This is a genomic window from Actinoplanes siamensis (assembly GCF_016862395.1).
Classification (GTDB): Bacteria; Actinomycetota; Actinomycetes; order Mycobacteriales; family Micromonosporaceae; genus Actinoplanes; species Actinoplanes siamensis.
Genome location: NZ_BOMW01000006.1, coordinates 114,376 through 171,176, shown reverse-complemented (window position 1 = coordinate 171,176; position 56,801 = coordinate 114,376). Strand labels below are relative to the sequence as shown.

Annotated in this window: 50 protein-coding genes (2 of these 50 only partly in view); 32 read left to right on the top strand and 18 right to left on the bottom strand. The window is 73.2% G+C overall.

The genetic code is table 11. From position 1 onward, the window contains the following. The 4 genes from Asi03nite_RS02540 to Asi03nite_RS02525 form a co-directional block, all read left to right on the top strand. A protein-coding gene (locus tag Asi03nite_RS02540) for a lysophospholipid acyltransferase family protein (protein ID WP_203676724.1) crosses the window boundary here: on the top strand, window positions 1-477 show its 3' portion. 246 nt of this gene lie to the left of the window's left edge; the window shows 477 of its 723 coding nt (coding positions 247-723); the start codon falls outside the window, past its left edge; it ends in the stop codon at window positions 475-477. Next, window positions 477-1,469, top strand: coding sequence for an NAD(P)H-dependent glycerol-3-phosphate dehydrogenase (locus tag Asi03nite_RS02535; protein ID WP_203676723.1), 993 nt, complete (start codon window positions 477-479; stop codon window positions 1,467-1,469). The genes Asi03nite_RS02540 and Asi03nite_RS02535 overlap by 1 nt, the downstream gene beginning before the upstream one ends. 78 nt (window positions 1,470-1,547) lie before the next feature. Beyond that, window positions 1,548-2,651, top strand: coding sequence for a cystathionine gamma-lyase (locus Asi03nite_RS02530; protein WP_203676722.1), 1,104 nt, complete (start codon window positions 1,548-1,550; stop codon window positions 2,649-2,651). After that, the gene (locus Asi03nite_RS02525; RefSeq protein ID WP_203676721.1) at window positions 2,648-3,004 is read left to right on the top strand and encodes a hypothetical protein; all 357 of its coding nucleotides are present in this window, start codon (window positions 2,648-2,650) and stop codon (window positions 3,002-3,004) included. Before Asi03nite_RS02530 ends, Asi03nite_RS02525 begins: the two co-directional genes overlap by 4 nt. A 31-nt stretch (window positions 3,005-3,035) precedes the next feature. Here Asi03nite_RS02525 and Asi03nite_RS02520 read toward each other — a convergent pair whose 3' ends face one another. Further along, complete coding sequence (locus tag Asi03nite_RS02520; protein ID WP_203676720.1) at window positions 3,036-3,482, bottom strand: hypothetical protein; 447 nt, start codon at window positions 3,480-3,482, stop codon at window positions 3,036-3,038. 109 nt (window positions 3,483-3,591) lie between these two features. Between Asi03nite_RS02520 and Asi03nite_RS02515 the strand changes: the two genes are divergently transcribed. Next, entirely contained in the window at window positions 3,592-4,686 is a 1,095-nt protein-coding gene (locus Asi03nite_RS02515) for a D-alanine--D-alanine ligase family protein (RefSeq protein ID WP_203676719.1), read from the top strand. A gap of 3 nt (window positions 4,687-4,689) precedes the next feature. On the opposite strand, the gene Asi03nite_RS02510 is transcribed toward Asi03nite_RS02515, so the two are convergent. Together Asi03nite_RS02510 and Asi03nite_RS02505 are read right to left on the bottom strand one after the other, a co-directional pair. Next, complete coding sequence (locus tag Asi03nite_RS02510) at window positions 4,690-5,352, bottom strand: DUF3515 family protein (RefSeq protein ID WP_203676718.1); 663 nt, start codon at window positions 5,350-5,352, stop codon at window positions 4,690-4,692. A gap of 2 nt (window positions 5,353-5,354) precedes the next feature. Continuing rightward, window positions 5,355-5,588, bottom strand: a complete 234-nt coding sequence (locus Asi03nite_RS02505; RefSeq protein WP_014447186.1) for an Lrp/AsnC ligand binding domain-containing protein — start codon at window positions 5,586-5,588, stop codon at window positions 5,355-5,357. Window positions 5,589-5,687: 99 nt separating this feature from the next. Here Asi03nite_RS02505 and Asi03nite_RS02500 point away from each other — a divergent pair, with 99 nt between their 5' ends. Continuing rightward, window positions 5,688-6,626, top strand: coding sequence for a thiamine-phosphate kinase (locus tag Asi03nite_RS02500; protein WP_203676717.1), 939 nt, complete (start codon window positions 5,688-5,690; stop codon window positions 6,624-6,626). Window positions 6,627-6,693: 67 nt separating this feature from the next. Next, complete coding sequence (locus tag Asi03nite_RS02495) at window positions 6,694-7,110, top strand: GNAT family N-acetyltransferase (RefSeq protein ID WP_373872082.1); 417 nt, start codon at window positions 6,694-6,696, stop codon at window positions 7,108-7,110. Window positions 7,111-7,177: 67 nt separating this feature from the next. Here Asi03nite_RS02495 and rpmB read toward each other — a convergent pair whose 3' ends face one another. After that, window positions 7,178-7,369, bottom strand: coding sequence for a 50S ribosomal protein L28 (rpmB, locus tag Asi03nite_RS02490; protein ID WP_014694271.1), 192 nt, complete (start codon window positions 7,367-7,369; stop codon window positions 7,178-7,180). A gap of 159 nt (window positions 7,370-7,528) precedes the next feature. On the opposite strand from rpmB, the gene fakA reads away from it, so the two are divergent. From fakA to Asi03nite_RS02475, 3 genes are read left to right on the top strand one after another with little or no spacing between them, the layout of a single operon-like run. Then, window positions 7,529-9,139 (top strand): DAK2 domain-containing protein, encoded by a 1,611-nt coding sequence (gene fakA, locus Asi03nite_RS02485; protein ID WP_203676715.1) that lies wholly within the window; start codon window positions 7,529-7,531, stop codon window positions 9,137-9,139. Continuing rightward, the gene (gene recG, locus Asi03nite_RS02480) at window positions 9,136-11,319 is read left to right on the top strand and encodes an ATP-dependent DNA helicase RecG (RefSeq protein ID WP_203676714.1); all 2,184 of its coding nucleotides are present in this window, start codon (window positions 9,136-9,138) and stop codon (window positions 11,317-11,319) included. Before fakA ends, recG begins: the two co-directional genes overlap by 4 nt. Beyond that, window positions 11,316-11,648, top strand: coding sequence for a DUF952 domain-containing protein (locus tag Asi03nite_RS02475; RefSeq protein WP_203676713.1), 333 nt, complete (start codon window positions 11,316-11,318; stop codon window positions 11,646-11,648). The genes recG and Asi03nite_RS02475 overlap by 4 nt, the downstream gene beginning before the upstream one ends. A gap of 158 nt (window positions 11,649-11,806) precedes the next feature. Here the strand turns inward: Asi03nite_RS02475 and Asi03nite_RS02470 are convergent, their stop codons facing one another. After that, on the bottom strand, window positions 11,807-13,132 hold the full coding sequence (locus Asi03nite_RS02470) for an LAETG motif-containing sortase-dependent surface protein (RefSeq protein WP_203676712.1): 1,326 nt from the start codon (window positions 13,130-13,132) through the stop codon (window positions 11,807-11,809). Window positions 13,133-13,217: 85 nt separating this feature from the next. Continuing rightward, window positions 13,218-14,258 carry an LAETG motif-containing sortase-dependent surface protein gene (locus Asi03nite_RS02465; RefSeq protein ID WP_203676711.1) on the bottom strand — a complete coding sequence of 347 codons (1,041 nt, stop codon included), beginning with the start codon at window positions 14,256-14,258 and terminating at the stop codon, window positions 13,218-13,220. A gap of 319 nt (window positions 14,259-14,577) precedes the next feature. On the opposite strand from Asi03nite_RS02465, the gene rsmD reads away from it, so the two are divergent. The 9 genes from rsmD to mutM all read left to right on the top strand — a co-directional run bounded on the left by rsmD (window position 14,578) and on the right by mutM (window position 20,724). Next, window positions 14,578-15,141 (top strand): 16S rRNA (guanine(966)-N(2))-methyltransferase RsmD, encoded by a 564-nt coding sequence (rsmD, locus tag Asi03nite_RS02460; protein ID WP_203676710.1) that lies wholly within the window; start codon window positions 14,578-14,580, stop codon window positions 15,139-15,141. Continuing rightward, a complete protein-coding gene (gene coaD / locus Asi03nite_RS02455; protein WP_203676709.1) occupies window positions 15,138-15,617 on the top strand; it encodes a pantetheine-phosphate adenylyltransferase in 480 nt (159 codons plus the stop codon). The genes rsmD and coaD overlap by 4 nt, the downstream gene beginning before the upstream one ends. 94 nt (window positions 15,618-15,711) lie before the next feature. Then, window positions 15,712-16,209: a hypothetical protein gene (locus Asi03nite_RS02450; RefSeq protein ID WP_203676708.1), complete on the top strand. Its 498-nt coding sequence runs from the start codon at window positions 15,712-15,714 to the stop codon at window positions 16,207-16,209. Between the two features lie 77 nt (window positions 16,210-16,286). Further along, window positions 16,287-16,850, top strand: a complete 564-nt coding sequence (locus Asi03nite_RS02445; RefSeq protein WP_203676707.1) for a YceD family protein — start codon at window positions 16,287-16,289, stop codon at window positions 16,848-16,850. A 5-nt stretch (window positions 16,851-16,855) separates the two neighbouring features. Next, window positions 16,856-17,029: a 50S ribosomal protein L32 gene (gene rpmF / locus Asi03nite_RS02440; RefSeq protein WP_067685631.1), complete on the top strand. Its 174-nt coding sequence runs from the start codon at window positions 16,856-16,858 to the stop codon at window positions 17,027-17,029. Window positions 17,030-17,053: 24 nt separating this feature from the next. Then, window positions 17,054-17,974, top strand: a complete 921-nt coding sequence (locus tag Asi03nite_RS02435) for a phosphate acyltransferase PlsX (RefSeq protein ID WP_373872081.1) — start codon at window positions 17,054-17,056, stop codon at window positions 17,972-17,974. After that, window positions 17,967-18,704 carry a ribonuclease III gene (gene rnc, locus Asi03nite_RS02430; protein ID WP_203676705.1) on the top strand — a complete coding sequence of 246 codons (738 nt, stop codon included), beginning with the start codon at window positions 17,967-17,969 and terminating at the stop codon, window positions 18,702-18,704. Before Asi03nite_RS02435 ends, rnc begins: the two co-directional genes overlap by 8 nt. Continuing rightward, on the top strand, window positions 18,682-19,872 hold the full coding sequence (locus Asi03nite_RS02425) for a mannosyltransferase family protein (protein WP_203676704.1): 1,191 nt from the start codon (window positions 18,682-18,684) through the stop codon (window positions 19,870-19,872). Before rnc ends, Asi03nite_RS02425 begins: the two co-directional genes overlap by 23 nt. Before the next feature lie 9 nt (window positions 19,873-19,881). Then, entirely contained in the window at window positions 19,882-20,724 is an 843-nt protein-coding gene (mutM, locus tag Asi03nite_RS02420) for a bifunctional DNA-formamidopyrimidine glycosylase/DNA-(apurinic or apyrimidinic site) lyase (RefSeq protein ID WP_203676703.1), read from the top strand. Window positions 20,725-21,002: 278 nt separating this feature from the next. On the opposite strand, the gene Asi03nite_RS02415 is transcribed toward mutM, so the two are convergent. The 3 genes from Asi03nite_RS02415 to Asi03nite_RS02405 are packed head-to-tail and all read right to left on the bottom strand — an operon-like array spanning window position 21,003 to window position 25,985. Further along, the gene (locus Asi03nite_RS02415; protein WP_203676702.1) at window positions 21,003-21,572 is read right to left on the bottom strand and encodes a spherulation-specific family 4 protein; all 570 of its coding nucleotides are present in this window, start codon (window positions 21,570-21,572) and stop codon (window positions 21,003-21,005) included. Then, window positions 21,569-24,481, bottom strand: coding sequence for a hypothetical protein (locus Asi03nite_RS37615; protein ID WP_239102308.1), 2,913 nt, complete (start codon window positions 24,479-24,481; stop codon window positions 21,569-21,571). The genes Asi03nite_RS02415 and Asi03nite_RS37615 overlap by 4 nt, the downstream gene beginning before the upstream one ends. Window position 24,482: 1 nt before the next feature. After that, the gene (locus Asi03nite_RS02405) at window positions 24,483-25,985 is read right to left on the bottom strand and encodes a DUF3492 domain-containing protein (RefSeq protein WP_203676701.1); all 1,503 of its coding nucleotides are present in this window, start codon (window positions 25,983-25,985) and stop codon (window positions 24,483-24,485) included. Window positions 25,986-26,988: 1,003 nt separating this feature from the next. Here Asi03nite_RS02405 and Asi03nite_RS02400 point away from each other — a divergent pair. From Asi03nite_RS02400 to Asi03nite_RS02385, 4 genes are all read left to right on the top strand, one after another. After that, complete coding sequence (locus Asi03nite_RS02400) at window positions 26,989-27,183, top strand: hypothetical protein (RefSeq protein WP_196413816.1); 195 nt, start codon at window positions 26,989-26,991, stop codon at window positions 27,181-27,183. A gap of 495 nt (window positions 27,184-27,678) precedes the next feature. Then, window positions 27,679-31,257 carry a chromosome segregation protein SMC gene (gene smc, locus Asi03nite_RS02395; protein ID WP_203676700.1) on the top strand — a complete coding sequence of 1,193 codons (3,579 nt, stop codon included), beginning with the start codon at window positions 27,679-27,681 and terminating at the stop codon, window positions 31,255-31,257. Window positions 31,258-31,294: 37 nt separating this feature from the next. Next, on the top strand, window positions 31,295-31,909 hold the full coding sequence (locus tag Asi03nite_RS02390; RefSeq protein ID WP_203676699.1) for an HAD family hydrolase: 615 nt from the start codon (window positions 31,295-31,297) through the stop codon (window positions 31,907-31,909). A gap of 89 nt (window positions 31,910-31,998) precedes the next feature. Further along, complete coding sequence (locus Asi03nite_RS02385; protein WP_203676698.1) at window positions 31,999-32,664, top strand: hypothetical protein; 666 nt, start codon at window positions 31,999-32,001, stop codon at window positions 32,662-32,664. Between the two features lie 11 nt (window positions 32,665-32,675). Here Asi03nite_RS02385 and Asi03nite_RS02380 read toward each other — a convergent pair whose 3' ends face one another. Beyond that, window positions 32,676-33,194 carry a DinB family protein gene (locus Asi03nite_RS02380; protein ID WP_203676889.1) on the bottom strand — a complete coding sequence of 173 codons (519 nt, stop codon included), beginning with the start codon at window positions 33,192-33,194 and terminating at the stop codon, window positions 32,676-32,678. Window positions 33,195-33,239: 45 nt separating this feature from the next. Continuing rightward, complete coding sequence (locus Asi03nite_RS02375) at window positions 33,240-34,919, bottom strand: alkaline phosphatase D family protein (protein ID WP_203676697.1); 1,680 nt, start codon at window positions 34,917-34,919, stop codon at window positions 33,240-33,242. A gap of 123 nt (window positions 34,920-35,042) precedes the next feature. Between Asi03nite_RS02375 and ftsY the strand changes: the two genes are divergently transcribed. The 7 genes from ftsY to Asi03nite_RS02340 all read left to right on the top strand — a co-directional run bounded on the left by ftsY (window position 35,043) and on the right by Asi03nite_RS02340 (window position 44,573). Continuing rightward, entirely contained in the window at window positions 35,043-36,203 is a 1,161-nt protein-coding gene (gene ftsY / locus Asi03nite_RS02370; protein ID WP_203676696.1) for a signal recognition particle-docking protein FtsY, read from the top strand. A gap of 41 nt (window positions 36,204-36,244) precedes the next feature. Further along, on the top strand, window positions 36,245-37,042 hold the full coding sequence (locus tag Asi03nite_RS02365; protein WP_203676695.1) for an aminoglycoside phosphotransferase family protein: 798 nt from the start codon (window positions 36,245-36,247) through the stop codon (window positions 37,040-37,042). Window positions 37,043-37,220: 178 nt separating this feature from the next. Continuing rightward, window positions 37,221-38,588, top strand: a complete 1,368-nt coding sequence (locus Asi03nite_RS02360; protein WP_275409305.1) for an ammonium transporter — start codon at window positions 37,221-37,223, stop codon at window positions 38,586-38,588. Window positions 38,589-38,623: 35 nt separating this feature from the next. After that, the gene (locus Asi03nite_RS02355) at window positions 38,624-38,962 is read left to right on the top strand and encodes a P-II family nitrogen regulator (protein ID WP_203676887.1); all 339 of its coding nucleotides are present in this window, start codon (window positions 38,624-38,626) and stop codon (window positions 38,960-38,962) included. A 4-nt stretch (window positions 38,963-38,966) separates the two neighbouring features. Continuing rightward, window positions 38,967-41,237, top strand: a complete 2,271-nt coding sequence (locus Asi03nite_RS02350) for a [protein-PII] uridylyltransferase (protein ID WP_203676694.1) — start codon at window positions 38,967-38,969, stop codon at window positions 41,235-41,237. Between the two features lie 31 nt (window positions 41,238-41,268). Continuing rightward, window positions 41,269-43,437 carry a glycosyltransferase family 2 protein gene (locus tag Asi03nite_RS02345; protein ID WP_203676693.1) on the top strand — a complete coding sequence of 723 codons (2,169 nt, stop codon included), beginning with the start codon at window positions 41,269-41,271 and terminating at the stop codon, window positions 43,435-43,437. A 56-nt stretch (window positions 43,438-43,493) separates the two neighbouring features. Next, complete coding sequence (locus tag Asi03nite_RS02340; RefSeq protein ID WP_203676692.1) at window positions 43,494-44,573, top strand: class I SAM-dependent methyltransferase; 1,080 nt, start codon at window positions 43,494-43,496, stop codon at window positions 44,571-44,573. On the opposite strand, the gene Asi03nite_RS02335 is transcribed toward Asi03nite_RS02340, so the two are convergent. From Asi03nite_RS02335 to Asi03nite_RS02320, 4 genes are all read right to left on the bottom strand, one after another. Next, window positions 44,567-45,052 (bottom strand): CAP domain-containing protein, encoded by a 486-nt coding sequence (locus tag Asi03nite_RS02335; RefSeq protein WP_203676691.1) that lies wholly within the window; start codon window positions 45,050-45,052, stop codon window positions 44,567-44,569. The genes Asi03nite_RS02340 and Asi03nite_RS02335 overlap by 7 nt on opposite strands. Window positions 45,053-45,345: 293 nt before the next feature. Further along, entirely contained in the window at window positions 45,346-45,768 is a 423-nt protein-coding gene (locus tag Asi03nite_RS02330; protein ID WP_203676690.1) for a GtrA family protein, read from the bottom strand. Beyond that, on the bottom strand, window positions 45,752-46,714 hold the full coding sequence (locus Asi03nite_RS02325) for a glycosyltransferase family 2 protein (RefSeq protein WP_239102307.1): 963 nt from the start codon (window positions 46,712-46,714) through the stop codon (window positions 45,752-45,754). Before Asi03nite_RS02325 ends, Asi03nite_RS02330 begins: the two co-directional genes overlap by 17 nt. Further along, window positions 46,711-48,288: a hypothetical protein gene (locus Asi03nite_RS02320; RefSeq protein WP_203676689.1), complete on the bottom strand. Its 1,578-nt coding sequence runs from the start codon at window positions 48,286-48,288 to the stop codon at window positions 46,711-46,713. Before Asi03nite_RS02320 ends, Asi03nite_RS02325 begins: the two co-directional genes overlap by 4 nt. 124 nt (window positions 48,289-48,412) lie before the next feature. Here Asi03nite_RS02320 and Asi03nite_RS02315 point away from each other — a divergent pair, with 124 nt between their 5' ends. Continuing rightward, on the top strand, window positions 48,413-50,374 hold the full coding sequence (locus Asi03nite_RS02315) for an acyltransferase family protein (RefSeq protein ID WP_203676688.1): 1,962 nt from the start codon (window positions 48,413-48,415) through the stop codon (window positions 50,372-50,374). Window positions 50,375-50,513: 139 nt separating this feature from the next. On the opposite strand, the gene Asi03nite_RS02310 is transcribed toward Asi03nite_RS02315, so the two are convergent. Both Asi03nite_RS02310 and Asi03nite_RS38385 read right to left on the bottom strand, forming a co-directional pair. Next, complete coding sequence (locus Asi03nite_RS02310) at window positions 50,514-51,173, bottom strand: hypothetical protein (RefSeq protein ID WP_203676687.1); 660 nt, start codon at window positions 51,171-51,173, stop codon at window positions 50,514-50,516. A 4-nt stretch (window positions 51,174-51,177) separates the two neighbouring features. Beyond that, on the bottom strand, window positions 51,178-53,355 hold the full coding sequence (locus Asi03nite_RS38385; RefSeq protein WP_203676686.1) for a glycosyltransferase: 2,178 nt from the start codon (window positions 53,353-53,355) through the stop codon (window positions 51,178-51,180). A 91-nt stretch (window positions 53,356-53,446) separates the two neighbouring features. Here Asi03nite_RS38385 and Asi03nite_RS02300 point away from each other — a divergent pair, with 91 nt between their 5' ends. Further along, window positions 53,447-55,741 (top strand): glycosyltransferase, encoded by a 2,295-nt coding sequence (locus Asi03nite_RS02300; RefSeq protein WP_203676685.1) that lies wholly within the window; start codon window positions 53,447-53,449, stop codon window positions 55,739-55,741. 112 nt (window positions 55,742-55,853) lie between these two features. On the opposite strand, the gene Asi03nite_RS02295 is transcribed toward Asi03nite_RS02300, so the two are convergent. Next, window positions 55,854-56,801, bottom strand: the 3' portion of a protein-coding gene (locus Asi03nite_RS02295) for a nucleotide sugar dehydrogenase (protein WP_203676684.1). 315 nt of this gene lie beyond the right edge of the window; 948 of the gene's 1,263 nt are visible here — the last part of the coding sequence; its start codon lies beyond the right edge, outside the window; it ends in the stop codon at window positions 55,854-55,856.

The window sequence follows — 56,801 nt, the reverse complement described above, 5'->3', positions numbered from 1 at the left end:
CCACTGCTGGTCAAGACCCTGCAGGTGCCTGTCGAGCGGGGCAGCGTGGAGGCGGTGAAGTCGCTGGAGGCGCTGGTCAAGGCGCTGGACGAGGGCGGCGCCGTGGTGATCTACCCGGAGGGCACCACCACCCGGCACCCCGACCTGTGGCCGATGCGCGGCAAGACCGGGGCCGCCCGGCTGGCGCTGCTCACCGGCGCCCCGGTGGTGCCGATCGCGAACTGGGGCGCGCAGCAGGTGTTCGATCCGCGTACCAACAAGTTGAAGTTGCGCAGAGTGTCGGTGACGGTCACCACCGGCGATCCGGTCGATCTGAGCCGCTGGGCCGGCGCCGAGCCGACCCGTGCGGTGCTCGAGGAGATGACCGAGAAGATCATGCTGTCCATCCGGGACCTGCTCGGCACGATCCGCGACGGCGAACCGCCGGCGCTCTACGACCGGCCCGCGCGGCGGGCCACGAAATCGGAGGATGCGTGATGAGGGCCGCCGTCATCGGATCCGGAGCCTGGGGCACGGCGTTCGCCAAGGTGATCGGCGACGCCGGCTCGGAGGTGACCATGCGGGCGCGCCGTGAGGCGGTCGCCGCCGAGATCCGGGACCGGCACGGCAACGAAGGCTCGCTGCCCGGGGTGAAGCTGTCCGAGCGAGTGACCGCGACCACCGACCTCGCCGAGGCGGTGGCCGGCGCCGAGTTGATCGCGATCGCGGTGCCCTCCCAGACGCTGCGCGGCAATCTCGCCGACTGGGCGGGCTCGTTCCCCCGCGACGCCACTGTCGTCTCCCTGATGAAGGGCATCGAGCTGGGCACGCTCAAGCGGATGAGCGAGGTGATCGTGGAGACCGCCGGCGTCGCGCCGGAGCGGGTCGTGGTCGTCTCCGGGCCGAACCTGGCGCCCGAGATCGCCGCCGAGCAGCCCACCGCGACAGTGGTGGCGTGCACCGACGAGGACCGGGCCCGGCAGGTGCAGCACGCCCTGGCCACGCCCTACTTCCGGCCGTACACCAGCGACGACGTGCTCGGCTGCGAGCTGGGCGGCGCGATCAAGAACGTGATCGCCCTGGCCTACGGGATGGCCTCGGCGATCGGCCTGGGCGACAACACCAAGGCGTCGCTGATCACCCGCGGCCTGGCCGAGACGTCCCGCCTGGGCGTCGCGCTCGGCGCCGACCCGCTCACCTTCGCCGGCCTGGCCGGTCTCGGCGACCTGGTCGCCTCCTGCTCCTCCCGGCTGTCGCGGAACCGGACCTTCGGCGAGCACCTGGGCCGCGGCGAGAGCCTGGAGCAGGCGCAGGCGGCCACCCGGCAGACCGCCGAGGGTGTGAAGAGCTGCCTGTCCATCCGCGACCTGGCCCGCGCGCACGGCGTCGAGATGCCGATCGTCGAGCAGGTCGAGAAGGTCTGCCACGAGGGCGCCGACCCGCGGGTCGCGGTGAAACTGCTGATGACACGAGAGATGAAACCCGAGTGACGAGGGAGCGGAGCGGACGGATCATGAGGCTCCGTTCTACGGAGCTCATGACGATTCACAGCGAAGCGGAGAGTTGGCGTGAGCTTTTCTGACGGCACCCGTTCCGTCCACGCGGGTCTGCCCGCGCCCGAGGTGGGCCGGCCGTTCCTGCCCGGGCCGGTGTTCGCCGCGCCGTACCACCTGGACCCGGTGACCGGGCCGGGCGAGCACGGCTACGCCCGGACCGAGCAGCCCACCCGCGAGGCCCTGGAGGTCGCGATCGGCGAGCTGGAGGGCGGGCCGGCGCTGGCCTTCGCCAGCGGCCAGGCGGCCATCACGGCCTTCCTGCTGTCCGTGGTCAAGGCGGGCGACAAGGTCGCGCTTCCGGCCGACGGTTATTTCCCGGTACGGGCGTTCGCCCGCGGCGCCCTGGCGGACCTGGGCGTCGAGAGCGTGTTGGTGCCGACCGCCGGGCCGTACCCGGACCTCTCCGGGCTGCGGCTGGTGCTGCTGGAGACCCCGGCCAACCCGGGCCTGGACGTCGCCGACATCCGGGCCCTGGCCGACGCCGCGCACGCCGCCGGGGCGCTGCTGGCCGTCGACAACACCGCGGCCACCCCGCTCGGGCAGAATCCGCTGGCCCTCGGTGCGGACGTGGTCGTGGCGTCCGGGACCAAGGCGCTGACCGGGCACTCCGACCTGCTCCTGGGCTACGTGGCGGCACGTGACCCGGAGCTGCTGGCCAAGGTCGAGAACTGGCGGAAGCTGACCGGCGGCGTGCCCGGGGCGTTCGACTGCTGGCTGGCGCACCGGTCGATCGCCACCATGGACCTGCGGCTGGCGCGGCAGAGCCAGAACGCGGCGGCGATCGCCGAGCTGCTGGTCGGACGCTCCGACGTGACCGGGGTGCGCTGGCCAGGGCTGGCCGACGACCCGTCGTACGAGATCGCCCGCGAGCAGATGCGCCGGATCCCCGGCATCGTCGCGTTCGACCTGGGCAGCGCCGAGCGGGTGGCCCGGTTCCTGGAGGCGGCCGAGCTGGTGTTCGCGGCCACCTCGTTCGGCGGCGTGCACACCACCGCCGACCGGCGGGCGCAGTTCGGCGACGACACGCCGCCCGGCTTCGTCCGGTTCTCCTGCGGCATCGAGGACACCGCCGACCTGGTCGCCGACGTGACGCGGGCACTGGACGCCTCGAAGTGAGCTGGGGCGGCTTCAGCGCGGACGAGGTCGCCGCACTGACCCAGGGGGAGAGCTTCTTCGCCGCGCCGGGCGAGCGGGACTGCCCGGGGTGCGGGGAGCGGCGGCTGCGGGCGTACTTCACGGCTCCGGAGAACGCCCGCCGGCCCACGCTGGTCAGCTACGTCTGGTGCACGGGGTGCGGCAAGTTCGTGGGGACCCGGGCCCGGCACCCCGACGGGCTGATCTTCTCCGACCCGCTGGCGGCGATGCCCGTACCGGCCAGGAGAGAGCTGGAGCGAAGCCTGAGCGGGTTCCTCGCCCACCTGGACCACCTCTGGGACGAGGGTGTCCTCCCGCAGAGTTTCGTGGCCTAGGGCGTGACTCGCGTGATCCGCGGGTCACGCCCTAGCGGGACACGAAGTCGTGCAGCCAGTCCTGGGGGACCGGGCGGCCGGGGGTGGCGCCGATCCGGCGCAGCGCCTCGCCCGGCCGGATGCCCAGCAACGCCAGCGTCATCGTGGCGAGCAGGGTCGTGCGGCCCAGCTCGGCACTCGACTGGGTGACCACGAAACGGCCGGAACGGACCTCCCGGGCCAGCCGGGTGGCCAGCGCGACCATCTCGGCGGCCTCCTTGCGCGGAGCCGACTCGTCGGGATCGGGGTAGTCGATCAGCTCGATCCCGGCGCTGTCGGCGGCGCCCGGTCGGTGCCGCGCGCCGCAGACCAGGATGTGCACCCCGGCCCGCGCCAGCGCGGCCATCTCCTGCGCGGACCAGGGCTGGTCGCCGGGGCGCGCCATGGTGGCCAACTGTCCTGGCCCCGGCCCTGCGATCACGTGGAGTGCTGATCCCATGAACTGTTCGTCTCCCCCTGCCGTGGCAGCGGCTGCCGCATCCGCGATTCTGGCTTACGCAGAGTAGGGTCACCCCCGGCATGCCCGCTAGCGAGAGGCGCAGAGAAGAGTGACAACCCCCCGGAAGACCCGTGTCGCGATCGTGTTCGGCGGCCGCAGCACTGAGCACGCCATTTCCTGCGTGAGCGCGGGGGCCATCCTGGGTGCGCTGGACCCCGATCAGTACGAGGCGGTCCCGGTCGGAATCACCCGGGAGGGTCGCTGGGTCCTCGCCGCGAACGACCCGGCGCAGCTGGCCATCGACGGTGAGAGGCTGCCGGAGATCACCGCGGCCGCGGGCGACGCGGTGGTGCTGGCGGCCGACCCGACGGCCACCGAGCTGATCGTGCGCGACCCCGCCGACGGCGTCTCCGAGCTGGCCGGTGTGGACGTGGTCTTCCCGGTGCTGCACGGGGCGTACGGGGAGGACGGCACCATCCAGGGGATGCTGGAGATGGCGGGCATTCCGTATGTCGGCGCCAACGTGTTCGCCTCGGCCGCGGCCATGGACAAGGAGTTCACCAAGAAGCTGGCGGCCGCCGAGGGCATCCCGGTCGGGCCGTACGCGGTGCTCCGCTCCGGCGTCTCGCTCTCCGAGCAGGACAAGGAGCGGCTCGGTCTGCCGGTCTTCGTGAAGCCGTCGCGGGCCGGTTCGTCCACCGGCATCACCAAGGTCACCGACTGGGCCGACCTGGACGCGGCGATCGTGACGGCCCGGCGGATCGACCCGAAGGTGCTGGTCGAGGCGGCGATCGTGGGCCGGGAGATCGAGTGTGGGGTGCTCGAGGGCGAGGCCGGCGGGGCGCCGGAGGCGTCGCTGCTCGCCGAGATCCACGTGGACGACGCGGACTGGTACGACTTCGAGACGAAGTATCTGGTCGGCAGCCGCTACACGATCCCGGCCGGTCTGCCCGAGACGCTTTCGCGGAGGGTGCGTGAACTGGCGCTGCAGACCTTCACGGCGCTGGACTGCGCCGGCCTGGCCCGGGTCGACTTCTTCGTGACCGCCGGCGGGGAGATCTTCCTCAACGAGATCAACACGATGCCGGGGATGACGCCGACGTCGATGTTCCCGCAGATGTGGGCGGCCACCGGCCTGGAGTACCCGAAGGTCGTGGACCGGTTGATCCGCACCGCCCTGCGGCGCGGGACCGGCCTGCACTGACCGTCACTTGCCCGGGTTGCACCCGCTCGGCACGCCCTCGGTGATCGACTTGTCGGTCTCCACGACGATGTCGGAGAACTCGTTCGCCCACTGCGCCCGCTTGTCGTACGCCGCCGGCACGACCACCTGCACCGGGACCTCGCGGTCCAGGGTGGTGAACGTGGTCCTGCCGCCGGCGTCGGCGTAGTACCAGCAGACCCGGTTCATCAGCAGCAGCTCGGCGGCCAGCGGCACGCACGTGCCGGACGTGTCGTCGACCGTCTCGCACATCTTCGGCCGCGCGACGCCGCAGGACACGGTGATCGGCGGCTCTCCGTACGCCGCGTTCTGCTCCGGGCCGGCGCTGACCTTGCGGGCCGGCAGGTTGCGGATCTGGTTCGGCAGCTGCGAGGTGACCGCCAGGCAGACCTGGGCGGCGCGCTCGTCGAGCTCGGGCGCGGCCAGCTCGACCGCCGTGCTGGGCACGGCGACCGGGCCGCTCGCGGTCGACGCCGGGCCGGCCTCCGGCCGCGACCTGTCGTTGATCTGGAGGAAGGCGACGAGCCCCACGATCACGACGACCGGCACGGCCACCGCCGTCGCCCAGATCGCGGCGATCCGCGTGGTGTTGTCCGGCTGTGGCGCCCCCTGGTGCGGGGCGTCCTGTGGGGTGTCGACGTCTACCATGCTCAGAGGTTTACCACGGAGCAGGTCAGGGTCCGGGTGATGCCCGGCACGTACTGGACTTTGCTCACAATCAGGCCGCCCAGCTCGTCCACCGTGTGTGCTTCGGTGAGCACCACCACGTCGTACGGGCCGGTAACCGCGTCGACTCGGACCACCCCCGGTATTTTCTCGATCGCGGCGGCCACGTCACGGGCCTTCCCGACCTCCGTCTGGATGAGGATGTATGCCTGGACCACGATCGACTCCTATTCCGCCACCGCGTCGGTGATCCCCGGTCGTGAAACTACCGTACGAAGCGGCCCGGCAGCGGGACGCCAGCATCGAAGGACGTGTACGTGAGCATCGCAGAGTCCGGTGAATTCGGATTGATAGGCCGAATTGTGTCCCGTCTCGGCGCCGGTCCGGCCACCCTGCTCGGCCCCGGCGACGACGCCGCAGTGGTGCGCGCGGCCGACGGCCGGGTGGTCGCCTCCACGGACGTGCTCGTCGAGGGCCGGCACTTCCGGCGCGACTGGTGCGGCCCGGCCGACGTGGGACACCGCGCCGCCGCGGCCAACCTCGCGGACATCGCCGCGATGGGCGCCACCCCCACCGCGCTGCTGGTCGCGCTCTGCGTGCCCGGCGACCTGGACGCGTCCTGGGCGGAGGGCCTGGCCGACGGGCTGACCGCGGAGGCGGCGCTGTGCGGGGCGAGCGTGGTGGGCGGGGACATGTCGTCCAGCCCGGCGTTGGCCGTCGCGGTGACCGCGCTGGGCGACCTGGGTGGCCTGGACCCGGTGCGCCGCGACGGCGCCCGGCCCGGCGACCTCCTCGCGCTCTGCGGCCGGATCGGGTACGCGGCGGCCGGCTACACCGTGCTGTCCCGGGGCTTCCGGACGCCGAAGATGCTGGTGGAGGCGTACCGGCGGCCGGTCGTGCGGTACGCCGCCGGCCCGGAGGCGGCCCGGCTCGGCGCCACCTCGATGATCGACGTGTCCGACGGGCTGCTGCAGGACGTGGGGCATCTCGCGTCGGCTGGCCGGGTCGGGATGGACATCCGGTCGTCGGCCTTCGACGTGCCCGACCAGATGCGGGACGCCGCGAAGGCGCTCGGCGTCGACCCGTACCAGTGGGTGCTGGCCGGCGGCGACGACCACCCGCTGGCCGCGACCTTCCCGGCCGGGACGGAGCTGCCGGACGGCTGGCGGGAGATCGGCTCGGTGCACGACGGCTCCGGCGTCACTGTCGACGGCAGACCGTGGTCCGGGCCACTGGGCTGGGACCATTTCCGCTGACCCTGACTACGCTGGCGGCGTGGGACAGATCAAGATCAAATCAGCCCGGTTCGACGAGCCGGAGGTGATGGAGCTGGTCGCGGAGAACATGCGCGACCTCTCCGAACGGTATGGCGGCAGTGGCGACGACACCCCGCTCGCCGCGGCCCACTTCCTCCCGCCCGACGGTGACTTCCTGGTGGCCGTCCGGGCCGCGGACGACCGCCTGCTGGCCAGCGCGGGCTGGCGCCGGCACGGCGGCGACGCCGAGCTGAAGCGGATGTTCACCCGGGTCGAGGCGCGGGGGCAGGGACTGGCCCGGCGGATGCTGGCCGCCGTCGAGGAGTCGGCGCGGGCGGCCGGCTGCGAGCGGGTCATCCTGGAGACCGGCGACAAGCAGCCCGAGGCGATCGCGCTCTACGAGTCCGCGGGCTACCAGCGGATCGAGGACTTCGGGTACTACAAGGGCCACCCGGGCGTGCTCTCCTACGCCAAGAAGCTGTAACGCCGAGAAGCTGTAACGCCGAGAAGCCGCCGGGTCGAGGACTCGGCGGCTTCTCGAAAGCTGGAGCTCAGGCGCGGGCGACCTTGCCGGCCTTGATGCACGAGGTGCACACGTTGAGCTTCTTGGTGGTCCCGCCACCGGCCGGGGTCCGCACCGACTGGATGTTCGGGTTCCAGCGGCGGTTGGTCCGCCGGTGCGAGAAGGACACGTTGTGGCCGAAGCCCGGTCCCTTGCCACAGACGTCGCACACGCTAGCCACGGGATACTCCTGGGTTTGATTCGAAAAACTGAAGGCGCCGAGGAGTAGGACTTCCCAGGCAACCCGGCAAGGTTACCCGATGCCTGGCCGCGACGGCCAATCGCCCCCGGTCAGGGCGCGTACCCAGCGATTGTCAGAGGTGGTTAGTACGATTTTCGCGTGCTGGAGACCCTCGATGCCGCCGCCGTGCACCGCTGGTGCGACGGCGGGCTGCGGGCGCTCCGGGCCCACCAGCGTGAGATCGACGACCTGAACGTCTATCCGGTGCCCGACGGCGACACCGGCACCAATCTGGTGCTGACCCTGGCCGCCGCGCGCGAGGCGGTGCGGTCCGCGCTGCACGAGGAGCCGCGGACCCCGCTCGGCCGGCTGATGGGCCGGATGGCGCGCGGCGCGCTGCTGGGCGCCCGGGGCAACTCCGGCGTGATCGTGTCGCAGATCCTGCGCGGCATGGCCGACTCGTTCGCCAGCTCGGTCGCGGTCCGCGGCGGCGAGCTGGCCCGGGCGCTGCGCCAGGCCACCGACGCGGCCTATGCGGCGGTGGCCCGGCCGGTGGAAGGCACCGTGCTGTCCGTGATGGCGGCCGCCGCCGAGGCCGCCGGCCGGATCAGGTCCGACGACCTGGTGGCCGTCGCCCGGGCCGCGGCGCGGGCCGCCGCCGAAGCCCTCGACCGGACACCGCGGCAGCTGCCGGTGCTGGCCCGCGCCGGGGTGGTGGACGCCGGCGGCCGGGGCCTCTGCCTGCTGCTGGACGCTCTGGTCGACACCGTCGAGGAGAGCGAGTTCGTGGCCCCGCCCGCGCCGGCCCCGCCGCCCCGCGCCGAGCGCCCCGACGACCACGACGACCACGACGACCACGACGACCACGACGACTGCGCCGGCCACGGCTACGAGGTGCAGTACCTGCTGGACGCGGAGCCGGAGGCGGTCGACCGGCTGCGGGCCGCGCTCGACGCGCTGGGCGACTCCCTGGTCGTCGTCGGCTCCGGCGACGGCACCTGGAACGTGCACGTCCACGTGCCGGCCGACGCGATCGGCCCGGCGGTCGAGGCCGGAGTCGGAGCCGGCCGGCCGTACCAGATCAAGGTCACTCCGCTGGCGGAGAAACGGCCCGGCGCCGAGTCGCGGGGCGCGGTCGTGGTGGCCGCCGGCGACGGGCTGACCGCGCTCTTCGAGGCGGAGGGCGCGGTCGTGGTGGACCGCAACCCGTCCACCGCCGAGATGCTGGCCGCGGTGCGCGCCTGCGGCGCCTCAGCGGTGGTCCTGCTCCCCAACGACGCGAACACGCAGGCCGTCGCGGTCACCGCGGCCCGCGAGGCCGAGTCGATCGGCGTGCACGTCAGCGTGGTTCCCACCCGTTCCCCGGTGCAGGCGCTGGCCGCCCTCGCGGTGCGCGACCACACCCGCCCGTTCGCCGACGACGTGATCGCCATGGCCGAGGCCGCCGGCGCCTGCCGGTACGGCGAGGTCTGCACCGCCCGGCGCGACGCGCTCACCGTGGCCGGCCCGTGCCGCGCGGGCGACCTGCTCGGCCTCGTCGACGGCGAGGTGCACGTGATCGGCAGTGACCTGTCGGACGTCAGCCACCGCCTGCTCGACCGGATGCTCGGCGGCGGCGGCGAGCTGGTCACCCTGGTCCTCGGCGCGGACGCCCCGGCCGAGCTGGAGGATCATCTGCGCGGTCACGTGCACCGCACCTGGCCCTTCATCGAGCTGCAGTGCTACACCGGCGGCCAGCCGCGTTACCACCTGCTGGCAGGAGTCGAATGACCACGACCGACGTCCCGTTGACCAAGGTGCTCGGCGCGAAGACCGCCAAGGCCCTCGCGGAACACCTCGACCTGCACACCGCGGGCGACCTGATCTACCACTTCCCGCGGCGCTACGACGAGCGCGGCGAGCACACGGATCTGCGCCGGTTGGAGGTCGGTGAGCAGGTCACCGTGCTGGCCCAGGTGCAGGGGATCGGTGTCAAGCCGATGCGGCAGCGCAAGGGCAACATGCTCGAGGTGACCATCGGCGACGGCTCCGGGGCCACGCTCACCTGCACGTTCTTCAACCAGGCGTGGCGCGAGCGGGAGTTGACCCGGGGTCGCTGGGGGCTGTTCGCCGGCAAGGTCACCGAGTTCCGCGGCAAGCGCCAGCTCAACGGCCCGGCTTACCAGCTGCTCAAGGCCGACGCCACACAGGACGAGGCGGCCGAGGAGATCGAGGAGTTCGCCGGCGCGCTGATCCCGGTCTACCCGGCCGCGCAGGCCGTGCCGACCTGGGTGATCGCCAAGTGCGTGCGCACCCTGCTGGACACGTTCGAGCCGCCGGCCGACCCGATGCCCGCCGCGGTCCGGGCGAAGCGGAACCTGGTCGGCATCGGCACGGCGCTGCGCGAGATCCACCGGCCCAGCTCGGAGGCCGCGCTCTACTCGGCGAAACACCGGCTGAAGTGGGACGAGGCGTTCGCCGTGCAGCTCACCCTGGCGCAGCGCCGGGCCCGCGCCGCCGCCGCGCCCGGCACCGCCCGGCCCCGCCGGGACGACGGGATCCTGGCGCGGTTCGACTCCGGCCTGCCCTACGAGCTGACCGAGGGCCAGCGCTCGGTCGGCGAGGAGATCGCCGCCGACCTGGGCCGGGCGCACCCGATGCACCGGCTGCTGCAGGGGGAGGTGGGTTCCGGCAAGACGCTGGTCTCGGTGCGCGCGATGCTGCAGGTGGTGGACGCCGGCGGCCAGGCCGCGCTGCTCGCCCCCACCGAGGTGCTGGCCACCCAGCACTTCCGCGGGATCAGCGCGCAGCTGGGCGCCCTGGGGCGGGCCGGCGAGCTGGACGGCGATCCGTCCGGGACGCAGTTGACCCTGGTGACCGGCTCGCTGGGCGCGGCGGCCCGGCGTGCCGCGCTGGCCAAGGTGGCGGACGGGACCGCCGGCATCGTCGTCGGCACACACGCCTTGTTGTACGAGGGTGTCGACTTCCACGACCTCGGCCTGGTGGTGGTCGACGAGCAGCACCGGTTCGGCGTGGAGCAACGGGACGCGCTGCGCGCCAAGGCGGCCCGCCCGCCGCACGTGCTGGTGATGACCGCGACCCCGATCCCGCGCACGGTCGCCATGACCGTCTACGGCGACCTGGAGACCTCGGTGCTCTCCCAGCTCCCGCGCGGTCGTTCGCCGATCGCCTCGCACGTGGTGCCGGCGCTGGAGAAACCGGCCTATCTGGACCGCGCCTGGAAACGGGTGCGGGAGGAGGTGGCCGCCGGCCATCAGGCGTACGTGGTGTGTCCCCGGATCGGTGAGGGACCGGAGGAGGAGTCGTCCCCGCCGGCGGACAACGAATCCGCCAGGCGCCCGCCGCTGGCCGTCACCGAGGTGCTGCCGGCCCTGCGGGACCACTATCTCAAGGGCCTGCGCGTCGAGATGCTGCACGGCCGGATGCCACCCGAGGAGAAGGACGCGGTGATGCGCTCCTTCGCCGCCGGCGACGTCGACGTGCTGATCGCCACCACGGTCATCGAGGTCGGCGTCGACGTGCCGAACTCCACCGTAATGATCATTATGGACGCCGACCGCTTCGGCGTCTCCCAGTTGCACCAGCTGCGCGGCCGGGTCGGCCGGGGATCCGCCCCCGGCGTCTGCCTGCTGCACACCGAGGCGGTCGAGGGCTCGGCGGCCCGCGAGCGGCTCGACGCCGTCGCGTCCACCACGGATGGTTTCAAACTCTCCGAGATCGACCTGGAGCAGCGCCGGGAGGGCGACGTGCTGGGCGCCTCGCAGTCCGGCAAACACTCCCACCTGCGGCTGCTCTCCCTGCTCCGCGACGAGAAACTGATCAAGGAAGCCCGGGTCGAGGCCGCCGAGGTGGTCGGCGACGACCCGGACCTGACCGCACACCCGGCGCTGGCCGCGTCGGTGGCCGCGCTGGTCGACGAGGACCGCGCCGAGTATCTGGAGAAGGGATGATCCTGCATCTGTGCCCACGGTCCGTGTGGGAGTCGGTCTCGGACACCTACGTCGCCGACAGCCTGGCGACGCAGGGCTACATCCACTGCTCCGACCCGGACGGCGTACACCTCCCGGCGAATCTGTTGTTCCGCGGCCGCACGGACCTCGTCCTCCTGGAGATCGACGAGACCAGGACGGGGGTCCCGGTGGTCTGGGAGGACGGCGACCCGCCGGACCCTTCGGGCCGGCAATTCCCGCATGTGTACGGGCCGCTGCCGGTCTCCGCCGTGATGGCAGTCCACGAGTACCAGCCCCTGCCGGACGGCTCGTTCCCACCCTGGCGATAACCCCTGGTTCGGCTCGGAGGGGAACAGGTCCGATTCGATCCGGCTCCCGCCACGTCGCCGCACCCGAATCGCGGTTTGCCGGGTGGTCCGCCCGGTCCTGAATACGCGGAAGCGCGCCCGGTGATCCACCGGGCGCGCTTCTGTCAGCGGGTGCTGGGTCAGGCCTTGAAGTTCACCTTGCGGCGGCGGGCCAGGAAGAACAGGCCGGCGCCGACCAGCAGCAGGACGACCGCGCCACCGGCGATCGTGCTGGAGTTCGAGCCGGTCAGGGCGAGGCCGCCGCCGCCCGGCTCGGTGGTGGTCGGGGTCGCGCCCGGGGTGTCCGAGCCGGCCGACGCGGACGGCGACGCCGAGGACGACGACTGACCCGGGTTCGGCTGCGAGGACTGGCCCGGGTTGGGCTGCTCCGTGCAGTTCTCCGGCTTGGTCCACTTGACCTCGCCGTTCAGCACGTCCAGGTCACCGGTGACGGTGACGGTCAGGCCCTGCGCCGCGGTGAAGTGGACGGTCTTGGTCTCGGTCGGCTTGACCGTGACGGTCTGCGCGTCGCCCTTGTTCGGGGTGAAGACGGCGGTGACGTCCTTGCCGTTTTCCGGGTTCACGATGGTGAAGGTGAGCCCGTCGCAGTCGCTGACGTACTTCGCGTCGGGCTTGCCGACCTCGGGAACCTGGCAGTCGGCGGGCTTCTGCCAGGAGCCGGAGTAGAGCTGCTTGCCCCGCGAGGTGACCTTGATGTTCTTGGCGTTCGCTGCCGGGACGGTGACGGTGGCCGGCTCCTGGCGGGCCTGCAGCGTCACGGTCTTGCTGAAGCCGCCGTCCGCGGTGATCTCGAACGACTCGCTGAACGTGCTGCGGTTGATCAGCTTGAGCGCGACGGCGCCCTCGCAGTCCGGCAGGGCCTCGACGACCGGCTCGGCCTTGCAGGTGCCCGAGCCGCCGTTATACCAGGCGCTCTGCGGCTGGCCCTGGGCCGGCTTGGACTGCTTGCCCGGGGCGCCGGGGCTGCCGACCTTGCGGTCGCCGTAGCGGTCGCTCTTGTCGGTCAGCGGGTTGATGATCTTGTCACCGAAGACGAAGTCGACCTGGGTGAAGCACTCCGGCACCTCGACCCGGAAGTCGAGCTTGCTCTCGGTCAGCTCGCCCTTCTTGGCCGGCTGCAGGGTCTTGACCGAACTGTCCAGAACGTACTGCGGGGTCTGGAACTGGGCCGACGGCGCGGTGTAGGAGACCAGCGCGAACGACTGGGCGTCACAGAGCGGGCCGTTCAGCAGCCGGATGGAGGCGGTGCCGGCCGGGCCGTTGAACGAGTGCTCGTACTTGGCCTGGGCGGCCGGGGTGCAGTCCTGGTTGCCGGACGGGCCCTGGTCGCCACCCGGCCAGCTGCCGCCGTTGGTGGCGTTCGCCGGGGCGGCGAAGGCCGCCAGGCTGAGGAGAGCGCCGGCCGCGACGACAGCGGCCTGGCGCAGGCGGGGGGTGAACTTCATGCGTACTCCTGGTGCGGGGGAACGGAGAGGGGCGCGCCGACCGCAAAGTCGGCGCGCCCCCGGTGCGAGAGTTGTCGCTCCGCTATCAGGCGGTGAAGCGGACCTTGCGGCGGCGGGCCATGAAGAACAGGCCGGCACCGACCAGCAGGACCAGGACGGCGCCGCCGGCGATCGTGCTGGAGTTCGAGCCGGTCACGGCCAGGGCGCCGGTGTCGCAGTCGGCCGGGGCCTCGTAGTCGATGGTGGTGTCTTCCTGGCCCTCGGCGCTGGCGGTGACGACCAGGCCGGCGGCGGCGTCGAAGTCGACGGTCTTGGTCTCGCCCGGCTTGGCGGTGACGGTCTTCGCGTCACCCTTGTTCGGGGTGAACTTGACGGTGACGGACTCCTTGTTGTCGTCCGGAACCACGACGCCGACGGTCAGGTTGTCACAGGTGTTGTCGTAGACCAGCTGCGGCTCGGTGACGACTTCCTCGGCCGGCTTGCTCGGGGCAGCCTGCGAGGCGGAGGAGCTGGTGCCGGGAACGGGCTGGGTGGACTCGCCCGGGTTGCTCGGCTTGGTCGACTCGGCCGGGTTCGGCTTGGTGGACTCGCCCGGGTTGCTGGGCTTGGTCGACTCGGCCGGGTTCGGCTGGGTGGACTCGCCCGGGTTCGGCAGCTCCGGCTGGCCCTTGCAGACCTCTGTCGGCTTGTTCGTCGAGAGATTCTTGGCGTCGATGAAGTTGCTGCCGTTGTTGCGCTTCCACTCGCCGGTGATCTTGAGGGTTGCGGTCTCAGTTTCCTTCGAGACGGTCTGCGTCGCGTGCAGCTTGCTGAAGTGGCTCAGCTTGTCGCCCTCCGCGATGCCGGTGAAGCTGATCGTCTGGGCCTTGTCGGCGTCGGACGGCTTGGTCGTCGTCGCGCTGTACTCGACCTTCCCGACCTTGCCGTCACCGAAGGCGTTGTCGCTGGCCTGGACTGTCCACTCGACGACCCAGGTGCCGTCGTTGTTGACGCAGGCGCTAGCCGGCTTGATGTTCGGGTGGCACGCCAGGGCGGGCATGGCCGTGGTCATCACGCCGATGAGGCCGACAGCGGCTCCGGCAACAACCGTGCCGGTCCGGCGGAACGAGGACTTGGACAGTTTCACGCCTACTCCTGGGAACGGGGGTCAGGAAGAGAGTGCGTGAGAAGACCGCGCGGCATTGGTCGCCCGCCAAAGAGCGACGCTGCGTCGACGCCTCCCCACGTCGCCTGCGGACGGTCCGTCAAGGACGACCGCAACGCTCGCTGACCCTAGCCAGTTCTCAAGGTCAAAGAAACGTCTCAGCGGCGCATAAGGGTCTTGATACCAATCCGTGATCTTTTTTCACTGCAACGGGACGGTGCCGTCGCGCGCAGTGCCCGTGACGAGGGAATTGTTTACGCGCTGGTAGTCCTTATGGGGTGGTGAAGTAGCGTCGGACGCGATGACGAGGATTATCGCCGGGGCACATGGTGGGCGGCGTCTGTCCGTTCCGTCCGGTGTGCACACCCGGCCCACATCGGACCGGGTTCGGGAGGCTTTCTTCAGCTCCCTCGAAACGATGACCGAACTGTCCGGTGCGCGGTTCGCCGACCTCTATGCCGGGTCCGGTGCGGTCGGCCTGGAGGCGCTGTCCCGCGGTGCCGATCATCTCCTTCTGGTCGAATCGGACGCCAAGGCGGCCCGGGTCGTCCGGGACAACGTGGTGGCACTCAAAGTGGGCGCGGCGGCACGGCTGGTGACCGGCAAGGTGTCGCAGGTGCTCGCCGATCCCCCGGACGGGGGACCGTACGACGTGGTCTTCGCCGACCCGCCGTATGCGCTGGGCGGCGACGAGGTGGACACCGTGCAGCAACGGCTGGTGGCCAACGGCTGGCTGGCCCCGGACGCCGTGGTGGTGTTCGAGCGGTCCACCCGGACGGGTCCGGTGAGCTGGGTGGACGGCCTCGCCGGGGACCGCACCCGGCGTTACGGCGAGACCACACTTTGGTACGGTCGCCGATCATGAGACGAGCGGTGTGTCCCGGTTCCTTCGATCCGGTCACGAACGGTCACCTCGACATCGTCGGACGGGCCAGCCGGCTGTTCGACGAGGTGATCGTCGGAGTTCTGATCAACCAGTCCAAGTCCGGACTGTTCACCGTCGACGAACGCATCGAGATGCTGACCGAGGTGACCGCCCCGTACAAGAATGTCCGGGTGATGTCCTTCCATGGACTCCTTGTCGACTTCTGCCGGGATCAGGGCGCGGACGTCGTGGTCAAGGGCATCCGCGCGGTGAGCGACTTCGACTACGAGTTGCAGATGGCGCAGATGAACATCGGGCTCTCCGGTGTGGAGACGCTGTTCATGCCGACCAATCCGCTCTACTCGTTCCTGTCGTCCAGCCTGGTCAAGGACGTGGTCAAGTGGGGTGGCGACGCCTCGGCGTACCTCCCCGACCCGGTGCTGGCCCGGTTGGTGAGCCGGTTGAAGCAGAATTAGGAGTGTCCGGCGCGCCGGAACGAGGCGGGGCGGCGGCACAGTAACGTGATCGCACCACGCTGGGTGGCGGTTCGACGACGGGAGTGAGACACCGGTGGATCCGCTCGACCGTATCGACGAGCTCATCGAGCTCGTCCAGGACGCGCGCGCCGTGCCGATGTCGCGGACGAACTTCATGTTCGACCGCGGCGAGATGATCGAGCGGCTGGAGGAGCTGCGCGCCGAGCTCCCCTCCGAGCTGCGCAAGGCGGCCGCGGTGCTGGACGAGCGGGACCGGATCGTGGAGGCCGGCCGGCGCGAGGCGGACCGGATCGTCAACGAGGGCGAGGCCGAGCACGCCCGCCTGGTCTCGGTGAACGAGATCACCGTCTCGGCCGAGCACGAGGGCGCCCGGATCATCGCCGAGGCCCGCACCGAGGCCCAGCGGCTCCGGGAGGAGGTCGACGACTACGTCGACACCGCGCTTGCCAACTTCGAGCAGTTCCTGACCCGGGCGCTGGCGTCGATCGAGCGGGGGCGGGACAAGATGCACGCGCTCCGCGAGATCGGTACCTTTCAGGGTGAGGACGCGGAGCGTCCTCTGCCCTTCTGACAATCGGGGCCGATTCGACGACGTCCCGCAAGCTCAGGTAATGTTTTCGGTCGGCCTACCCATGGCTGAGGAACATGATGCCCAAGTCACCGCAGAGTCACCTGGATCCCAGGCAGCCGCTGGTCGTCGACACGACGAAGCTACCCCGGCAGCCTGGTGCGACGCGTGCCCTGAAACGGGTGGTGCCGGCGCCTGCCGACCTCGGCCTGGAGTTGATCTCGGTCCCCGAGGGTTCCGACCTCGAGCTCGATCTGAGCATGACGTCGGTCTCCGAGGGGGTCTACGTCAGCGGCACCGTGCGGGGCTCGCTTCACGGCGAGTGCGGCAGGTGCCTCAACGAGATCGACAGCACCTTCGAGGTGTCCCTCGCGGAGATGTTCGCCTACGAGGACAGCACCACGGAGGAGACCACCGACGAGGACGAGGTGGGCCGGATGCAGGGCGACCTCATCGACCTGGAGCCGGCGGTTCGGGACGCGGTGGTGCTGACCTTGCCGACGAACCCGCTCTGCCGGCCGGACTGCCCAGGGCTGTGCCCCGACTGCGGGGTGCACTTCGACGACCTCCCGGCCGATCACAGCCACGAGGACGCCGATCCCCGCTGGGCCGCTTTGCGCAATCTCACAACACCCGAGGAGTAACGACCGTGGCCGTCCCCAAGCGCAAGATGTCGCGCAGCAACACCCGCTCGCGCCGGGCGAACTGGAAGGCGACAGCGGTCTCGACCGTGGCCTGCCCCCAGTGCAAGTCGCCGAAGCTGCCGCACGCCGCCTGCTCGGTCTGCGGCACCTACAACGGCCGTCAGGTCCTCGAGGTCTGACGTCGCCGCGTGACGCGCCCGATCATCGGGCGGGTCGTTCCTGAGCAGTGGCGTTCCACCGGTGCCCCGGCTCCCCTGAGGGAGCCGGGCACCGCGCGGATCGCCGTCGACCTCCTCGGCGGGGACCATGCTCCCGCCGTCGTGGTTGACGGCGCTCTGCGTGCCGTACAGGACGATCCGTCCCTGCACCTGACACTCGTCGGCCCGGCTGAAGCCGCCGGCGCGGTGCTCGACGCCCTCGATCCGGCCGAGCACCACCGCATCACCACAGTGCCCGGCGGCAGCGCCGCCGAAGCCGTCGCCGCCGGCCTCGCCGACGCCCTGGTCTCCGCGGGCGACACCGCCGTGACCGTGCTCTCCGCCGCGCGCGCCCTGGGCCGCTGGCCCGGCGTCCGCCGTCCCCCGCTGGCCGCCGTGCTGCCCACCGCCGCCGGCCGCCTGGTCCTGCTCGACGTCGGCTCCTCCGTCGACCCCGACGAGCCGGCCCTGGCCATGCACGCCCGGCTGGGCGCCGCCTACGCCGCCGTCGTCCACGACCTCCCGGACCCCCGGGTCGGGTTGCTCACCATCGGCACCGAACCGGGCAAGGGCGACCGGCTGCGCCGATCGGCGCCGCGTCTGCTGGAGGCCCTGCCCCTGCGCTACACCGGCCTGGTCGAGGGCAGCGACGTCGTGCTGGGCACGGCCGCCGACGTCGTGGTCACCGACGGCTTCACCGGAAATGTCCTCCTGAAGGCGCTCGAAGCCGCCCACGGAGCCGAGCAAGCGGACGACAGTCGGGCGGCCGTCCTGCTGGGCGTCCGCGGCATCGTGGTGGTCTGCCACGGCGCGGCCACCGGCCCCGACCTGGCCGGGGGCATCGGCTTCGCCGCCGGCCTGCACCGCCGCGCCGCGCTCGCAGCCATCGCCGAATTGATGTCGTACAACGAGGTATCGCATGAATGACAAGCGCCGCCGTCCCCCCACCCTGCCCCTCGAGGAGGCCTTCGGGGTCCCGTTCTCGCCGGAACTGCTGGAACGCGCGCTGACCCACCGGTCGTACGCGTACGAGAACGGCGGCCTGCCCACCAACGAGCGCCTGGAGTTCCTCGGCGACTCGGTCCTCGGCGTGGTGATCACGTCGGCCCTCTTCCACAACCACCCCGACCTGCCCGAGGGACAGCTCGCCAAGCTGCGGGCCAGCGTGGTGAACATGCACGCGCTCGCCGACGTGGCGCGCGGCCTGGGCGACGGCGGCCTCGGCCCGCACCTGCTGCTCGGCAAGGGCGAGGAGACCACCGGCGGCCGGGACAAGGCGAGCATCCTGGCCGACACGCTGGAGGCCCTGCTCGGCGCGATCTACCTGGAGCACGGCCTGGAGACGGCCGGCGAGGTGATCCACCGGCTGTTCGACCCGCTGATGGCCGAGTCGGCCGGCCGGGGCGCCGCACTGGACTGGAAGACCAGCCTGCAGGAGCTGACCGCGGCGCTCGGGCTGGGCGTGCCGGACTACGTGATCGAGGACTCCGGGCCCGACCACGCCAAGACGTTCACCGCCTGGGTGGTGGTGGCCGGCGTGCGGTACGGCGGCTCCGACGGTCGCAGCAAGAAGCAGGCCGAGCAGCGTGCCGCCGCGGCCGCCTGGAGGACGCTCACCGACCGGAGCGAGGCCGATGGCGACGACAAGCCCGAGTGAGGCCGCGCCGGCGGCGGCGGACACTCCGGAACCCACACCCACCCTCTGGGAGAAGGCCGGCGGCGACCGCGGGGTGGCCGTCGCCGTCGGCCTGCTCGCGCTGACCCGGATCGGCCAGCTGCTGATGATCTGGTGGCTGGGCGGCGATTCCACCGCGAACGGCGGCGTCTGGCGGCGGCTGTTGGTCTGGGACGGCGGGTGGTTCCAGCGGGTGGCGATGGACGGGTACCCGCACGGGTACACGTTCGACGCCAACCACGTCCTGCAGGCCAACGAACTGGCCTTCTTCCCGCTCTACCCGATGCTGATCCGCGGTGTCGCGCTGCTCGGCGTCGCGCCGGGCGTGGCCGCCGTCGGGGTGGCCTGGGCCGCCTCGATCGGGGCGGCGATCGCGTTGCACCTGCTCGGCACCACCCTCTACGACCGGCGGGCCGGCTGGGCGCTGGTGGCGATCTGCTGTTCCGCGCCGGTGTCCGTGGTGCTCTCCATGGCGTACTCGGAAAGTCTGTTCATCGCCCTGGTGGCGGGCATGCTCGCGGCCGCCCATCGCCGGGCCTGGCTGCCGGCCGCCCTGCTGGGTCTCGGCGCCGCGCTGACCCGTCCGACCGGCGCCGCGGCCGCGATCGCCCTCGCGGTCGCCGCGCTGCTGGCGCTCAAGGACGCGCCCAACAAGCTCAAGCCGCTGGCGGCGGCCGCGATCGCGCTGGCCGGCGTGCCGCTGTTCCTGGGCTGGGTGGGCTGGCGGGTCGGCGAATGGGACGCCTGGTTCAAGATCCAGACGGCCGGCTGGGGCACGTCGTTCGACTTCGGCCACAGCACGCTCAGCTTCCTGCACGGCACGTTCACCGGAGCCGACGGCTGGGTGCAGGTGAGCGTCGGGCTGATCCTGCTGGCCGGGCTCGCGGCGGCCGGGGTGGCGCTGGCCCAGAAGCCGTGGCTGCCGCTCGCCGTCTACGGGGTGGTCGCCATGATCCTGGTCTACGGCCAGGCCGGCTTCTACCACTCCAAGCCGCGGCTGCTGCTGCCCGTACTGTTGACGCTGCTGCCGTCGGTGGTCGCCGCGGCCCGCGCCCGCCCCCGGGTCGCGGTCCTGGCGATCACCGCCTGGGCCCTGTTCGGCCTCTGGTACGGCGCCTACCTGATCACCATCTGGCCCTACACCATGTGAGGATCCCCGTTGCCCGAGCTTCCCGAGGTCGAGACCGTCCGGATGGGCCTGGCCGAGTGGGTGACCGGCCGCACCGTCGCGGCGGTCGAGGTGCGCCACCCCCGGGCCATCCGCCGTCACCTGCCCGGTGACGCCCACTTCGCCGCCGTGCTCACCGGCCGGACCATCCTGGACGTCGCCCGCCGCGGGAAGTACCTGTGGCTCCCGCTGGACTCCGGCGACGCCGTGATCGCGCATCTCGGGATGAGCGGGCAGCTGCTGATGCAGCCCGCGGACGCCGCGGACGAGAAGCACCTGCGGGTCCGGTTCACCTTCACCGACGGCGGGCCGCAGTTGCGCTTCGTCGACCAGCGCACGTTCGGCGGACTGTCGGTCTCCGAGGGCGGCGCGGAACTTCCCGGCGAGATCTCGCACATCGCCCGCGACCCGATGGACCCGCTCTTCGACGACGCCGCGTTCTCGGCCCGGCTGCGCGGCCGGCACACCGAGATCAAGCGGGCGCTGCTCGACCAGACGCTGATCTCCGGGGTCGGCAACATCTACGCCGACGAGGCGCTGTGGCGGGCCAAGCTGCACGGCGCCCGCCCGACCGACAAGCTCAGCAAGCCCGCGGTCGCGCGGCTGCTGGGTCACGTGCGCGACGTGCTGTCGGAGGCCATCGTCGCGGGCGGGACGAGCTTCGACGAGCTGTATGTCGACGTCAACGGGGAGAGTGGCTACTTCGACAGGTCGCTGAACGCCTACGGCCGCGAGGGCGAGCCGTGCGGGCGGTGCGGAGCGATCATGCGGCGGGAGAGCTTCATGAACCGGTCCTCGTTCAGCTGTCCCCGCTGTCAACCCAAACCCCGCTGACCGGGTACGCCCGTGCGCGCGGTCCCCTGGCGGCCGGCCCACGCGACCCCGCCCCGCTCCCGACCACGGCGCCCCTCGGGCTCCCCGGCTGGTCGTGCGGGGTGTCCCGGAGGTGTCGGGACACCCGTGAGCGCCAGCCTGGACCGCGGCGCGCGGGGCGGCCCTGTGGTGCGGCGGCGTCGCGGATCCGCCGCCGCGGGACCGGTGTTCCGGGTCCGTCGCCGCGATGCCGTTGCCTCGGGGCCGCCGCCGGAGGGGGCTCTGGGCGTACACGGGAATCAGTCGGCGCTGTGGGCGCCGCTGCCGGGAGCCCCGGCCGGACTCAGATCCGGGCCCGCGTCGGTGGCCAGCCCGAAGCCCGCGCCGCGCCGTCCCATCAGCCGGCGGGCGGCCGTGAGCAGCGCGGACGGGACACCGTGGACGATGTGCCCGTCGCCCGGCCGGGTCCCGTCGCCGTCCCAGCTCTGGTACGCCGACCACGGCCCCTCGAACGTGCAGATCCGCACCCCCAGATCGCGGTAGAGCGGATGGGTCGGCACACCCGGGTTGAGCACGACCCGGTGCAGGCCCCGCCGGGCGGCCAGCCGAACGGTCAGGGCGACCGGTCCCACACCGCCGGAGCCGGCCGGCGCACGGTCCAGGAACAGGCCCTCCACACCGTCGGCGCGCCAGGCGTCCACGTCGGAGAGCACGTCGGCGAGCGAGCGGCTGCCCCAGTCCAGGTCGATCCGGCCCAGCGACTGATGCAGCGTGCGGCGGTCGCCGGGGTGCTCGCGGACGACCCAGGTGTCGGCGTCCAGCTCCAGCTCGGGGCCGGGATGCGCGTACGGGGGGAACAGGGTTTTCACGAGGTCCTCCGGAGATCGGCGGCGGTCAGGGCAACGATGAGCAGGCCGGCCACGTGCGTCGCGGCCAGCACGGCGACGGCGAGCGGCAACGGCCCGGCGGCCGGCTGCGGGAGCACCGGCAGCAACAGGGTGGCCAGCGGGGGAGCGGCGGCCAGGGTCGCGGCGATGCCGGTACGCGACCGCGCCGCGAGCAGGAAGGTGACGGCGAAGACCCCGCCCAGCAGCGTCCCGGTGGCCAGCGCGAGCGCCGCGGACTGCGTCCCGCCGAGGCTGGCCAGGCCCGGCGGGCGGTACGCGGCCAGCGCCAGCGCCAGCCCGGCGGCCAGCGGCGGCAGCAGCCCGGCCAGTGTGATCCAGGTGACGCCACGCAGGTGCCGGCCCAGTTCGGCGACGGTCTGCGCGGAGTGCAGGCCGGCGTCGATCCGGGCGGTGTGCCAGCCGATCAGCGCCTCCAGCATGGGCACCGCGATCAGCAGCGGCAGCGCGGCTGGAGCCGGCGTCACGTCGGGACCCGCCTGCCAGAGCAGCGCCACGCAGATCGCCTGGGAGATCCCGATGATCAGGTAGGCGCCGCCGCGGCGCCGTTCCGCCGCGGTCAGCCGCGGGATGCGGCAGTCCCGGCCGGTCAGCACGGCTGGCCGGAACGCCCGGATCAGCACCGTCACGATCACGGCCGGGAGCATGGTCTCGACCGGGACGTACCGCGCCCAGCCGGCCCCGCCGGAGGCCGCGAGCGCGGCGGCGGCCAGCAGCCAGCAGGGCAGGTACCAGCGCACCACCGCGGCCTCGGACCGGGTGACCAGCGCGGCGGTCACGGTCGCGAGGGTGGCCAGCCCGCCGGCGCCGACCGAGGCGGCCAGCAGCCGGTCCGGGCCGAGCAGCGACAGCGGGGCGGTCCAGGCCAGCGCGCACCAGAACGCGGTCACCGCGGCGAAGCCGGCGCCGACCAGCCGGGCCGCCTCGGCCGGGCCGGCGCGCCGGGCCACCGTGACGCCGACGCTGGTCAGCGCCTGGGCCGCGGACCAGCCGAGCAGCAGCGTGAGGGCCGGTACCGGCCAGGCGACCCGGCCCAGGGCGCCGGCCGCGGCGACGGCGACGCTGAGCGGCCCCAGGTAGAGCAGGCAGCGCAGGAGCACCGGCCGGAGGACGGTCCGCCGCTTCGGGGCGGGATCCGCCGCGGCCTCGGTTCCGGCGGGGCGCTCGCCGCTGAACGTGGTCAGCCAGCGGCTCCTGGCCCGGCGATTGGTGCGGATCTCGGTGCCGGCTTCCCGCTCGCCGTCGGCGAACGCGCGCCAGGCGGCGTCCGCGGCCGCCGCTTTGGCCAGCCGCTCCGGGGAGAGCTCGCGGGAGTTCTCCGGCCACGGGTCGCCGGCCGCAGGCGCGTCCGGACTTTCCGCGGGCCAGTCCGCGTCCGGAACTGGTGAGCTCTCCGCGTGCCCGCCGGCGTCCAGGGCCGGGTCCGGGCCGAACGAGCTCTCCGCGTGCCACCCCGCGGCGGCGTCCGGGGCCGGGTCCGGTCCGGGCGGATCCGGCGGGGTCCAGCCGGCGCCCGGTGCCGCGTCCGGCTCGTCCGGGTCCTCCGCGTCCGGGGCGTCCCAGGCGGGAACGGCGTGCTGCCGGAGGGCGGTGTTCCAGACCTCGTCCGGCACTGGCGCGTTGTGGTCGAGGTCGGCCGCGCGGGTCCGGCGCCGGTTGACGACCCGGCCGGGGCGGTCCAGCCCGGCCGCTCCCATCTCCAGGACTTCCGGGGAGGTTTCGCGCCCTCGGCCGCGCCGGGGCTCGCGGTCGCCGCCGGTGTCCGGAAGCGGCTGCGCCGCGTTCCGGTTCCATTCCTCCCAGGCCCGGCGGCGATCCTGCGGGATGCGGTGGCCGGTGTGATCGGTGAGGGGGTACGCCGGTTCCGCCCACCCCGGATCGTCCACATCCCAGTCCACCGGGGCTGCCGGCGCTTCCGTGCCCCCGCCCCGGTCCACGGGACCCGCCGGTGCTTCCGCGCCCCCGCCCCAGTCCACGGAATCCGCCGGTGTCTCCACGCTCCTGGCCCAGTCGACCGCGCCTGCCGGAATCTCGGTGCCCCCGGCCCGGTCCGCGCCGTCCTCGACGGGTGGAATCGTGTCCCAGGTGACGGAGTGGTCGGCCGCCGGGCCGGGCTCGTCGGCCGGGGCCGCCGTCGCGCTCCCGGTGCCGGCCGGGACCGTCGCGTTCCCGGCGTCGGCCGGCTCCGGCTGAGTGGCCAGGGCCCGCGCCAGGCCCGCGAACAGCAGCGTCTCCGCGGCGCCGTCGATCGGCGAGCGCGGTTGCTGCGCGTGCTGGGCCGGCGGGACGGGCGGGACGGGCGGCCCGAACAGGAACGTCTCGGTCAGCGGGCTGACGTCCCGCCGCCCGGGTCCGGATCGCTCGTCGGCGGCCCGCCCGGCCTGAGCCACGGTCGCCCGGCCGAACCGGGACCCACCCGTCCGGCCGGGCCTCGTCCCGGCTCCCGGCGCCGGATCGGCCGGCAGCTCCCCGGCCGTCGCCGCGGGGAGCTCCTGGTCGAAGTCCGGCCGCACGAACAGCAGCGTCTCGGCGACCGCGTTCTGCCGCTCCGACTCCGACATCACCTCGTAGAGCTGGGCGCCCAGACCCGCGGCCGGGGCGGTCTGTGCCGGAGCCGGGAAGGCCGGGTCGAGGTAGGACTCCTCGGCGGCATCCGTACGTACCTCGTCGAGATCGCCGGGGAACAGATCACCCGGACCCTCGCCGGAATGTCTGCCCGGATCGCTCGGTCGCCGGCCGGCGGGCGGCGTCTCCTCGAAGCCCGGCGTGTTCGCCGCATGCCGCGGCTCGCCGGGCGCCTGCGGACGGCGCCGCCGGTTGCGCGACGCGGTCCGCGCGGTTCCGGATGTTCCCAGCCCGGGAGTGATGGTCATTTCAGTCCTCCCTGGTCAGCCAGCGCAGCGTGGCCGGATTCGGGGTACGGGGAGCGGGCACGGTGAGCGACAGTTCGAAGGCCGGCGCCGGGGGCGGCGCGGCAAGATCGGTGTAGAGGGCGCCGTACACCCGCACCACCCGGTCGGCGGTGAAGTGGCTCAGCGCACGGGTCCGGGCGGCCTCGCCCAGCGCCCGGCGGCGGGGCGTGTCCCGGAGCAGGGCGACGATGGCGATGGCCAGCTCGGACGGGTCGTCCGGCGGCACCACGACGCCGGTGTCGCCGAGCGTCTCGCCGGCCGGGCCGATGTCCAGGGCGACCACCGGCCGGCCCGACATCATCGCCTCCACCAGGTGCGACGGGGGATCGGACGGGCCCGGCACGTGCGCCACCACCTGTCCGACGGTGAACCGCTCGCGCGGGTCGGCGGGCAGCGGGTGCAGCCGGATCGCGCGGCCCAGGCCGGTCTGCTCGATCTGGTCGGCGCAGTGCTCCTCGTGTGCCGCGGTGATCCCGACCAGGTGCAGCACGGCGCCCGGCAGAGCCGCCGCGACCTCGGTGAACGCCTCCAGCACCAGGGTCAGCCCGCTGTCCGGGCCACCGCTGCCGGCCCACACCACCGTCGGGGGCGTGTCCATCTCGGCGGCGCCCGGGTACTCCTTCGGGTCGACGCCGGCCGGCACCTGGACCAGGCGCGCCGGCTCCGCGCCGTGCTCCAGCGCCCAGCCGTGGTGGTACGTGCTCAGCGGGGCGATCAGTTCGGCCTCGGCGTACCCGGTGCGGGCCACGGCACTGCGGAACCGGCGCAGCACCAGGCGGACCGCGGGGGACAGCCGATCCTCCGCCGGGCGCTGCCGGGCCACCGGCGTGCGGGCTTCGGTGAGCAGCAGCGGCGTGCTGCTGCGCCACCGGCCGGAGAGCGCGGCCAGCAGCGGCTTCGTCCCGCCCACGCAGTGCACCAGGTCCACCTCGGGGACCGGCACGGCCAGCGCACGCAGGGCGTGCCGGAGCAGGGTGGCAGCGGTCCGCGCGTCCCGCACGCCGAGCTTCGGCAGATTCTCCGGTACGGGGTGCAGCCCCCACCGCCACGAGTCGAGCAGCTTGTCGGCGAGCGGGAGACGGGTCAGCGGGCTGGGCCGGTTCGCCGCCATCTCGGCGATGCCGCGCAGACCTTCGGCGAACACGTCCGTCGCCGACTCGTCGAACAGGCCGTGACACAGGTGGGCGACCGCGTCGGCGGCGCCCTGGGGCAGGTGGGCGCGGCGTCGCGCGGCCCGGGCCGGCTCGCGGCCCAGCGCGATGGCGCGCGCCGAGCCGACGTTCGGTGGGAGGGGGTACGCGGGAGCGGACGGCAGTTCCCGGTCCGTGACGGTGAGCAGCTCGAAGTGGTACCGGGGCAGCCCTTCGACGAGCGTCCGGCACCAACCTCCGAGGGCGTCGCGGCGGTACGGGTACCCGCCGCCGGTGAGCAGACAGATGCGCTCGCGCGACCGGGTCGGATTCACGCTGGAGGCAACGACACAATGCCCCCGGGCCAGCGGGCGATGTCAGCTAGGCGACAGAAATACGCGGCGTTTGTCCCAATTTGTCGTCCATGTTTGCCCGTTTTTGCCCGAAAGGCCATGGTGTTCGCGACCCCTTCACGACCGGTCTGGATCGAGTCCCGTCCACCGCCCCGATCGAGCCCGGTCCCCGGCCCTGCCCGGCACCCGGTCGAGACCGCCCCCCACCCGGCGGAGCCCGCTCTCGACCGGTCGGCCCCAGCCCTCCCCGCCGCCCGTCCGCCCCGCCCGCAATGCCGCCCGCGCACCGCTCACGGCCAGCCGGCGGCTCCCCCGGGGTGGCCGTGGGCGGTGTCCACGGGCGCCCCGTGGTGGAGCGCAACCGACCCGGCGGCGGCGACCCACGCCCACCGCTCTGGCGACCGGGTGACCGGGTGACGGTGCGCTGTTGACTGTGAGTGGCGGACCGTGACGCATGGGGCCGGAGAGGGGGCGAATCCGGGTTCCTTTCAGGTGCGGCCTGGGTGATTCTGAGTAAGAGAGGGGACGTGTTCGCCGCGGGCGGGCGACTTTCTTGATCGAATGAGTGGCCTGGAGGCGCCATCGACGCGTACGGTGTTGATCGAACTTCGTCGAGTGAAGTGGCCGGACAGTGTCCCACTGTGCTGAGCCGGCCGCCGGGAACGGGCATAATCCCTGTTCAAGACTCCCTGGTGGCGTGATTCACTGACGTCGGCCGGTCGACCGCATGCGCTCGGCTTGACGGAGCATGGGTATCGGCGGACTATGGAGATGTCGCCAATCGCGCCCACTCATGCCCCGGTTCCTTCGTGGCTTGAGCCCTCGCACCTAAGAGAGTTCCGTCGCAGCAGTGGCAGAGCTCTGTGCTCACGCGTGCCCGTGAGTTTCTTTCGTGCGTCAGTTCGCGCGTTGAGCGCAGGTTTTGGCCGGCCGTTTCCCGGCGAAGCGAACACATACGAGACGCACCGCGTCACAAGGAGTCACGATGGCGAAGGCCCTCTACGGCCACGTAGGTGCGGCGCCCGACCGGCGCCTGCTCGACGAGGTCACCCGACTGCGTTCCAGGGTGCAGGCCCTTGAGTTCGAGGTCACCCGCCTGCGGGCGGAGAACGACCGGCTCGCGGCGGCGGCCGCCGAGGCGGACGATTTCGCACGGCTCACCGAGCCTGCGCTGACCTGAGCCCGACCGGCCGCCGGGACGTCTCTGCGGGGTGACCTACCGGCGTTCATCCCCCTTGCACCACAACGCACGGAAGAAAAGCGCGCCTCCACTTCACGTGGCGGCGCGCAGTTTTTTGTGAGGAGAGCCGCGCGCGCGGAGGGCCGGCGCGCGGTTCCGGTGAGGAAGGGCCGCGGCGCGCGGGGGCCGGCGCGCGGTTCCGGCAAGGATCCCGGGCGCGCGGGGCCGGCGCGCGGTGTCGGTGAGGAAGGGCCGCCGCGCGGGGACCGGCGCGCGATTCCGGCGGGGCTCCGCGGCGCGGCGGCGCCGAAAGGGCGATGGGCGTCCGGGTTCCGCCGGAGGCGGAGCGCACCGCAAGATCGTGGTGGCGCGCCAAGGCCACGGCGAGGCCGCTTTTCCAGGCCGTCGACCGCTCGGGCGTGCCGTAGCGGTGTCCCGCCCGACCCATGAGGGTAGCCTGCCACCCAGCAGACCACCGCCGACCCTCGGAGATCCGTGCACCTCAAGAGCCTGACGGTCAAGGGCTTCAAGTCCTTCGCCTCCGCCACCACCTTGCGGCTGGAGCCGGGCATCACCTGTGTGGTGGGGCCGAACGGCTCCGGCAAGTCGAACGTCGTCGACGCCATCGCCTGGGTGCTGGGCGAGCAGGGGGCGAAGGCGCTCCGCGGCGGCAAGATGGAGGACGTCATCTTCGCCGGCACGGCGGGGCGGGCGCCGCTGGGCCGGGCCGAGGTCACACTGACCATCGACAACAACGACGGCGCCCTGCCGATCGACTACACCGAGGTGTCGATCACCCGGCGGATGTTCCGCGACGGCGCCAGCGAGTACGAGATCAACGGCAGCTCCTGCCGCCTGCTCGACATCCAGGAGCTGCTCAGCGACTCCGGCATCGGCCGGGAGATGCACATCATCGTGGGCCAGGGCCGGCTCGACGCGATGCTGCACGCCAAGCCGGAGGACCGTCGCTCGTTCATCGAGGAGGCGGCCGGCGTCCTCAAGCACCGCAAGCGCAAAGAGAAGGCGATCCGCAAGCTCGACGCGATGCAGGTCAACCTGAACCGGTTGAACGACCTGACCGCTGAGCTGCGCCGCCAGCTCAAGCCGCTGGGCCGGCAGGCCGAGGTGGCCCGGCGCGCCGCGGGCATCCAGGCCGACCTGCGCGACGCCCGGCTCCGGCTGCTCGCCGACGACCTTTTCACCTTGCGTACGACCCTGGACAAGGAGATCGCCGACGAGTCCGCGATGCGGCAGCGGCGGGGCGAGGTCGAGGAGGAGAACCGCGAGGTCCAGCGGATGCTCGCGGACCTGGAGTTCGCGCACGCCGAGGACGCGCCGCTGCTGCAGGCCGCCCAGGACACCTGGTACAAGCTTTCCACCCTGCAGGAGCGTTTCCGCTCCACCGAGCAGCTGGCCACCGAGCGGCTGCGGCACCTGGCGGCCACCCCGGACGACGAGCGCCCGGGTCGCGACCCGGACATGCTGGAGGCCGAGGCGGAGCGGGTCCGGGAGCAGGAGGAGGAGCTGCGCGAGGCGCTCACCGAGGACCAGATGCGGCTGGCCGAGGCGGTCGAGCACCGGCAGGAGCTGGAGCGCGAGCTGGCCGCCGCCGAGGGTGAGCTGCGGGCCGCCGCCAAGGCGATCGCCGACCGCCGGGAGGGCCTGGCGAAGCTGGTCGGCAACGTGAACGCGGCGCGCGCCCGGACCAGCAGCGCGGCCGAGGAGATCGAGCGCCTGGCCGCCGCGCACGAGGACGCGCTGATGCGTGCCGAGGCGGCGCAGGCCGAGGTGGACGTGGTGTCCGCCGAGTCGTCGGACGCCGACCGGGACAACGCGGAGCTGGACGCGCGGCACGACGAGGCGGTCGCCGCGCACGACAAGGCGGCGGCCGTGGTGCGCGAGCTGTCCGACGCGGAACGGGCGGCGGAGAAGGACGCCGCCAGCCTGAAGGCCCGTGAGGAGGCGCTCGGGCTGGGCCTGCGGCGCAAGGACGGCGCGGGCGCGCTGCTCGCCAAGAAGGACCAGGTGCCCGGCCTGCTGGGCAGCCTGGCCTCGATGTTGACGGTGCGGCCCGGGCACGAGACGGCGCTGTCCGCGGCGCTGGACACGCTTGCCGACTCGGTCGCCCTGGCGGGTCTGGACGAGGCGGTGGAGGCCGTCCGTACCCTCAAGATCGCCGATGCCGGCCGGGCGACGCTGGTCATCGCGGCTCCGGCCGGGCCCGGCATGCAGGGGTCGCGGGACGCGCTGCGTCCGGGCCTGCCGGAGGGCGCCCTCTGGGCGCCGGACGTGATCGACTGCCCGGAGCAGATCCGGCCCGCGCTGAACCGCGCGTTGCGTGACGTCGCGCTCGTTCCCGACCTGGCCGCGGCGGCCGCGCTGGTCGCCGCGAACGCCGAGTTGCGGGCGGTGACGCCGGAGGGCGACGTGCTGGGCGCGTGGGCGGCGGCCGGCGGCTCGGCGAAGGCGACCAGCTACATCGAGGTGCAGGCGGCTGTGGACGAGGCGAGGGCCGGCCGGGCCGCCGCCGAGGAGCGGATCGCCGAGCTCAAGGAGCGGCTGGGCGAGGCGCGGGCCGAGGTCGCCGAGCTCAAGCAGGCGGTGGCGGCGGCCGCGCAGGCGAAGCGGGCCGCCGAGGGTGAGCGCAACGCGGCCGCCCGCCGGCTGGCCGAGCTGGGCGCGGCGGCGCGCTCGGCGAAGGCGGAGAGCGAGCGGCTCGGCGCGTCCCGGCAGAAGGCCGAGGCGGCCCGGGAGGCCGACCTGATGCGGGTGGCCGAGCTGGAGGAGCGGCTGCGGCTGGCCGAGGACACGCCGATCGACGAGGAACCGTCGACCGAGGAGCGCGACCGGCTGGCCGCGCTGGTCCCGCAGGCGCGGCAGAACGAGATGGAGGTACGGCTCGCGGTCCGTACCGCCGAGGAACGGGTCTCCTCGATCGCGGGCCGCGCCGACTCGCTGATGCGGCAGGCCAACCAGGAGCGGCAGGCCCGGGAGCGGGCAGCGGCCCGGCGGGCGGCACGGGCCCGCGGCGCGGAGATCGCCCGCGCGGTCGCCGCGGGCGCTGGAGCCGCCCTGGCCCGGGTCCGGGTCTCGCTGGCCGCGGCGGCCGAGGAGCGGGACCGGATCGCGCAGGAGCGGACCAGCCGGGAAGCCGAGCTGCAGGAGGTGCGGGCCACGGCGAAGCGGCTGGTCACCGAGCTGGAGCGGCTGACCAGCGAGGTGCACCGGGACGAGATGGCCAGGGCCGAGCAGCGGATGCGGATCGAGCAACTGGAGGCCAAGGCCGCCGAGGACTTCTCGCTCGACGTCGAGACCCTGATCAGTGAGTACGGCCCGGAGCAGCTGGTTCCGCCGACCCCGGCGGACGTGGCCGCCGCCGAGCGGGACGGCAAGCCGGTCCCCGAGCCGGTCCCGTTCCACCGGGCCGGCCAGGAGAAGCGGGCCAACAAGGCGGAACGCGACCTGACCATGCTGGGCAAGGTGAACCCGCTGGCGCTGGAGGAGTTCGCCGCGCTGGAGGAACGCTACAAGTTCCTCTCCGACCAGCTGGAGGACCTCAAGGCCACCCGCAAGGACCTGCTGACCGTGGTCAAGGACGTGGACGACCGGATCCTCGAGGTGTTCACCTCGGCGTTCGAGGACACCGCCCGCGAGTTCCAGCAGGTCTTCCAGGTGCTGTTCCCGGGTGGTGAGGGCCGGCTGGTGCTGACCGACCCGGAGGACATGCTGACCACCGGCGTCGAGGTGGAGGCGCGCCCGCCGGGCAAGAAGATCAAGCGGTTGTCGCTGCTCTCCGGTGGTGAGCGCTCGCTGACCGCGGTGGCGATGCTGTGTGCCATCTTCCGGGCCCGCCCCTCGCCCTTCTACATCATGGACGAGGTCGAGGCGGCCCTCGACGACGTCAACCTGGGCCGGTTGATTACGCTCTTCCAGCAACTCCGGGAGAAGAGCCAGCTGCTGATCATCACGCACCAGAAGCGGACGATGGAGGTCGCGGACGCGTTGTACGGCGTGACCATGCGCGCCGGCGTCACGCAGGTGATCAGCCAGCGGCTCAACCCCGGTCCGAACTAAGCGGACTGAAGACTGATCAATCGGAGGACTGGAAAGCATGCGGGACCGCGCCCGGGCTCTGCTGATCGACCTGGACGGCGTGCTGCGCCGCTGGGATCCGGCCCCGATGATCGCCGTCGAGGTGAAGTACGGGCTGAAGCCGGCAGCCCTGCTGGAGACCTCGATGTCGTGGGACATCTACCGGCCCGCGATGGCCGGTGAGATCTCCGACGCGGAGTGGATGGGCCTGGTCGCGAGCCGGCTGCCGCTCGACGGGGCGGACGCGGCCGCGGCGGTTGCGCAGTGGCAGGCGTACCGGGGCGAGGTGGACCCGGAGGCGCTGGAGTTCGTCCGCGGGGTGCGCGCCGCCGGCCGTACGGTCGGGCTGGCCACCAACGCCACCGACCGGCTCCGCGGCGACCTGGACGCGCTGGGCCTGACCGGCGAGGTGGACGTGGTGATCAGCTCGTCGGAGCTGAAGGTGCACAAGCCGGCGCCGGAGTTCTTCGAGCAGGCTTGCCGGGCGATCGGGACGCTGCCCAAGCACGTGCTGTTCGTGGACGACGACGACCGGGCGATCCGGGGCGCGCGGGCGGCGGGCCTGTCCGGGTACCGGTGGGCCGGGACCGAGCACGTGCCGTACCTGCGCAAGGCGCTCGACATCGTGGACTGACCTGGCATCTTGCCTGGAGGAATAGAGGGTGCTCGTCCCGGAAAGATAAGGGGTGTGCCGGCCGGCACGATTGCCCCGAAGGGACGGTTATGTCATTTCTGCGCGGTTTCGGTGTCCTGGCCAGCGGCCTCACCCTGGTGCTGAGCGCCACCTCCTGCAGCTCCGCCGACGACAGCGAGCCGCTGCTGCCCGGTTCGCCGGAGTCCGCGTCGGCCGCGCCCACGGCGCCGGCCTCGGCGGCGGCCGGCGCCAGCACCCCGGCGGGTTTCGCCCCGGTCGGCCCGGGCGCCGAGATCCGCGGCGGGCGGCAGTTCGTCTTCGCCACCACCGAGTCGGGTGGCCGCGCCATGCTCACCGTCGGCCCCGACGGCATCCTGACCACTACCGATCACCTCGAGGACCGGGCGCTGTTCGTCACCACGCCGGTGCGGCCCGGCGGCGACGAGTACCTGCTGCAGACCGCCAAGCTGGTCCAGGGCGGCGAACCCTGGTGCCTGCAGGTCCACTCGCCGGGCGGCGGCGCGCCGCTGGACCTGAAGACCGCGGCCTGCGACGCCGCCGAGCGCGACCAGATCTTCACGTTCCCGAAGACCCCGGACGGCAAGGGTCGCCTGATCGAGGTCAACGGACTCTTCGCCCTGGCCGGCAGCGACGAGGGCAAGGTCGTGGTCCAGGAGAGCGGCGAGGGCGACGCGATGAGTTCCTTCACGGTACGGGACCAGGGCGAGTCCACCCTGCCGCAGCTGGGCGACTAGGTGTTGCGCCCTCAGCCGCCGGTGACGCCGTCGATCCGCTCGCGGAGCAGGTCGGCGTGCCCGTTGTGCCGGGCGTACTCCTCGATCATGTGGGTGTAGACCCAGCGCAGGCTGGTCGGGCCGGCCCGGCCGGGGAACTCGTGCTCCAGCGGCAGGGCGGCCACCGCGTCGTCACAGAGTTCGATCTCGGCCAGGAAGGTGGCGAGGTCGGCCTCGGCGTCGGCGCCCGCCACGTCGTCGAAGTCGCCGTCCGGCCTCTCCTCGGTGCAGTAGATGTCGCCGACCGTCTTGTCCTGCCGGGCGTTGATCCGGAACCACCAGCGTTCCACCTCGGCCATGTGCCGGACCAGCCCGAGCAGTGTCAGGTTGGACGGCTCCACGCTGGCCTGCTTGAGCTGCTCGGCGGTCAGGCCGGCGCACTTGTGCAGCAGCGTCTGCCGGTGGTGGTCGAGCCAGCCCTGCAGCATCGGCCGCTCGTCGCCGGTGCGCGGTTCGGTCACGCGGTGCGCCTCGGGCGCGGTCCAGGTAATCATCGACGTCATCCTGGTGCAGCCGACGGCCCGGCGCCACGCATTTCAGGGCCGGTACGTGCTGGCCGCCACCTCGTGCAGCCGCCCGTCCCTGGTGGTGCCCTCGATCAGCGCCGACGCGGTCCGCCCGGTCAGGGTGAGGGTGCCGATCGCGTTGCCGAAATACGGACCGGACAGCCGCTTCCACCGGATCAGCGGCTTCGCCACGCCCGCCGACCTGGCCAGGCCCCGGGCCACCCGGGCGACCGGCGGCAGCCAGCTGAACCGCATCAGCGGGCGCAGCGGCAGCGGCACCTCGTTGTGGATCGGCGAGCAGGTCAGCTGCATCACCGGGGTGGCCATGGCATGCCCGAAGTCGGCCCGGGCCACGTACGAGTGGTGCACGTCCCCGGAGAGCACGCTGATCGACGCCGGCGCCGCGTACGCCCCGCCCGCGCCGACCCGGTGCCCGGGCGCGCCCACGCCGCCCTCGCCGAGCCGCCGGAACAGCTCGCCGAGCGCGGTGAACGACTTCCCGAACGCGGCCCAGTGCTCCAGGTCGAACGCGCGCCGCACCTTCTCCGCGAACGCCGCCCAGCGCGGCCGGCGCGACTCGGCGGCCCGCTCGTTCCAGGCCTCCAGGTGGTGGATGGCGGGTGGCATCAACCACGGCAGCGACGACCCGACGACCAGGTGGTCGTACTCCCCGTGGGCCTGGTTGATGAACCAGTCCCACTCGGCGGCCGGCAGCATCGCCCGCGCGCCCGGGGTGAGCACCCGGTTGCACCGGTTGTCCAGCACGACCAGGCGGGTGCGGCCCAGGTCGAGCGCGAAACTCCACTGGTACGGCCGGTCGGTGTTCTCCGGCGAGCCCGGGTCGTCGGCCTGCAGGCCGAACTCGCGCAACAGGTCGGTGGCGTCCTCGGCGGCCGACACCTTCTGGTAGAGCGGGTCGGCGGCCAGCTCGTCCGGGCTGAGGTTGCCCAGGTGCTGGTAGACCCAGTAGGAGCCGAGACCCCCGGAGATCCGCTCGCGCCACCACGGCTCCTTCGACATGTCGGCCCGCCAGGACGCCGAGGTGTTCCAGTCGTCGATCAGCTCGTGGTCATCGAAGATCATCACGCTCGGGACGGTGGAGAACAGCCAGCGCACCTCGGGATCGCGCCAGGACTCCAGGTAGAGCTTGGTGTACTCCTCGAACGTCACCACCTGGTCGGCCGGCGCCTCGTTCCCGGCTGGCCGGTTCCGGCGCAGGAAGCGGCGCACCTTGTGCGACGTCTCGTCGGCGTAGACCTGGTCGCCGAGCAGCACCAGCAGGTCGGGGCGGTGGTCCGGGTCGGCCATCAGCCGCCGGGCGTAGGCGTCCAGCGCGTCCGGCGGCAGGTGCCGGCCGGTGGCCTGCGGAGTGCCCTGCCGGCAGGAGCCGAAGAGCAGGCTCACCGGCTGGGCCGAGTCGTCGGCGGCCCGGGTGCGGATCACCGAGGGCGGGTACGGCGAGCCGGCCGCCGGCCACACCTCGTGGTCGTCAAGCGTCACCCGGTAGGCGTGGGTGGAACCGGGCGCGAGACCGGACACCACGACGAGCGCGTAGTGGTGCCCGTACGCGCAGAAGGTGGCGGCGGCCCCGGCGGCCCCGCCCTGCGCCTCGACCCGGACGTGCGCGGGCTCGCTGGTCTCCACCCAAATGGTGGCTCGATCGCCGGTCACCCGGCGCAGCACCGGTCCGATGAGCAATTGCGCGGTCACTGAACGGCACCGGCCTTCCAAGCTGGTTCTCGGGGGGTGCCCACATCCTTCCCAATGAGCGCCCGGAATCGCCAGTGCGTGGCCCACGCCACGGCCGGACGGCTCATCTGTCAGGATTTCGGCATGGAATACGTGGTCGCCGCAGTGATCCTGCTCGTCGTCCTGCTCGTGGGCGCGGTCGGGCTGGTGGTGCCGAGGATGCGCCGCAAGGAGCTCCCGCCCCCGCCGGTTCCCACGGTGGAAGAGCTCCCGCCGCTCGTCGAGAAGGCCGAAGAGCCGGTTGTCGTGGTCGAGGAGCCGGTAGCGGCGCCGGCGGAGGCGCCGGTCGCGGAGAAGCCGGTCGTCGAGGTCCCGGAGCCGACCGCCGGCCGTCTGGTCCGCCTGCGCGCCCGGCTGGCCCGCTCGCAGACCGCGCTGGGCCGGGGCCTGCTCACCGTCCTCTCCCGGGACCACCTGGAGGAAGACGACTGGGAGGAGATCGAGGACAGTCTGATCACCGCGGACGTCGGTGTCGAGGCCACCCAGGTGATCGTCGAGCGGCTGCGCGAGCGGGTCCGCGTCCTCGGCACCCGGACCGTGGCCGAGGTGCGCGAGCAGCTCGCCGAGGAGCTGGTCGCGGCGCTGGAGCCGGACCTGGACCGCAGCCTGCGGACCATGCCGCACCCCGGCCGGCCGGCGGTCGTGATGGTGGTCGGCGTCAACGGGGCCGGCAAGACCACCACCTGCGGCAAGATCGGCCGGGTGCTGATCGCCGACGGCCGGACCGTGCTCTTCGGCGCGGCCGACACGTTCCGCGCGGCGGCCACCGAGCAGCTGGCCACCTGGGGCGAGCGGGTCGGCGCCGAGACGGTCCGCGGCCCGGAGGCCGGCGACCCGGCCAGCGTGGCGTTCGACGCGGTCAAGCGCGGCATCGAGACCGGCATCGACACGGTGGTGGTGGACACCGCCGGCCGCTTGCAGAACAAGGTCGGCCTGATGGACGAGCTGGGCAAGGTCAAGCGGGTGGTGGAGAAGCACGGCCCGGTCGACGAGACGCTGCTCGTGCTGGACGCCACCACCGGGCAGAACGGGCTGGAGCAGGCCCGGGTGTTCACCGAGGTGGTGGATGTCACGGGTGTGGTGCTCACCAAACTCGACGGCACCGCGAAAGGCGGCATCGTCATCGCTGTGCAGCGCAAGCTGGGCATTCCGGTGAAGCTGGTGGGCCTCGGCGAGGGACCGGACGACCTCGCTCCGTTCGAGCCGGCGGCCTTCGTGGAGGCCCTGCTGGGTGAGACCGCGTAGTCTCACAGGGACGTTACGCGGAAGTATCAGGGAGGCTGTGGGTGACGCAGGAGCCGCTGCGCGAGATACCGCTGCACGGTGGCAACGTCAGCACGGTGTCCCGGATCGGCGACACGGTCCGGCGCAACGCCGGGCCGTGGACGCCCGCCGTGCACGCGCTGCTCAACCATCTGGAGCGGGTCGGGTTCACCGGCTCGCCGAGCGCGCTGGGCATGGACGAGAAGGGCCGCGAGGTGCTCTCCTACCTCGACGGAGAGTGCGGGGAGTACCCGCTGGCCCCGCACTGGGTGACCGAGGAGGCGCTGGTCACCGTCGCCACCATGCTGCGGATGTTCCACGACGCGCAGTACGGGTTCGTCCCCCCGCCCGGGGCCGTCTGGCGCTCGTTCGGCCCGCCCCCGCCGGACACCGAGGTGATCTGTCACCACGACGCGGCCCCGCACAACGTGGTCTGGCGGCCGGACGGCACGCTCGCCCTGATCGACTTCGACCTGGCCTCGCCGGGCTCGCGGATCTACGACGTGGCGTACGCGGCCTGGACCTGGGTGCCGCTGTTCAGCGACCGCGACTCGTACACGCTGGGCTGGAAGCGGCCGAACCGCCCGCGCCGGCTGCGCCTGTTCGCCGACGCCTACGGGCTGATCCCGCGGGACCGCCACCGGCTGGTGCGGACCATCAGGAAACGGATCGTCGACCACGTCGAGGGCATCCGCCGGATGGCCGCGGCCGGTGACCCGGCGTTCGTCCGGATCGTGCACAAAGGACATCTGCGCAGGCCAATGCGGGATTTGCGCCTTCTGGACTACGAACGTCACACGCTGGAATACGCGCTTCGATGATCCAATACCGGTTGTGAGGGTTTCTTCACACGCCGGAAACAACCCGTGACGCGCCGGAAATCGCGCGTAGACCGTGCTCGAAACAGCCGCCCGACACGCTCTGCGTCGAACCGGCCGACACGGCGAAGCTGCCTCAGCGGTCGGGTGTGCGAGGACACCTAATCCGAGAGGAGGCAGCGTGGAGATCAACGTCGGCAATACCGCCTGGTTGCTCCTGTCGTCTGCGCTCGTTTTGCTCATGACCCCCGGCCTGGCGCTCTTCTACGGTGGCCTCAACCGGTCCAAGGGCACCCTCAACATGATGATGATGAGCTTCTCCGCCATCGGGATCATCTCGGTGCTGTGGGCGCTCTACGGTTTCAGCCTCGCGTTCGGCGCCAGCGGCAGCGCGGGCCTGAACAACTTCATCGGCAACCTCACCCAGTACGGCGGCACCAGCATCGACTGGGCCGGCGACCTCTGGGGCACGACCGGCATCCCGGTCTACGTCTTCATGGCGTTCCAGATGATGTTCGCGATCATCACCGTCGCCCTGATCAGCGGCGCGCTCTCGGACCGCCTCAAGTTCGGCGGCTGGGTCCTGTTCGCCATCGGCTGGTTCACCGTCGTCTACGTCCCGGTCGCGCACTGGGTCTGGGGCGGCGGCTGGATCGGCGCCAAGCTGCACGCGCTGGACTTCGCCGGCGGCACCGCGGTGCACATCAACGCCGGTGCGGCCGCCCTCGGCGTGGCCCTCGTGCTCGGCAGGCGGGTCGGCTGGCCGCGGGAGAACATGCGCCCGCACAACGTCCCGTTCGTCGCCCTCGGCGCCGGCCTGCTCTGGTTCGGCTGGTTCGGTTTCAACGCCGGCTCCGAGCTGACCGTCGACAGCGTCACCGGGGTGGCGTTCGTCAACACCCAGCTCGCCACGGCCGCGGCGCTGGTCGGCTGGGTGGCCGTCGAGTGGATCCGGGACCGCAAGCCGACCGTGGTCGGCGCGTCCTCCGGCGCCGTCGCCGGCCTGGTCGCGATCACCCCGGCCTGCGGCTTCATCGCCCCGCTGCCGGCCGTGCTGCTCGGCGTCATCGCCGGTGCGGTGTGCGCCCTGGCCGTCGGCCTGAAGTACCGGTTCGGCTACGACGACTCGCTCGACGTGGTCGGCGTCCACTTCGTCGGCGGCTGGATCGGCTCGCTGTTCATCGGCCTCTTCGCCACCAACAGCGCCAACAGCGCGATCTCCGACGTGCTCGGCGCCAAGGACGGCCTGTTCTACGGCGGCGGCTTCACCCAGCTCGGCCGGCAGTTCGTCGGCAGCGCGGCGGTGACCGTCTTCTCCCTGGTCGTCGCGGCCCTGATCGCCTTCGTCCTGAAGTCGGTCAAGCTGCTGCGGGTCACCGAGGAGGCGGAGATCGGCGGCATCGACATCTCGGACCACGGCGAGACCGCGTACGACCTGACCCCGGCCGCGGGTTCCGGCGGTGGCGCCTTCGCCCTGGCGGGCCTCGGCACGCCCAGGACGGTCGACGCCGACGGCAAGGCTGACACCAGCCAGAAGGTCGCCGGTTAATCTCTCCCATGGCTGCTGAACTGGAAGGACTGAGCATGAAGCTGGTGACCGCGGTCATCAAGCCGTACCAGCTCGACGCGGTGAAGGAGGCTCTGCACGCCCTGGGCGTCGCCGGGCTGACCGTGAGCGAGGTGCAGGGTTACGGCCGGCAGAAGGGACACACCGAGGTGTACCGGGGCGCCGAGTACACCGTCGAGTTCCTCCCGAAGATCAAGGTCGAGGTGATCACGGACGAGATCGACGTCGAGAAGATCGTGGACGCCGTGGTGACCGCCGCGCGGACCGGCAAGATCGGTGACGGGAAGGTCTGGGTGACGACTGTCGACGACGTCATCCGGGTCCGCACCGGCGAGCGCGGCCTCGACGCCCTGTAAACACATGACCAACCCGTCGAGCGAGCCCCCGGCCCCGCCCGCCCGGCCGTCCGCAGGTGGCCCGCTCGACAAGCTGCGCGACCACATCGGCGCCGCGGCGCGCGAGGAGCGTGCCGCGGCGCTGGGCGTCTGGCTGGGCGGGCTCTTCCCGGCCCACCTGCCCGGCGTCAGCCTGCTCGCGGTGGGCGGGCTGGGACGGCGCGACTGCGCCCCGTACAGCGATCTGGATCTGGTCCTGCTGCACAACGGGACGGCCGGCATCGACCGGATCGCCGCCGCGCTGTGGTACCCGATCTGGGACGCCCGGCTCGGCCTGGACCACTCGGTGCGCACCCTGCCCGAGGCGCTCTCGGTCGCCCACGACGACGCCAAGGTCGCACTCGGCCTGCTCGACGCGCGCCACGTGGCCGGGGACGCGGCGCTCTCCGCCGGGCTCGTGGCGGCCGCGGCCGATCAGTGGCGGCGCACCGCCGTACGCCTGCTGCCGCAGTTGAAAGAGCTCACCCAGGCGCGCTGGGCCAGCCACGGGGAGCTGGCCTTCCTGCTCGAAGGCGACCTCAAGGAGGCGGCCGGCGGCCTGCGCGACGTCACCCTGCTGCGCGGCATCGGCCGCGCCGGGATCGCCGACACCATGCGTCCCGCGGTGCGTGCCGCGAACCTGCGGCTGCTGGACACCCGGGACGCCCTGCACCTGGCGGTCGGCCGCCGGGTGGACCGCCTGGTCGCCCAGGAGCGCGGCACGGTCGCCGGCCTGCTGGACATCGAGGACCCGGACACGTTGCTGCGGCGGGTCTCCGGCGACGCGCGGACGGTGGCGCACGCCGTCGACGACGCCTGGCGGGCCGTCGACCGGTTGCGCGGCAGCCGCCGCCGGCCCGGCGTCCCGCCCGCGCCCAGCCGCCGCCCGGTCGCCCGCGACGTGGTCGAGCAGGACGGTGAGCTGGTCCTGGCCCGCACCGCGATCGGCCCGGTGCCGGACCCCAGCCTCTCCCTGCGGGTGGCCGCCGCGGCCGCCACCGTGCACCTGCCGATCGCCCGGGCCACCTGCGAGTGGCTCGCCGCGTTCTGCCCGCCGCTGCCCACCCCGTGGCCGCCGGCCGCCCGCGCCGCGCTGGTCTCGCTGCTCGGCGCCGGACCCGGCCTGCTCCCGGCCTGGGAGACCTGCGACAGGTACGGCCTGATCGACGCCTGGCTCCCCGAGTGGGCCCGGATGCGCAGCCTCCCGCAGCACCACCCGATCCACCGGTTCACCCTCGACCGGCACCTGGTCCAGGCCGCCTACGAGGCCACCCGGTACGCCCGCGAGGTGGACCGGCCCGACCTGCTGCTGATCGGCGCGTTCCTGCACGACGTCGGCAAGGGCCTGCCCGGCGACCACAGCGTGGTGGGCGCCCCGATCGCCGCCGTCATCGCGGCCCGGATCGGCCTGCCGGCGGCCGACGTGGCCACCGTCGAGAAGACGGTCCGGCTGCACCTGCTGCTGCCCGACGTGGCGACCCGCCGCGACCTGGACGACCCGGTGACCATCTCCACGGTCGCCGAGGCGGTCGGCGACCCGGCCACCCTGGACCTGCTGCACGCGCTGGCTCGGGCCGACTCGCACGCCACCGGCCCGGCCGCCTGGTCGGACTGGAAGGGCCGGCTGATGGCCGAGCTGGTCCGCCGGGTGCGCACCGCGCTCGACACCGGCGCCCTGCCCGAGCCGCCGAACCCCGATCCCGAGCTGCTCAGCGGCGTGCTGCCGGTGGTGCACCTGGACGGCGACCAGGTGTCGGTGGCCGCGGCCGACCGCCGGGGACTGCTCGCCGGGGTGGCCGCCTGCCTGGCCATGCACCGGCTGGACGTGATCGCCGCGAACACCTCGACGGTGGACGGGCGGGCGATCGTCTCCTGCTTCACGCAGCCCCGGTACGGCACGCCGTACGATCCGGTCGCCCTCACCGCCGACCTGCGCCGGGTCGCGGCCGGCGACGTCTCGGTGACCCAGCGGGTCCGCGCCCGGGCGATGAGCGGCCGCGGCGGCACCGCCGAGCCCAAGGTGATCTGGCAGCGCGCCGCCGCGACCGGCGCGGTGGTGCTGGAGCTGCGCGCGGCCGACTCGCCGGGGCTGCTCTACCGGGTGACCACAGCGCTCGACGAGGCCGGCGCGGAGATCCGGGCGGCCCGCATCTCAACGCTTGGCGGTGACGTCGTCGACGCGTTCTACCTGGTCGGCACGTGGTCGTCGGCGGCCGACCGGGAGCGTGCCGAGAGGGCGGTGCTCGCCGCGGTGTAACCGATCACCCGGAATTCGCGTTGGACCACCGATGTACGGGGTGGAGAATGTCGCCGCCGCGGTCCGCAATCGCGCGGTGGGCCTGCGGGACGAGCTGGCGCGCGCCGCGACGGGCCGCCCGTGCACGCTGGCGGAGCTGCTGGCCGCCGCCCGGGCCGGGGAGCGGCCGTGGGTGGCCGACGCCGAGGCGCTGGCCGTCCTCGCGCAGATCATCGCGCTGCAGGACGTGCTGCCGGCCGATCGGGACGATGCGCTGACGCTGTTCGGCCTGCTCGGCGCGAGGTCGGTGCCGCGGCGGCAACGGGCGGTCTACGCCCAGCTGGCCGGCTCGGTGCGGATGCCGGTGGACCGCCGGGTGCGCTGGGAGATCGCCACCGATCTGGCCAACCCGTTCCGCGCCCGGGGCCGGCCGAGGGCGCTCTGGCTGCGGATGTTCCGCGTGGGACTGCCGGCGCCGGTGCTCGGGTTGGACCGGCGGACGGACGTGCCGCCCTTCGACCGCTTGCGGACGTCCCGCGTCGCGCCCGTCGACCGTCCGGAACTGATCACTGTGGTGGTGACCGCCCACCGGCCTGGCGAGGGGCTGATCACCGCGGTGCGGTCGCTGCTGGCGCAGTCCTGGCGGAACCTGGAGATCCTGGTGGTCGACGACGCGTCGCCGCCGGAATTCGACGGGATCCTGGAGAGGACGGGGGCGCTGGACCCACGGGTGCGGGTGCTGCGGCAGGCGGTGAACCAGGGCACCTACGTGGCCCGCAACGCCGGACTCGACGCCGCCACCGGTGACTTCGTGACCTTTCAGGATTCGGACGACTGGTCGCATCCGCGCCGGCTGGAACTGCAGGTCATGCCGCTGCTGACCGACCCCGCGGTGGTGGCGTCCACCTCGGACGGGCGCCGGGTCACCGAGGACCTGCTGCTGGTCCGGCTCGGGCGGCGCGGCGGCAAGCTCAACCCGTCCGCGCTGATGTTCCGCCGGGAGGCGGTGCTGGAGACGGTCGGTTACCTCGACGTGGTCCGCAAGGGCGGCGACTCCGAGTACATCGAGCGGATCGCCGCGGCGTTCGGCGCCCGGGCGGTCCGGCACCTGCCGACGCACCTGGCGCTGATCCGGCTCTCCGGCGGATCACTGTCGCGGGCCGAGATCCGGCCGTACTGGATCCACCCGGCGCGGGCCGTCTACCGCTCCGGGTACGTCGCCTGGCATCGCCGGATCGCGGCCGGCGAGGTGGCGGCCTTCCGGCCGCGGGACGGCGCGGACCGGCCGTTCCCGGCGCCCACTCATCTGTTGCGGTCCGCTTCGGATCAGCAACCGACGGAGCTGTACGACGTGCTCGTCGCCGCCGACTGGCGGTTCCACGAGGAGACCCAGCGGTCCGCGCTCGCCGAGATCGAGGCGCTGCTCCGGCGGGGTCTGCGGGTCGCGATCCTGCACCTGGAGGACTGGCGGCGGCCGGCACGCAAGCGGCTGCCGGTGCACCACACGGCGCAGGACCTGGTCAACGCCGGGAGGCTGGGGCAGGTGGCGCTGACCGATCCGGTCCGGTGCGGGGTGCTGCTCGTGCGGCAGGCCGCGGTGCTCCGGTATCCGCCGGGTGAGCGGGTGCGGATCTCCCCCCGTACCGTGCTGGTTCTTCTCGACGAGGCGCCGCAGGGCGTGGTGGACGCCGGTGTCTTCGGCGTGCCGCCGCTCTGGTGCCCGCAGTCGGCGGAGATCCGGGCGCTGTTCCCCGATCTGCCGCTGACCGATTTCGACCTTCCCATGGTGGCCGTTGCCGGACCCTCGGTGTCGCGCCGCGCCCCGATCCCGGCGATTCCCGTCGTCGGCGCCGAGGTGACCGACCGCCGGCAACTGCGCGGGCTCACCGGCGCCGACGTGCGGCTCCGCCTCGCCGACGGGGTGCGCCTGCCCCGGCAGCCCGCCGACCGGCTGGTCTACCGGGCCGCGGAGGTGGCGCCGCTGGAATTCCTCGGGCAGCTCGACTTCTACCTGGACCTGTCCGCGTCGCGGCGGTCGGTGCTGGACGCCACGGCGATGGGCTGCATCGTGCTGGCGCCCGATGAGGCCGCCGAGGCGATGCGGCGCTACCAGGCCGATCCGGCGCTCGTGGCGGAGCGGCGGCGCCAGGACCTGACGGCGCTGCGGAAGGCTCACGACCCGGATCGGTTCGCCGTAACGCTGGGTGAGTTGTGCCGTTAGGGGATGGTGTGGTCGCCCCGCGGCCGCGCGCACGCCGGTTCGGGAGGTGGCAGTACATGGTTCTGGGCAAGCTGGCCGGCCGGGCACGGGAGCTCGGCCCGCTCACCGTCGGCGCGGTGGCGATCACCTCGCTGCTGGTCGCCGGTGTCACCGCCGCGGCGGTCCACGGCTCGCCGCAGGTCGCGCTCTGTCTGCTCGCGCTGCTGCTCGCGCTGGCCGTGGCCGGCGTGCTGCGGGTCAACCTGCGGCTGCTCGGGATGCGCGCCGACCGGCGGGAGATCCGTGACCTGCGGGTGGTGCTGGACCAGACCCAGCGCCGGGTGGTCTCCGCCGTGGAACGGCAACGGCTCGACACCGAGGACCGGCACCGCGAGCTGCTCGACGCGATCGCCCGGGTGCAGCGGATCGCCGACCGGGGCGTACGGGACCTGCGGTGCGCCGTCCCCCGTGAGCTGGAGGCGACGGTCCAGCTGTTCCAGGGCTTCACGCCGCGCGCGCCGATGCCATCCTCGGGCGACTACGCGCTCAACCCGACAGACCTGCTGGAGCTGCTGTTCCTGGTGCGCTCACGCCGGCCGCGGCTGGTGCTCGAACTGGGCAGCGGCACGTCCACGGTCTGGCTCGGCTACGTGCTGGAGCAGGTCGGCGGCCGGTTGGTCTCGCTCGACCACGATCCGGGGTACGCGAACCGGACCCGTGCCGCGCTGCGGGCGCACGGGCTGACCGCTGTCGCCGAGGTGCGCGACGCCCCGCTGACTCCGGTGGAGCTCGGCGACCGCACCTACTCGTGGTACGACCCGGCCGTCCTGGAAGATCTGGACGGCGTCGACTTCCTACTGGTCGACGGGCCACCGGCGGCGGTCGGGCCGGACAGCCGCCACCCGGCGCTGCCGGTCGCCGGAACACGTCTCGCGGACCGCGCGACGATCGTCTTCGACGACGCCAACCGCAAGGACGAGCAGGCCGCGATCGAGCGTTGGCTGGCGGGCGTCGACGGCCTGACCCGCGAGGGCGAGATGCTGGGCCGGCACGCCGTGCTGTCGTTCGTCAGGCCCGGGAACCCGGCAACGGAAAGCGCCCCCGCCGCAGGGGGATCGGCGGGGGCGCTGCCTCCGGTCACTCGGAAACGTCAGTAACCGAAATCCTGGGTGACGTAGGGGGCGCCGCCACGGCTGTAGACCACGCCGACGCCGACGGTCTTGGACTTGCAGTTCAGGATGTTGGTGCGGTGGCCCGGGCTCTTCATCCACGCGGAGACGACGTCCTTGCCGCTGCGGTAGCCCCAGGCGATGTTCTCCGCGGACGGCTTCTGGTAGCCGGCGGCCCTCTCCCGGGCGACGAAGTTCGAGCCGCCCCTGCCGGTGTGGCTGAACGAGCCGGTCTGCGCCATGTAGGCGCTGTGCCCGCGGGCCGCGGCGATCAGCCGGTTGTCGACCTTCAGGGCGGCGCAGCCGTGGGCGGTGCGCTCCGCGTTGGTCAGCTTCACGATGTCGGCCTGCATCGTCGTCTCGGACGCGGCGGCGGCCTCGGCCGGGCCGGCGGCCAGCGAGATGCCGAAGGCGGCGGCGGGGACGAGAGCGGAAACGACGGCGAGGCGGCGGACCAGCGAGCGCAAGATGGACCCTTTCGGAGTTCGGCGCCTGGCTTGCCGCCAGGTTCACCGTTCCCTTCGGCCCGTGGTCCGCCCGCTTTGATCGCCATCCGGGAGCCCGCAAGTCACCGATCGGTTGCCGCCCTCCGCCCGCGTCGCACGGCTGGCCCCTCCGCACCGCCTGTCCCGGGTCGGACCGCCACGGCCGGCGGGTGCCGCGGCCGGCGGTCGCCGGGCGGGCCGGGCGCCGGTCAGCTCGCCGCCAGGGGACACGCGGCCGCGGTCGGGCCGGCGTAACCCGTACCGAGCGGGGATTCTCAGCTCCTGAAGGTCCAACGGGAGTTCAGGACGTAGTTGACCAGCGGGATCAGGGTCAGGGCAACCGGCTGGACCACCGGGTACGCGGCGTCGAGCAGCTCGGTCCCCACCCAGAGCACCACTGTGTTGATCGTGAAGGCGACCGCGGTCACCGTCAGGAACCTCGATCCGGCCAGCACGTGGCCGCTGCTGGAGCGGAAGACCCAGTTGCGCTGCAGGGCGTAGGAGACCGCGATGCTGGCGACGAAGCCGGTGGTGGACGCGACCACCGGGCGCAGCCCGAGCAGGTGGACGCCGGCCATCCCGATCCCGAAGTGGGTGAGCGCGCTGGCCCCGCCGCTCAGGGCGTACCGGATCAGGCGGGTCACCCGGGAATGGCCGGGCAGCGGGGCGGGCGTGCGGGGCTCAGTGCTGGTCGGCATGTTCGACCCACTGCTCGGGGACACCCGGCGACGGTAGCGTGCCGCCGGCCCGTTCGCGGATCAGGTAGCGCGGGCGGCCGCGGACCTCCTCGTGGATGCGGGCCAGGTACTCGCCGATCACCCCCAGGCCGAGCAGCACGAACGTGCCGGTCACCAGCAGCAGCAGGATGACCGTGGGGAAGCCGGCCACCGAGTGGCCCTGCACCCAGCGGACCAGCGTCTGGACGCCGAGCACCACCGAGAACGCCGCGAACGTGAGGCCGACCAGCGTCACCAGGTGCAGCGGGGCCGAGGTGAACGACGTCAGGCCGTTGACCGCCAGGCGGAACAGGGCCCGCGCGGTCCACCGGGACGCGCCCCCCTCGCGGTGCTCGATGTCCACCTCGACGGTCTCCCGGGTGAAGCCGATCCAGCTGCTGGTGCCGCGGAAGAACGACGAGTGCTCGGGCATCCGCAGCAGCGCCTCCAGCGCCGGCCGGGCGAGCAGCCGGAAGTCTGTGGCGTCGACCAGGTCGACCTGGGTGAGGCGGGTGAACGCGCGGTTGAAGACGCGGGCGCCCAGGCGGCTGCTCAGCGACTGGCCGGTGCGGTTGCGCTTGACCGCCTCGACCACCTGCGCGCCGGCCCGCCACCGGCGGATCATCTCGGGGATCGCGGACGGCGGGTGCTGCAGGTCCGCGTCGATCACCACGGTGGCGTCGCCGGCCGCCTGTTCCAGGCCGGCCAGCAGCGCCGCCTCCTTGCCGAAGTTGCGCGACAGCCGTAGGCCGCGGACCCGCGGGTCGAGCAGCGCGAGCGACGCGATCCGGCTCCACGAGTCGTCGGCCGAGCCGTCGTCGATCAGGATCAGCTCGTAGTCGTGGCCGTCCAGCACCTCGGCCATCCGCTCGGCGAAGCGCTCGACGCCCGGGCCCTCGTTGTAGACCGGCGCCACCACCGAGATCACGACGGCCCCCCGGTGCAGAAGCGCCGGCCGGCGAGCCGGACGGTGGCCTGGTCGACGGCCTGGTCGAAGCGGCGCAACTCGGGCGGGTAGTCGGTACGATGCTCCCGCGGCAGGGCGGCCCGGAACTGTGCGCGCAGCGTGCAGCGGCGGGCGTTGCCGGACGCGGAACGGTCGAAGTCGACGATCTCCTGGGCGATCCGGTCGTGCACGTACGCGGGCCGCTCCGAGGCGATCGACGCGCGGTAGTCCCGGTTCGCCGCGGCGCCGACCGCCGCGGCGGCCGCCAGCACCAGCACGCCGGCGAGGATGCCGCGCCGGTGCGTACGCCCGCTGCGCTGACCGCGCGCGAACACCGCGGTCAGCAGCGCGACCGTGAGCAGCGCGCCACCGGCCCCGGCCAGCGCGCTGTCCCGCCAGCCCAGCCCCCACCAGCCGGCCGCCGCGAGCCGCTGCATCTGCTCGTTGAGGGCGCCCATCGTGGCGGCCGGCACCAGCACGGCCAGCCCGGCCAGGGCGAGCGCGCCGGCCTGGCGGCGGTCCGGGGAATCACACCGTGGCAGGTCCCGCCAGAACCGGCGGACCAGCAGGAGCAGCGCGACCAGGGCGATCAGCAGGGCGGGGCCGAGCGTGTGCCCGTACGGCCCCTCGCCCGCCCGCTGCCACATCAGCGGCGGCAGCCACGAGGTGAGCCGGTTGGGCAGTGCGGCCAGGGCTCCGGACGGCGCGACGTCGGAGCCGGAGTAGCAGGTCCCGGCCGCGCACCTGCGCGCGATGATCATCCGGACCGGGATCGCGACCGGCAGGAACCCGGCCCAGAGCAGCCCGGTGAAGCGGGCCCCGGCGCCGCGCGCCGTCTCCCGCCAGGACAGCGCCAGGACCACCCGGCCGCGGATCAGCACGACGAGCGCCGCCAGCGGCAGCGCCAGCCAGGCCATCTCGTTGAACGCGGCCAGCACCGCACCGAGCAGCACGGCCGGCCAGCCCGGCCGGGCGCCCGGACGGATCCGTCCCACGGTCCGGGCGGCGGCCGCGGCGACCAACAGCACCAGCGCGGAGGTGAGGAAGTAGAGGCCGCCGAACAGGACAGTGGTGCTGGTCCGGCCGGCCGCCACGAAACTCCCGCCGACCGCGAACGGCAGCACCGCGGCGATCAGCGAGGGCGGCCCGGCGAACGGGCGGCCGCGGCTCACCACGCACTCCGCCAGCACCACGGTGGCCAGCGTGAGCAGCACCGCGCTGAGGAACGAGACCAGCCGCAGCGAGATGTTGGCAGGCAGTCCCAACAGGTCGGTGAGCGCGAACGTGGCGGTGTCCAGCGTCCACTCGACCATCCGGCCCAGCGGCCGGAAGTTGCCCAGGCTCAGGTACTGCGGGACGGAGGCGATCGCCGCGCCGAACAGCTCCCACGGGCGGTGCAGGTAGCGGGCGCCGTTGGCGTAGACGTTGAACCGGTGGTCGGCGCCGGGCTGCAGGGCGACCAGCGGGGACAGCACGATCACCGGGACCAGGGCGGACCGCAGCAGGATGCCCCGCCACACCGGCGGCCAGGGCCGCCGATCGGCCGGGGGATCCATGGGCCTCGCGTCCGGCGGTATGCCGGTGGTCAACGTCTCGGCTGTCACACGAAGCGCAACGAGACCGCCGGAGCGAGGTTGCGACACCCCGACACCTGTGGCCGGGGCCGCGCGTTGAAGGGCGGTGAGCGCGAACCCCCCGCCGAACTTCCGTTCCGACGTCGAGGGCCTCCGGGCGGTCGCGGTGCTCCTGGTCGTGCTGGCCCACGCCGGGGTGCCGTTCGCCGCGGGCGGCTACGTGGGCGTGGACGTCTTCTTCGTGATCTCCGGTTACCTGATCACGTCGCTGCTGCTGCGCGAGCCGTTCTCGATCCGCCGGTTCTACGCCCGGCGGGTTCTGCGGCTGCTGCCGGCCGCGACGGTGGTGCTGGTCACGACGCTGCTGGCGGCCCGTCTCTGGCTGCCCGCGATCCGGCTCGGTGAGCTGTCCCGGGACGCGACGTCGGCCGCCGGATACGTCGCCAACCTGCGGTTCGCGGCCATCGGCACGGACTACCTGAACGCCGACGCGCCGCCGTCCCCGTTCCAGCATTTCTGGTCGCTCGCCGTGGAGGAGCAGTTCTACCTGTTCTGGCCGCTGTTGCTGCTGTTGCGCAGGCGCGGGCCGCTGCTGGTGGCCGTGGTGCTGGCCTCGTTCACGGCAGGGGTGCTGGAGACCGCCCGGTCGGCGCCGTGGGCGTATTTCGGCCCGCACGCGCGGGCCTGGGAGCTCGGCGCCGGAGCGCTTCTGGCGGTGTCCGGGCTGCGGTTCCGGAGCAGGATCCTGGGCGGCGCCGGTCTCGTCGCGATCCTGGCGGCGGCGCTGTGGTTCGACGGGTCCACGTCGTACCCCGGCTGCTACGCCCTTCTGCCGGTGGCCGGCGCCGCGGCCGTCCTGGCCGGTGATTGCCGGCCGCTGGCGGCCCGGCCGCTGCAGGTGATCGGGCGGCTCTCCTACGGGTGGTACCTGTGGCACTGGCCGATCCTGCTGATCGCTCCGGCCGCGCTCGGCGCCGACCCGTCGCTGCCGCTGTCCCTGCTGCTCTCGGCCGCCGCGCTGGGACTGGCCTGGGCGACCTATCACCTGGTGGAGAACCCGCTGCGGCGGCACCCGGGCCTGCGGGTCCGCCCGGCCGGGGCGCTCGGGCTGGGCGCCGGACTGTCCGGGGCGGTGGCCGCCGTCGCGGTCGCCGTCGCCCTGCTGCCGCACCCGGTGCCGGCCGGCGCGGCGATCCGGGACCTGCGGGCCGAGGCGGCGCACGCCGCCGACCCGTACGCGGTGATCACCCGCACGGTCCGGGCCAGCCGCGCCACCCGGCAGTTGCCGGCGAACCTGACCCCGTCGCTGGCCCGGGTGAACGCGGACAAGGCGCGCGTCTGGGCGGACCGGTGTCACGTGGAGGCGCCGGCCACGGTCGCCCCGGACGGCTGCGTCTACGGCGACCCGCGCTCGGCCACGACCGTGGTGCTCTACGGCGACTCGCATGCCGCGCAGTGGTTCCCCGCGCTGGAACAGATCGCCGTCCGGCACCGCTGGCGGCTGGTCTCGCTGAGCAAGTCCTCCTGCTCGGCGGCCGACCTGCGGCTGTGGCACGACGGGTTGAAGCGGGAGTACACCGAGTGCGCCCGGTTCCACGAGTCGGCGGTGGCCCGGATCCGTACGCTCCGGCCGTCCCTGGTCGTGCTCGGATCGAGCTTCAACTACCGGCCGGTGGACACCGGGACCGACGAGAGCGCCCAGTGGCAGGCGGCCTGGCAGCGGACGGCCGGCACGTTCACCCGGATGGGCGCGCGGGTCGCGATCATCGCGGATACGCCGTACATGGGTGAGCGGGTGCCGGTCTGCGTCGCCCGGCAGGCCCGCCTGAAGCGCGTCAACCGTTGCGGGAGCAGCGCGTCGGCGGCCTTGCGCGGCCCGGCCCAGCGCGCGATCCTCGCCACCGTCACCGGCGTCGCCGTGATCGACCCGGTCCCGTGGCTCTGCACCGACTTCTGCCCGCCCGTGATCGGCAACGTCCTGGTCTACCGCGACTCGAACCACCTGACCACCACGTACGCCCAAACCATCGCCCCGCTACTGGAGCAGGCACTCTCCTGGATCCGCTGAGATCGCATTGCGCCCGCCGATGTCGAGAGGTCCGAAAACGACTAGCGAAGCGTGGTCGTTTTCGGACCTCTCGACATCGGCCCCGAAGGGCGCAATGCCCGCGAGCCGAAGGCGAAGCCGGTAAGCACAGCCGGTGAGCTCAGCAGAGCAGCTCGGCGAGGGTCGGCGGGTGCAGCCGGTCCACCACCACGGTGCGCTCGGTGTCGTGGTCCCGGCAGAGCCGCGCCAGCCGCTCGGCGAGCAGATCGTCCCAGGCCCGGTCCGGCCGGTGCCGCTCCCAGGTGGCCCGGTCCGGCAGGTACTCCATCAGCACCCCGAGCTTGCGCAGCAGGGAGAACGCCGGGTCGTCGGTGAGCACCACCGGCCGGTGGTCCGGGGTGACCAGCAACCGCTGACCGATCGTCACCAGCAGGCCGCGCAGCGCGTCGTGGTCCAGGCCGATGGCCACGTACAGGTGGGCGGGCCGCCGCTTCGCGGACGGTGTCGAAGACGATTGCCCGGGTACGGCCGGAACCCCGCCCGCCCGCGGCCGCAGTCGCCGGGCGAGGCCCCGGACCAGGCGCGGCGACGTGCGGAACGGGTCCCGGGCCAGCGACACGATCGCCCGGCCCAGCCGGTACGACCCGCTGCCGCGCAACTTGCGGGCCTTCTCCCGCTCCCGGTCGCGCTGCTCGGTGAGCCGTTCGCAGCGGGCCCGCCAGGAGTCGCGCTCCAGCTGCGCCGAACGCAGCCGCCCGGCCAGCGCCGCGATCTCCCACCGCAGCTTCTCCAGCTCCGGCTCAGTCGACAGGTCGGACATCTGCTCACGCTCCGCTTCGTACGTTCTCCGCCGCCAGCCCGGCGAGCCACCGTGCCGCGGCCTCCGCCCCGTTGCCGAGGTCGATCTCCGCGCACCGCCGGGCGAGCCGCTCCCGTACCTCCGGCCGGACCGCCTCGGCCAGCACCCGGTCCAGCTCGCCGCTCTCCGGGTCCTCCACGCACAGCGCCGCCCCGGCCGCCGCGGCGAACCGGGCCCGGGCCACCTGGTCGTCCAGCGAGGTGGCCCGGTTCGGCACGAACACCGCCGGCACCCCGAAGGCGAGCAGCTCATGGAACGAGTTGTAACCGGACGCGCTGATCACCAGGTCCAGACCGCGCAGATATCGGCTGATCGGGTACAGCTTGACCACCCGGGCCCCGGGCGCCGCCGGCATCGGCTCGGTGGCGATCATCGACTCGGCGAGCAGCACCTGGAAGCCGGCCTCGCGCAGGTGCTCCGCGATCCGGCCGACCGGCGACGCGATGTCGTTGATGTTCCCGGCGCCGAGCTGCAGCAGCGCCGCCGGGCGGTCCGCGTCCAGCCCGAGCGCGGCCCGCGCCGCGCCCGGTGCGGCCAGGTCGGCGCGGTCCAGCAGGAGGATCGGCTGGACCGTGTGCACCCCGGCCCGGTCCGGCACGGTCGGTCCCTCGTCGGCGTCCGCGGCGAACTCGCCGGGCTCCAGGATGCCGTCGAACGCGGCGCGTTTGGCGATCCACTCGGCGCCGGTGCCGCGCCGCCACATCGGCCGGCGCACCCAGACCCAGGTGACGTCCGGGCGGGCCGCCGCGGCCGCCACGATGCCGTCGTGCGGGACGCTGTCCACCGCGACGACCGCCGGGCGGTGCAGGTCGACCAGGTGTTCCAGGCGCGACCGCAGGAAGCCCGACCAGCGCTGCCTGGCCATCCCGAGGACGGTCCGGGACGGCAGGTACTCGGTGAGGAAGCCCTCCCGGCGGGCGACCGAGGCGCCGTACGACTGGGTGGCGATCACCGCGGGGTGCCGCTCCGGCAGCCGGCGGCCGATCGCCATCAGCCGGGACAGGTGCCCCAGACCGGCGCCGTTGTCACTGAGCATCAGCACCGGGCGGGGCCGGGCCGGGGAGACGCCGTGCCGGGCGGACGCCGGGGCGGAGTGCGCGGCCGGACGGGCGCCGGCGCCGCGTTCGGCGAGGCGCGCCAGGTGCGACGCGACGCCGTACCGGCCCGCCACGAAGTCCCGGGCCCGGCCGGCCACCCGCCGGTACCGCTCGGGGTCCGCCCACAGGTCGCGGACCAGCGGCTCCACCCCGGCCGGCGTCGTGTAGAGCGCGGCGTCGCCGAAGATCGGCCGGAAGTGCTCGCCGATGATCGCCGGCACTCCGGCGGCCATCGCCTCCAGGATCGTCCGGCCGAACGCCTCCACCAGGTCCGGGTCGTGGAAGTAGACGAAGAAGTCGATGGTCCGCAGGAAGTCGGCCGGCTGCTCGGCGCCGAACGGGACCACGTCCCAGTTCGCCGGGCGCCGGCCGAGCAGGCGGATGGCGATCTCGCCGCCGCCCAGCACCCGGACCCGCAGGTCGGGCCGGTCCGGGTAGGCCTGCAGCAGGTCGTCGGCGGTGCGCGGCCACTTCACCGGGTCGGCTCGCCCGTGCCGGCCGATGACCGGCACCTCGCCCCTCGTCCGGTCGCCGGCCTGCCACTGCGCCACGTCGATGATCTCGTGCCAGTCGTCCGCGGCCAGCCCTGGCAGCCGGCCGCGGATCTGCGGGCTGATCGGCGCCCACTCGACGGCCGGGCCGAAGTACACCTCGACGCGGTCCCGGACCTCGTCGAAGTCGTAGTAGCGGGTCGGGTTCCCGGCGTCGCCGGGCGCCTGGTTGAGCACCATGACGGTGTGGCCGGCGCGCACCCGCGGCACCACGGCCAGGTCCTCGGTGAAGATCCGCGGCTGGCGGATCACCAGCAGCCGGGCGTGCGTGACGCCGTCCGGCGTGGCCAGCTCGGCCAGCCCGTCCCGGATCAGCTCGGCGATCCGCGGGCTGAACGGCAGCCCGTCCCGGTTGTGCGGGGACGGCACGTGCACCAGGGCCGTGCGCAGGCCGGCCCCGGCCTGGGCCCGCACCTCGGCCGCGATGGCCGCCGAGTTGCCGCCCGGGTACCGGAAGTCCGAGAGGATCGCCACGTCGTGGACGGTCAAGATCACGTACTCCCGTTCCTCGGTTTTTTTCCTCCGGTTGCAACGACCCGGCCGGCGGTCACGTCACGCCGGGGCGGGGCGGGGCGTTGGGCAGACCATGCGGACGCACATCACCCCGGGCGCGTACGGATCCGTCCTGCTCGAACGGCATCTGCGGACCCTGCGCAAGGCCGGTCCGGACGGCCCGGCGACGGCCGCGCTACAGGCCCGCTCGGCGCAGGCGAGGACACTTCTCGCGTACGCGGCGGGCGTCGCCGACCTGGACGGCCTGCTCGCCGCGGCCCGTGCCGGCCGGGCGCTGCCGCACGGCACGGACCCGTGGGGGATCGGGGAACTGGCCCGCGCGATCGCCGGCCAGGACCTGGAACCGGAGGACCGGGCGGACGGCCTGGCCCTGCTCGACGCGCTGCTGCGCACCCACGGGCCGGGCGCTGTCGCCCCGGTCCACCAGGGCCTGCACGCCCAGCTGGCCTTCCCCGTGGGCCGGGCCGCCGACCTGCTCGGCCGCTACCCGAGGGTGCCCCGGCCGGTCCGGGAGGCGCTCGCCGTGGACCTGGCCGAGCCGGCCGAGTGGCTTCCGCTGTTCAACCGGCTGCTGCCGGCGCCCGGACTGACGCTGGCCGAGGGGCCGGAGCCACGCTTCGACCGGATCGTCTCCGGCCGGGCCGCCCCGTGCGCGGACGACCGCACCATCACGTCGATCGTCACCACCTACCGGCCCGGCCCGGCGCTGCTGGTCACCATCCGCTCGCTGCTCGCGCAGAGCTGGGTGAACCAGGAGATCCTGATCGTGGACGACGGCTCGGCGCAGACCGCGGTGCTGGACGAGGCGGCCGGGCTGGACCCGCGGATCCGGGTGCTGCGGCTGCCCGTCAACGGCGGCACCTACCGGGCGCGCAACGCCGGCCTGGACGCCGCGACCGGGGAGTTCGTGACCTTCCAGGACTCCGACGACTGGTCCCACCCGCTGCGGCTGGAACGGCAGGTGGCGCCGCTGCTCGCGGACGAGTCGGTGGTGGCCACCACGTCGGCGGGAATGCGGGTCACCGGGGACCTGGTGGTGACCCGGCCCGGATATCCGCGGCACCGGTCGTACAACCTGTCGTCGCTGATGCTGCGTCGCGCGCCGGTCCTGGAACGGCTCGGCTACCTGGACCCGATCCGCAAGGGCGCCGACGCGGAGTACGTGGAACGTGCCCGCGCGGTGTTCGGCCGTCCCGCCGTGCCGCACCTGGGCGGCGAGACCCTTGCGCTGATCCGGCTCTCCGGCGGGTCGCTGTCCAGCGCGGACATGGCGCCCGGCTGGATGCACCCGGCCCGGCACGCGTACCTCTCCGCGTTCCAGGCCTGGCACGGCCGGGTCGCCGCCGGCCGGGAGCCCGCGTTCCGCCCGCGGAACCCGTCCTCGCGGGTCTTCGCCGCGCCCCGCCGGCTGTCCGCGGTCACCGCGTACACGTCCCGGTTCGACCTGGTCGTGGCCGGGGACTTCACCGCGCCGGAGAGTGCCGGGCCGGTCCGCGCGCTGCTCGACCGGGACGTCACGATGGCGGTGCTGCACCTGCCGGTGCTCGGCGCGGCCGCCCGCAACCTGGACCCGGACCTCCAGCGGATGATCAACGTGGGCGCGGTGGAGCAGGTGATGCTCGCCGACCCGGTGCGCGCCGGCCTGCTCGTGGTGCGTGGCCCGGCGCCGCTGGCCTTCACCTCCGGCCTGCCCAGCGGCGTCCGCGCGGACCGCGTGGTGATCGGGGAGGACGCCGCCTGGACCGCCGCGGCGGAGGCCTGCGCCGGCGCGGCACGGCGGTTGTTCGGGGCCGAGCCGGCCTTCGCGCCGCTTCCGCACACCGTGGACCCGCGCCGGTGGCGGGCGGCTCGCGGGGAGCCGTCGGCGGACCGGCCGATCCTCGGCCGATGCACGGCCGACGACCCCGAGGGGTTGCGTTCGCTGCGCGGGGTGCTGCGGGACTCGGTGGAATTCGACGTACGGATCCTGGACCGGACCGCCGAGGCCCGGCTCGCGTTCGGCGGCCGCCCGCCGCTGCGCTGGCTGATCTACCAGGAGCCGGACGTCTCCCCGCGGGCGTTCCTCCACCAGCTCGACTTCTATCTGGGCGGCGCCGATGCACCGGGCGAGTTGCTGGCCCCGCTCGCCTCCGGCTGTGTGCTGCTGCTGCCGCCGGACCGGGAGCCGGAATACGGGCCGGCGGCCGTCTACTGCACCCCTGAGGACCTGCACCAGACGTTGCGCCGGCTGCACCGGAACCCGGCTCGCTGGTCCGCGCAGAGCGCCCGGGGCCGCGACTTCGCCCGGCGTCGTCATCACGGGCGTTATGCCGACGCGGTCCTCGCGCTGATGCGGCCGCTGCCCCGGCAGTTCACGCCGAGCGCCTGACCCCCGACGCCGGGGGAGACGATCGCTCCGGCCGGGGAGGCGTCGGCCGTACCGGAGCCGACGAAGTGGCCCGGACCACAGCGGAGCTGGACCGGGCCGAAGTGCGGAAGGATCAGAGGCGGTGCGCCTCCTCGGCCCTGGCGACGCCCCGGGTGTCGAAGAAGCGCTTGGCCAGCCGGGCCAGGTGGTCCACGTCGTACTCGCGGTGGTTCTGGACCAGGACCACCAGGTCGGCCGAGGCGACCGCGCCCTCCAGGTCCTCGGTGCGGGAGACCGGGACGCCGCCGACCTCCCAGGTGCGCACGTGCGGGTCGTGGTAGGCGACAGTGGCGCCCAGCGCGGTCAGCTGGCGGGCGAGCGGGGTGGCCGGCGACTCGCGCTGGTCCGCGATGTTGGCCTTGTAGGTGATGCCGAGCAGCAGGATCGTCGCGCCGCGGACCGCCTGGCCGTCGGCGTTCAGCAGGTTCTGCGCGCGCCGCGCCACGTAGGCCGGCATGGTCGCGTTGATCTCCTGGGCCAGCTCGACGAAGCGGAACGGGTAGCCGAGCTTGCTGCGGACGTTGTGGCTCAGGTAGTTCGGGTCGATCGGGATGCAGTGCCCGCCCACACCCGGGCCCGGGTAGAACGCCTGGAAGCCGAACGGCTTGGTGGACGCCGCGTTGATCACGTCCCAGAGGTCGATGTCCAGTTCGTGGCAGAACCGGGCCATCTCGTTGACCAGCGCGATGTTGACGTGCCGGTAGGTGTTCTCGAGCAGCTTCGCGGTCTCCGCCTCGCGGGTGCCGCGGGCCCGGACCACCGTCTCGACGAACCGTCCGTAGAAGGCGGTCGCCGCGGAGGTGCACGCCGGGGTGTACCCGCCGACCACCTTCGGGGTGTTGTGCGCGCCGTAGACGGCGTTGCCCGGGTCGATCCGCTCCGGCGAGAACGCCAGGTGGAAGTCGATGCCCGCGGTCAGCCCGGAGAGCTGTTCGAGCAGCGGCCGGACCACGTCGTCGGTGGTGCCCGGGTAGGTCGTCGACTCCAGCACCACCAGCATGCCGGGCCGCAGGTTGCGGCC

What these genes read in the sequence shown, in the direction of transcription:
- Asi03nite_RS02535 (WP_203676723.1), top strand. Translation starts at nt 477, where the DNA reads ATGAGGGCCGCCGTCATCGGATCCGGAGCCTGGGGCACGGCGTTCGCC.
- Asi03nite_RS02520 (WP_203676720.1), bottom strand. Translation starts at nt 3,482, where the DNA reads ATGGGATCAGCACTCCACGTGATCGCAGGGCCGGGGCCAGGACAGTTG.
- Asi03nite_RS02510 (WP_203676718.1), bottom strand. Translation starts at nt 5,352, where the DNA reads ATGGTAGACGTCGACACCCCACAGGACGCCCCGCACCAGGGGGCGCCA.
- Asi03nite_RS02495 (WP_373872082.1), top strand. Translation starts at nt 6,694, where the DNA reads ATGGAGCTGGTCGCGGAGAACATGCGCGACCTCTCCGAACGGTATGGC.
- recG (WP_203676714.1), top strand. Translation starts at nt 9,136, where the DNA reads ATGACCACGACCGACGTCCCGTTGACCAAGGTGCTCGGCGCGAAGACC.
- Asi03nite_RS02475 (WP_203676713.1), top strand. Translation starts at nt 11,316, where the DNA reads ATGATCCTGCATCTGTGCCCACGGTCCGTGTGGGAGTCGGTCTCGGAC.
- Asi03nite_RS02470 (WP_203676712.1), bottom strand. Translation starts at nt 13,132, where the DNA reads ATGAAGTTCACCCCCCGCCTGCGCCAGGCCGCTGTCGTCGCGGCCGGC.
- rsmD (WP_203676710.1), top strand. Translation starts at nt 14,578, where the DNA reads ATGACGAGGATTATCGCCGGGGCACATGGTGGGCGGCGTCTGTCCGTT.
- coaD (WP_203676709.1), top strand. Translation starts at nt 15,138, where the DNA reads ATGAGACGAGCGGTGTGTCCCGGTTCCTTCGATCCGGTCACGAACGGT.
- Asi03nite_RS02445 (WP_203676707.1), top strand. Translation starts at nt 16,287, where the DNA reads ATGCCCAAGTCACCGCAGAGTCACCTGGATCCCAGGCAGCCGCTGGTC.
- rnc (WP_203676705.1), top strand. Translation starts at nt 17,967, where the DNA reads ATGAATGACAAGCGCCGCCGTCCCCCCACCCTGCCCCTCGAGGAGGCC.
- Asi03nite_RS02425 (WP_203676704.1), top strand. Translation starts at nt 18,682, where the DNA reads ATGGCGACGACAAGCCCGAGTGAGGCCGCGCCGGCGGCGGCGGACACT.
- Asi03nite_RS37615 (WP_239102308.1), bottom strand. Translation starts at nt 24,481, where the DNA reads ATGACCATCACTCCCGGGCTGGGAACATCCGGAACCGCGCGGACCGCG.
- Asi03nite_RS02400 (WP_196413816.1), top strand. Translation starts at nt 26,989, where the DNA reads ATGGCGAAGGCCCTCTACGGCCACGTAGGTGCGGCGCCCGACCGGCGC.
- Asi03nite_RS02390 (WP_203676699.1), top strand. Translation starts at nt 31,295, where the DNA reads ATGCGGGACCGCGCCCGGGCTCTGCTGATCGACCTGGACGGCGTGCTG.
- Asi03nite_RS02385 (WP_203676698.1), top strand. Translation starts at nt 31,999, where the DNA reads ATGTCATTTCTGCGCGGTTTCGGTGTCCTGGCCAGCGGCCTCACCCTG.
- ftsY (WP_203676696.1), top strand. Translation starts at nt 35,043, where the DNA reads ATGGAATACGTGGTCGCCGCAGTGATCCTGCTCGTCGTCCTGCTCGTG.
- Asi03nite_RS02355 (WP_203676887.1), top strand. Translation starts at nt 38,624, where the DNA reads ATGAAGCTGGTGACCGCGGTCATCAAGCCGTACCAGCTCGACGCGGTG.
- Asi03nite_RS02350 (WP_203676694.1), top strand. Translation starts at nt 38,967, where the DNA reads ATGACCAACCCGTCGAGCGAGCCCCCGGCCCCGCCCGCCCGGCCGTCC.
- Asi03nite_RS02345 (WP_203676693.1), top strand. Translation starts at nt 41,269, where the DNA reads ATGTACGGGGTGGAGAATGTCGCCGCCGCGGTCCGCAATCGCGCGGTG.
- Asi03nite_RS02340 (WP_203676692.1), top strand. Translation starts at nt 43,494, where the DNA reads ATGGTTCTGGGCAAGCTGGCCGGCCGGGCACGGGAGCTCGGCCCGCTC.
- Asi03nite_RS02330 (WP_203676690.1), bottom strand. Translation starts at nt 45,768, where the DNA reads ATGCCGACCAGCACTGAGCCCCGCACGCCCGCCCCGCTGCCCGGCCAT.
- Asi03nite_RS02320 (WP_203676689.1), bottom strand. Translation starts at nt 48,288, where the DNA reads ATGGATCCCCCGGCCGATCGGCGGCCCTGGCCGCCGGTGTGGCGGGGC.
- Asi03nite_RS02310 (WP_203676687.1), bottom strand. Translation starts at nt 51,173, where the DNA reads ATGTCCGACCTGTCGACTGAGCCGGAGCTGGAGAAGCTGCGGTGGGAG.
- Asi03nite_RS02300 (WP_203676685.1), top strand. Translation starts at nt 53,447, where the DNA reads ATGCGGACGCACATCACCCCGGGCGCGTACGGATCCGTCCTGCTCGAA.